Source organism: Lacibacterium aquatile, assembly GCF_042683105.1.
Taxonomy (GTDB): Bacteria; Pseudomonadota; Alphaproteobacteria; order Elsterales; family Elsteraceae; genus Lacibacterium; species Lacibacterium aquatile.
Window position 1 is genome coordinate 1 of the sequence record NZ_JBHUIP010000009.1, and the last position, 56,339, is coordinate 56,339.

The window sequence follows — 56,339 nt, forward strand, 5'->3', positions numbered from 1 at the left end:
AGAATATCCACACCGCGCAGCATGCGGTCGCGCGCATCCGACGAAAACTTAACTTCTTTGGCAGCCATAGCTGTAAATCCTTTGTTTTGTTGGTCTATCGCGCTTTGCGCTACTTGAGACCAGACCTATTCGGCGATACCCATGATGTCCTGCTCTTTCATGATGAGCAGGGTTTCGCCGTCGATCTTCACTTCGGTGCCGGACCACTTGCCGTAGAGCACAGTGTCGCCAACCTTGACGTCCAGCGGGTTGAGCTTACCGCTCTCGTCGCGGGCGCCGGGGCCAACTGCGACGACCTTGCCCTGCTGGGGCTTTTCCTTGGCGGTGTCGGGGATGATGATCCCGCCCTTGGTCTTTTCTTCGGCTTCGATTGCCTTGACCACGACGCGGTCGTGCAGCGGACGGAACTTCATGGGAAGTCGCTCCTGAATTTGTTGTTTGGCCTACCGCGCTTTGCGCTACTTGAGGCCGTTGATCTGTCAGCGCCTGTTAGCACTCGACATCGACGAGTGCCAGAGGAATAGGGAGAGGCGACCTATCCGTCAACCCCTCCCCTGTATGTCAGGCGCTGAAAATCTGCTCGTAACGGGCGCGGTTCACCGGGTCGAGGCCGACCTTCAAGGTGATATCCTCGTCGCTATCCTCGCGCTCCAGCACTTCGCCATGCTGATAGAGCCACGCGAGGCGCTTGCCGTCGGCCGGGCTGACATGGAGTGCCAGGACGTCCCGCTGCTTGCGCAGCTTTTCGTCCAGGGCGGACAGGATGCCGTCCACGCCTTCGCCGGTCACCGCCGAGGCCGGGAGGACTCGATCCGGCATCTCCGCCATCGTGCGGGCACAGTCGGCCCGCCCCTCCTCGTCCATCAGGTCGATCTTGTTCCAGACCTCGGTCAGGCCACGGTCCACGATCTCGCTGAGGCCCAGTTCGGTCAGCACCAGTTCGACGTCGGCCTTCTGAGCCTCCGTATCGGGGTGCGAGCGGTCGCGGACATGCAGGATGACGTCAGCCTCCAGCACCTCTTCCAGGGTCGCGCGGAAAGCGGCCACCAGTTGGGTCGGCAGGTCGGAGATGAAGCCGACAGTGTCGGACAGAATGATCTGCTTGCCGGTCGGCAGCACAACCCCGCGCATAGTGGGATCGAGGGTCGCGAACAGCAGATCCTCGGCAAAGACCTTGGACTGGGTCAGGCGATTGAACAGCGTCGACTTGCCCGCGTTGGTATAGCCGACCAGAGCCACCACCGGATAAGGCACACGCTTGCGGGCGCCACGATGCAGCTCGCGCGTCCGCTTCACTTCCACCAGCTCGCGCTTGAGCTTGGTGATGCGGTCGCCGATCAGGCGACGGTCCATTTCGATCTGGCTTTCACCAGGGCCGCCCAGGAAGCCGAAGCCGCCGCGCTGGCGCTCCAGATGGGTCCAGGACCGCACGAGGCGCGAGCGCTGATAGGTGAGCGAGGCCAGTTCGACCTGCAGGCGCCCTTCATGGGTTCGCGCGCGGGCGCCGAAGATTTCCAGGATCAGGCCAGTGCGGTCGATGACCTTGGCATTCCAGGCCTTTTCCAGATTGCGCTGCTGAACGGGCGAGAGATGGCCGTCGACGATGACGACATTGATCTCCTGCTCTTCCACCAGTTCGGCCAGCCGATCCACATGACCCTGGCCGAACAGCGTCGCCGGGCGGCGCTTCTTCACCAGCACCACCTCGGCGGCCTTGATATCCAGCTCGATTGCCAGCGCGAGGCCGACGGCCTCTGCCAAGCGCCCCTCGGGCGAGCGCATATTGGTGCTCACGCCGGTCTGGAACTGGGGATGTACGACCAGGGCGGCGCCGACCGCTTCGCGTGGCGCCTCGTTTCCCTGGTAAGTCAGACTGTCCAAAGACAAGTAGTATCGCTCCTGATTACACCGGCAAACCTAGACGGGTTTTGGGGCCGGTAACTCGCGTTTGCGGCGGCTGATATTCTTTTTCCACCATTCGCACCAGGCCGCCAGTCCCAACATGGCGGCAAAGCCCAAAAGATTGGCGGCGACCTGCATGGCCCAGCCCGTACCATAGACCTCCATGGCCGCTGTTCCCAATATGGCGAGCAGGATGCCAAAACAAAAGACGTTGAGCGAATGTTTGCCCATCAGGGCCAGGGGCTTGAAAGCCTCCAGCGCCGGATGATCCCGGCGCGGCATCAACACGCTCGCCACCAGCATCAGCGCCAAGAAATGCGCCAGCCGCAATGGCGCCTCATAGGATTTGAAGGTCAGCATCTGGATGATGTCCCAGAACCGCTGGGGCGCCAGATCGGCGAAGAAGCCGAATTTCGTATAGAGATTGAGCGGGAAACAGACCACCAGCAGCAGGACCGCCAGCCCGATGATCCAGGGCTTTTTCAGCTTCTCCACCAGTTCCTGATGCAGACCCGCAACCGCACCGACGATAAAGATCGCCTGCCAGGAGAAGGGGTTGAAATACCATTGGCCGCCCAGATGCAGCGGCAGATTGATCCGGAACACACCCGCCACCAGCCAGATCGCCAGCGACAGGGCAACGGCCACATACGGCCTGCTGCGGATAAGCGGCAGCATGACGATCAACCAGGTCATCAGTGCGATATAGAGCGGCAGGATGCCAAGGTGCGTCGGCTGGAACTGCAGCGTCAGGATCGCCGGCAGCATCTCCTCGGTCACCTGGATCAGGCGATGGAGGTTCATCGCCTCGATGAAGACCGGCTTGCTCATATGTTTGGCCAGCACGGTCACCAGGGCCGCGAACAGGACAAACAGCACCAGATGGGAGAAATAGAGCGTGCGGATACGGCGGACGATCTGCCCGATGCCGATCACCGCCCCTTCCTTGCGCCAGATATTTGCGTACACCCGCGCGGCAGCGAAGCCCGAGATAAACACGAACAACTCGGCCGCGTCCGAGAAGCCAAAGTTCTGCAGCGTGACATTTGCCAGCCAATTTCCCGTGACATGATCGACAAAGATCATGGCAAGGGCCAACCCTCTTGCGATATCGAGACGATGATCGCGACCGGCAAAAGCCGTCATATGCCTCCCCTTCAGCGTTGGAGCGCTAAAGCTTGTAGGCTAACGATCGATTTCGACAAAAGCAGGGCGAGGCAACCATATCCCTCATCGGTCATATGAAGACCATCAGGACCGGCCACATTCATGAAGCCGACATCCTTCCAATGGCGCGTCAGGCGCCAGCGCTGGATGATCCCGGTCTTGGTGTCGGCCGCAAGGCGCAGGATCTCGCGCTCATAGAGTTCGCTGACCGGGCTGTTGTCGAGCGCCGGGGCATATTGCAGATCCATCAGCAGCAGATCGGCGCCGCTTTTCTTCACCGCCTCGATGCCATTGTTGGCAATCAGGGCAAATTGTTCGATGGGAATGCCACGCAGGGCATCATTGCTGCCAAGCTGCCAGATCACGAGGTCTGGCTTGACCTGATCGAGCGCGACCAGCAACCGCTTCAGGGTCTGTTCGGCAACTTCGCCGCCGATGCCCGCGTTGACGACCTTGACGTCTACGGTCGGGGTCGAGGCTTCCCATTCAGCTTCCAGACGCGCCGGATAGCTGCGGGCGGGCGACGATGCCCCCACCCCTTCGGTCGAGGACGAGCCAATCGCCAGGACGGTCACCTGCCCCTTGGTCATTGCGGCCATCGTCTGCGGCAGCGTGCCGGTCGGGCGCCAGTCCGTCGGCTCGGCACAGACGCGTGTCGCGGCCTGCGCTACCGGCGCGGCCAAGACCAAGCTCAGCGCACATAAAAGAGGGCTAAGCGCCGGGAGGCGCTCAGCCCTTCTCGAAAGCCAATCCCGCAGGATCCGGCTATTCGTCCTTGCCACCGTCAAAAAGCTGAATCGGAGCGGCTGGCATGATTGTGGAGATTGCGTGTTTGTAGACGAGCTGTGAATGTGCATCGCGCCTTAGCAAAACCGAGAAGTTGTCGAACCAAGTAACAATTCCCTGCAGTTTGACGCCATTCACAAGGAATACCGTCACGGGTATCTTGTTCTTACGAATGTTGTTCAAGAACACATCTTGAACGTTTTGGGACTTCTCGGTGCTCATTGGCATTGTCCTTCTTGTTGATTGGCGACCGGATCTTTAGTCCGTTACCGCTGCGGCGGCCTCCCCCATCCAGAAGAGATGTTGGAGGCACACACACGATGAAACACTAAATCGTCTGCAAACTCTCTGCCAGTGTGGGTAATACCAGGGTCAAGTCGCGAGTCATTCTCAACTAGCTTCTAGCTGGCCAGGTAAGTTTCGTAAAGCTCTCTCAAGCGCTTGGCAAGCGGACCCGGTATGCCTTCACCGACGGGCTGGCCGTCGATCTTGGTGATAGGCAACACAAGTGCCGATGCCGACGACATGAAAGCTTCCTTGGCTTCCTTGGCCTCCTCCAACGTGAAGGGCCGTTCTTCCAAGCGTATCTGGGCTTCCTGCGCCAATTTCAAGACCTGACCGCGCGTAATGCCGGGCAAAATCGACGTCGACCGGGGCCTTGTCACAAGCACGCCGTCCTTAGTCAGGATCCAGGCATTCGTGGAGGAGCCTTCGGTGACGGTGCCATCGGTTTCGACCAGCCAGGCCTCATAGGCCCCGGCTTCGCGCGCCGCCTGCTTTGCCAAAATATTAGGCAGCAAGCTGATCGATTTAATATCACGGCGCCCCCAGCGGATATCCGGCTGGCTGATGACCGCAACCCCCTCGGCCAGCGCCTTGGGCGACGGCTTGGGCAAGGTGCGACAGGTCAAGACGATGGACGGCACCGCATCCTTGGGAAACGGATGATCCCGGCGGGCAACGCCGCGCGTCACCTGGATATAGACCAGGGCATTGGTCGCCTTGTTCTTGCGGACCAGTTCGCGCATCACATGCTGGAGCGCGCGGCGATGCATCGGCATCGCAATGCGCAGTTCCTTGAGCGAGCGTTCCAGACGGTCGAGATGCCCTTCCTCGTTCGAAAGGCGCCCGTTGCGTAAGGCAACGACCTCATAGATGCCGTCGGAAAATTGATACCCGCGATCCTCGATATGCACCGAAGCTTCGCTGAGCGGACCATAGTGACCGTTGACATAGGCGATACGCGACATGTGACCCTCAGTTTTCTTATGCCGCCTCAAGCATAACCCGCGGACATGGCCCCGGCTTATGCGTTCTTTCGATAGCGCCCTGCAGAGTTAAGGCTTTAAGCCCGGTCTTTCGGTCCCATTGACCCCAAGTGATTTCAATTTTCGATGAAGGGCCGAACGCTCCATGCCAACGAAGCTGGCTGTGCGCGAGATATTCCCGGCGAACCGATTGACCTGGGCCAGCAGATATTCCCGCTCGAACACTTCGCGCGCTTCGCGCAGGGGCAGCGACATGATCTCGCCGCCCTTGTCCCACTTCAGAACCGCCGGAGTGATGGCCCCGATTTCGGGCGGCAGCATATCGGCCTTGATGGCCGACCGCGCATCGCCCGGCGCCATGATCAGCAGGCGTTCGACCGTGTTGCGCAGTTCGCGCACGTTGCCCGGCCAATCATAGGCCTGAAGGGCTGCCATGGCATCATCGCCGATCTCACGCGGCGGAATACCCGCAGCTTCGGCGGCCCGGCGCACGAAGAAACGCACCAGATCGGGGATATCCTCGCGCCGCTCCCGCAGGGTCGGCACCCGCAGCGGCACCACGTTCAGGCGATAATAAAGGTCTTCGCGGAAACGGCCCGCAACCATCTCGCCCTGGAGATCGCGGTTGGTCGAGGCCATGACGCGCACGTCAACCTCGACCCGCATACGGTTCCCGACCCGCTCGAACACCTGCTCCTGCAGGACGCGCACGATCTTGCCCTGGGTCGCCATTGGCATGTCGGCAACCTCGTCCAGCAGCAAGGTACCGCTGTGCGCCTGTTCGAACAGGCCAACTTTCCGGCGTCCCTCATCATCGCTATCGGCGCCGAACAGTTCGATTTCGAACTTATCAGGATCCATCGTGGCGCAATTCACTACCACAAAGGGGGCATCGGCACGGCGGGAGCGGGCATGGATAAGACGTGCAACCACTTCCTTGCCGCTGCCAGGGCCGCCGGTGATCAGAACGCGGCTGCCGGTGGGTGCCACTTTCTCAATCGACGAGCGGATCGTGGTGACGACTGAGGAAGACCCCGTCAGCTCCCAGGCCTGTCCGCCACGAAGCCGCAGTTCGGCATTCTCGCGCTTCAGCCGAGCGCTTTCGATGGCGCGTGTGATCAGAACCAGCAGATGGTCGGACTTGAAAGGCTTCTCGATGAAATCGTAGGCGCCGCGCTTGATCGCTTCGACGGCGGTTTCAATCGTGCCGTGCCCCGACATCATCAGGACGGGCATATTGGGACAATCAGCCCGGACTTTTTCCAGGATCTGCAACCCGTCGAGCCTGCTGCCCTGCAACCAGATATCGAGCAGGACGAGACTTGGCTGCCGCGCCTGAACCGCCGCTAGGGCTGCATCGCTGTCTCCCGCCAAACGGACGCTGTAACCCTCGTCCTTCAGGATATCAGCGAGAAGCGTTCGAATGTCGGCTTCGTCATCGACGATTAGAATGTCATACGCCATGTGTGCCTTCCGCGTTATGCGGCAAACCATCCTGCTCTAGTAGGGCAGGATTGTGGCGCGGAAGCAACAGGTTCACAACAGCTCCACCCTCAATTCCATCTTCGAGGGTCAAACGACCGGCATGGTCTTCGACGATCTTCTTGACGATGGCGAGACCAAGGCCAGTGCCTTTGGCGCGGGTGGTGACATAGGGTTCGGTCAGGCGTTCGCGCCCCTCGGTCGGCAAGCCTTTGCCATTATCTCTGACCGAGATTTTTGTTTGTGTTTCCAAGGGTTCGATGGTCACGACAACATGGCCCGGCGCAAGATCGTCGCCCTCACGACCATCGATTGCGTCAAAGGCATTCTGGACGAGATTGATCAGAACCTGACGGATCTGACGGCCGTCGCAGACTATCTTATAGGGTGCATCGGCCCCCATCAGATCGACTGTGACATCCGATCGACCGTGGCGTTGCAAAACAACCACTTCCCGGGCGATCTGACAGATATCCTCGTCCTTCATGACCGGCTGCGGCATGCGGGCAAAGGAGGAAAATTCATCGACCATGCGCCCGATATCGCCCACCTGGCGAACGATTGTGTCGGTGCACATGACAAACGTCTCAGGATCGCTGGTTATCTCTTTGAGATATTTGCGCTTTAGCCGTTCAGCAGATAATTGAATCGGGGTCAGCGGATTTTTGATTTCATGGGCGATGCGTCGGGCAACATCGGCCCAGGCCGCCGTCCTTTGCGCCGTCAGCAGTTCGGTCACATCGTCAAACGTGATGACGACCCCGTCGCTGGGCGACCCGTCACCTGTCGCATCTTCCGCCGTCACCCGCACAACAAGCGTGCGCTGACCGCCGGGTGTCGTCAGTTGCACCTGCCCTTCGACAAACCGGTCGGGCTGATCCAGCACCTTGTCGACGAGAGACGCCATCTCGGGGACGAGATCCCGCAGAGGCGCGCCGGTATAATCCGTCATCGGCATGCCGAGGAGTTCAACGGCAGTTGGGTTCGCCATACTGATCGAGCCATTGGCATCCAGACCAATGACGCCGGCGGTCACCCCCGCCACCACGGTTTCGATGAAGCGCCGCCGTTCGTCCAACTCGGCATTGGCTTGCAGGACTTGTCGCCGCTGATTTTCCAGCTGCGTCGTCATACGATTGAGCGCGCGTGACAACACCCCCAGTTCGTCGTCCAGCGGCAATTCAGGAACCCGCGCACCCAGATCGCCCGCCCGCACCCGCTCGGCCGCTTGCACCATCAGGGAGATGGGGCGCACCAGGGAGGTTGCGAAGGCCAACCCGGTCCAGGTCGCCGCCAGCAGCAACAGCAGCGCCAGAACGCCGTAAACCAGCGCGAACGTGAATTGCAGGCCCGAGCGCTGACCTTCAACAGCGTCATAGGCCTCGACCGCATCGCGGGTCTGATTGACCGAATTGACGACATTGGGATCGACCGGCCTGCCGACAAACAGAAAGCCGTTGATCGGGAATTCCAACGACACAACGGCGCGGACCCGGTCGGAATCGTCGGAGGTCAGGATCGCGACTTCGCCGCTTTTCGCCTTTTCCATCGCCCAGATAGGAATAGGCTCGAACTCCAGACTGAAGGTCAACCCGCCGCGCGCGATGATCTGGCCCTGGGGGCCGATAACCAGAACCTCGCCCAATCCGCGAACAGCCGCCTGCGTCGCGACAAGTTGCCGGAAGAAATTCGGTTCGCTGAAGAGCCGGGGCCCTTCCCGATTGAGATCGGCAGCCATCGCCTGAATATCGCCGCGAATCGCTTGGACATGTTCATGAAGGTAGGCTTCGGCGACCGTGCGCGAATTCCGTAAAGCCGTAGAAACACGATCCGAGAACCATCCCTCGATGGTCAGATTGAGGAACAGGATCGAAAAGATCGCGACCAGAATGGCCGGCGTGATCGCAACGGCGCCAAAAAGCGTGACGAGGCGGCGATGAAGGCGTGCTCCGGCCAGCCCGCGGCGCTGTTCCGCCCAAACCTCCACCAGGCGGCGCACCACCAGGAAGAACAGCGCTAGCAGCAGCAGAACGTCGACGATCAGCAGCCCCACCAATCCCCGGCGGCTGATATCGAACGGCGAATCCGTGGCTACGGACGCATAAGTCGCGATGGCGGAGGTAACCGCCATCGCGATCAGACCGATGGTCAGAAAGCGGTTGAACCGGAACCGGCTTGCAAGGCGCGTGAAGCGGATGAGAAGGCGGCTACGGGGGCTCAAGGTCGCAATCGGTCGTTAGGGGCGGCGGATAAAACCGCCGTCACCTTATGCCGCGCACCACCTGAATGTCCAACTCCCGGATCTTCTTGCGCAGGGTATTGCGATTTAGTCCCAGGACTTCCGCCGCCTTGATCTGATTTCCGCGCGTGGCGGTCAGCGTCAGGGTGATCAGCGGACGCTCCACCTCGCGCAGGATCCGGTCATAAAGGCCGGAAGCCGGAAGCTGATCCTGATGGGCGGTGAAATAGTCTTTGAGGTGACGTTCAACCGCCGCCCCCAGCCCCTCGCCGTCCGGCGCCGCACTACCTGTCGGCTCCGGTGCGGTGTCGGCCAGTTCGGTCTCAATGACATCGCTGCCCAGGACCTCCTGGGAATAGAGAGCCGCCAGACGCCGCATGAGGTTTTCAAGCTCGCGCACGTTACCGGGCCAGCGATGGGCGCGCAGACGTTCGCTTGCCGCCTGATCCAGCACCTTGAGCGGCAGACCTTCGGAGGCTGCAAGCTTCAGGAAATGGCGGGCCAGCGCCGGAATATCCTCCGACCGTTCGCGCAATGGCGGAAGCCGGATCGGCACGACATTCAGGCGATAGAAAAGATCTTCGCGGAACAATCCCTGACGGATCAGGATGCGGAGGTCCCGGTGGGTAGCGGCAATGATGCGGACATCGGCCCGGATCGGGGTGCGACCGCCAACGGTGGTATATTCACCCTCCTGCAGGACACGCAGCAGACGCGTCTGCGCCTCGATCGGCATATCGCCGATTTCGTCCAGGAACAGCGTGCCGTTCTGCGCCTGCTCGAACCGTCCAGCCGAGCGGGTCAGCGCCCCGGTGAAGGCGCCCTTCTCGTGTCCGAACAGCTCGCTTTCAATCAGCTCACGCGGGATCGCCGCCATATTCACCGCGACGAAGGGGCCGCCGCGCCGCTTGCCATAGTCATGGAGCGCCCGGGCGACAAGTTCCTTACCCGTGCCGCTCTCGCCCGTGATCATGACGGTGAGATCGGTCCCCATGAGGCGGGCCAGGACGCGATAGATTTCCTGCATCGCGGGCGAGCGGCCGATCAGCGGCAGCTGCTCCTCGCCCTCCGGCGCATCGGTATTCGCCGGGATCGCCGGATTGCTTTTGGGAGTCGTCAGCGCGCGCTGCACGACCCGCACCAGTTCGTTGAGATCAAAAGGCTTGGGCAGATATTCGAAAGCACCGACCTCGGTCGCTTTCACCGCCGTCATCAGCGTGTTCTGCGCGCTCATGACGACGACCCGCAGGTCGGGCCGTACCCGCTTGATACGCGGGATGAGATCTAGCCCATTCTCGTCCGGCATTATGACGTCGGTGATCACCAGATCGCCCTCGCCCGCTTCAACCCAGTTCCAAAGGGTGGAGGCGGTCCCCGTCGTCCGCACTTCATGGCCAAGGCGCGTCAGGGCCTGGGTCAGAACTGTGCGGATCGCGCGATCGTCGTCCGCTACCAAAATGGTATTCGCCATACCGTCTCCGTCTCAACTCGGCGTTAATAACGCCGTTACTTGCTTGTGCCGGCGATGGGCAGATGCACCTTGAAGACGGTGCGTCTGGGTTGGCTGTCAAACTCGATGACGCCCCCGTGATCGCCGACGATCTTGGCTACCAATGCAAGTCCCAGGCCGGTTCCATTCGTCTTCGATGTGACGAAGGGATCGAACAGATGCGGACGCAAATCTTCGGGAATGCCGTCGCCGTTATCGATGATCGAAACCAGCAAGGGCAGATGCATTGCCTTGTCCGATCCAGGGACCGCCAGGCGGACCCCGTGGTGATAGGATGTTTCTATCGCGATCTCGCCGCCGTTCGCCGGAACAGCCTCAGCCGCGTTCTTCACGAGATTGAGGAAGATCTGCACCAACTGGTCCCGGTTGCCCCAGACCGGCGGCAGGGACGGATCATAGCGCTCGATAAACCGCACCCGGTTGGCAAAGCCGCTCTGCGCCAGGGTGCGGACATGTTCGAGAACCTGATGGATATTGACCTCATCCCGGCGCGGTGGGCGGCTATCGGAAAAGACCTCCATCCGGTCGATCAGCGCCTTGATCCGGTCCACCTCATCCACGATCAGGCGGGTCAGGATCCGGTCCCCGTCGCTGGCGGCAGACTGCTCCAGCAACTGCGCGGCGCCCCGGATGCCGGATAGCGGATTCTTGACTTCGTGAGCCAGCATTTCCGCCATTGCCGAGACAGAACGCGCGGCCCCCCGGCTGGTCAGCTGCTGGTCGATCTTGGAGGCAATGGAGCCTTCACGGACCGCCACCACGATATGCTCTGGCCGCTCTGCAATCGGCGCCACCTCAACCGTTGCATTGCGCGGCTGGATACGCGGTCCGTCGATCCGCACGCCATATTGCGCAAGACTGGCACCGTTGCGACGGCATTTGTCGATCAGGTCGAACAGGGGGCTGTCGGGAGGAACATGCTCCTCAAGTGCCTGTCCCAAAAGCTGCTGCGCGGAGATCTTGAAGAGATTCTCGCCCGCCAGATTTAGGTGCGTGACGGTATTGTCGCCATCCACCACAAAAACGGCGTGGGGCAAGGCATTGACGATGCCCAAAGCCTCAACCGTTACCGGAGCGCGGCGGCGTTCCATGCGCTGCAACAATTGACTCATGCCGCCTCCATTTCAGGGGTCTGCCCCAGGAAAAACCGGGCGAATTCCGCCTTCACCGCCTCTGGGTCCGCCAGCAGATTGATGACGGAAGAAAACGCCTGCGCCCCGGCCAGGTCCTTGGCGTACCAGGCTAGGTGTTTGCGGGCGATACGGACACCCTGCTCCACTCCATAGTGAATTAAGATCGCATCATAATGCTCTGACACGACTTCATATATCTGCTTCGGAGTAAAAGCGGGAAGCCGCTCGCCGGTGGCCAGATAATGGGCGGCTTGACCGACAAACCAGGGGCGGCCATAGCAGCCGCGCCCGATCATGACACCATCGGCACCGCTCTCGGCCAGAGCCCGGTCGATATCATCATAGGTCTGGATATCGCCATTGACGATCAAGGGCAGGCTGATCGCCTCGCGCACTGCCCGGACAGCGGCCCAATCGGCGGTTCCAGTATACATCTGAGTGCGGGTGCGGCCATGGATGGTGATCATCTTGATCCCCGCCTGCTCGGCCCGTTTTGCCAGCACCGGCGCATTGCGGTGATCGGCATCCCAGCCCAGGCGCATCTTCAGGGTAATAGGCCGGGAAACGGCGGAAACCATGGCTTCCATGATGGCGACGGCCTTGTCCTCGTCCTTCATCAAGGCAGATCCGGCCATGCCGCCGACGACCTTCTTCACGGGGCAGCCCATGTTGATGTCGATGATGGCGGCGCCCAGGTCTTCATTGACCTTGGCAGCCTCGCCCATCGTTACCGGGTCGCAGCCGGCCAGCTGAACGGCCGCAGGCTGCTCATCCGCCTCGGTCTGGGCCATCTTCAGCGTCGTGCGATGACCACGCACCAGGGCTTCGGAGGCGATCATCTCCGATACCACCAGTCCCGCACCGAATTTTTTCACCAGCCGACGGAACGGAAGGTCGCTGACACCCGACATCGGCGCCAGGATGGCAGGCCGGTCGAGATGAATATCGCCGATGGAAACGCCCATTTTTTAGGCATCCAAAATCAGATGGTGAAAGATTGGGCTATTTAAGCTTTTTGCACCTGCGAAAGCAAGGGTGCAATTCCTGACCTATCCGCGCCCCAGAACGATATCGCCGACGAATTTGGCGCCCGGAAAGGCAAGGGTCAGCAAAAGATAGACACCCAGCACCCAGCGCACCGCCTGCCGCCCGCGCAGGCCGCTATAGGCATGGGCACCGAGCAGCCCCGCCGTCGCCGCCAAGGCGACCAACGTCAGCATTGCCTTATGATCGATCCGCAGTATCGTCCCGTATTGGGTCCAGTTGAGCGCCATGCCCGCAGAGACAGCAATCGAGAGCGCAACAGCGGCCGCGATCAGAAAGCGGAAACTATGTCTTTCGCTCTCGTTCAACGGCGGCAGCCTGTCCAGCAGCCAGTTCACCCGCCGGGCTTTCAAGGCCCGCGCCTGCATATCGGCAGCAACCGCTGCGATTGCCGCTAAAGTGATCAGCGCATATCCGGCAAGGCCAGGAAGGATATGCAGCAGGGCCGTGCCGCTCCAGATTCCAGCCGCCTGCCGCTCGGAAAAGGGTACGGCCAGCAGACCAACGGCGCCACAATAGGCAACCAGCAGCGGCCCAAGCCTTTCAATGCCGCGATCCATCACGGTGGCGATCAGAAACAGGGCAAGCACCATGGCAAGGCTGCCCCAAACCGCACGGGCGAAGGAGCCGCCGAAATCCGGCAGCCCCGCCACGACAATGCAGGCGATGCCCGCAAAGACTAAGGACGCGCGGCGCCAGACGTCCGGCGCCCGCAGCCACTCCATCGCCATGGCGGGAAGCAGGGTCGCTGCCGCCATCACCGAAACCAGCATCGAGAAATTCATGATGCCCTTATAGCATGCCGCGCGGGCTTGCGAACCACTCTCACTTTCCAACCATCGGCACCTGCGGCAAGCTGCCGCGATGCGCACCATTCCTCAACTCGTCACCGACATCTATGGCTCGCTGGCTTTGCTGACCGCCATGCAGATCGACCTCTTCACCCCGCTGGGCGATGGGCCGCTGAATATCGACGATCTTGCGGCGAAACTCGATATCGCGCCGAACCGTCTGCAAAGGCTGGTCAATCTCCTGATTGCCGAAGGGCTGCTCATGGAGCAGGCGGACGGTCGGCTTGCAAACGGCGAAGAAGCCAATCGGACTTTGGTCAAGGGGCGCCCGCATTATCGCGGCGGCGCCCATGAAGCCTATACCGCCGCCTGGAGCGCCTGCCTGAAAACAGCCGAAAGCCTCAGCTCCGGTAGACCAGCCGCCCCTCTGGAGTTCGATGGTAGCGACCTGGAGCGGGCGAAAGCCGTTCTACGGGGTCTGGCACCCCAGGCTGTCAGCGGCGCGACGGAGATGCTGAAGCGCCTGGATCTTTCATCCCATCACCATCTGCTTGATATCGGTGGCGGATCAGGCGCGCTGTCCCTCTCTCTGCTGGCCGCCCTGCCCGGCTTGACCGCAACCGTCGTCGACATTCCGGCCATTATACCTGCCGCGCAGGAAATGCTGGCGGAGGAACCCCAGGCGGATCGCTGCCATATCCTGGCGGGCGATGCGCTGCAAGGGCCACTGCCGCCCCATGATCTGGCGGTGATGCGCAATTTCCTGCAGCTCTTCGGCCCCGACGATATCCGGCGGGCGCTAAAGACCTGCCGGGCGGCCATCGCGCCGGATGGGCGGTTGTGTGTCTTCGGATATGTCCTGGACGATGACCGGCGCGGCCCGCCCATGGCGCTCGGCGCGGATATGCTGTTCTTGAACTACTACGCAGAGGGCGCCGCCTACACCCGTGCCGACTATTCGAGCTGGCTGGACGAGGCCGGTTTTACCGTGGCCGCCATGCACAGCATCCCTGGCGGTCAGACCTTGATCGTAGCGGTCCCCCATTGACAGGTGTTTTTCCGTCGGACACTGTCGAAGCCATGAACGCTGCATTGCTCACGCTCGTAACCACTACCGCGACCGCCATTGGCGGGTCGCCGGTATGCTGCGCGCGCGGTTAGCACCCTAGCAGCTTCGGCCCCCCGCCCTTAACGGGATGGGGACCGCCAGAACTCTCCATCCTTCGGACCAGATCCAGATGGAGAGAGACATGTCCCGCCAAGCCAATAACAAACAATCCGCCCTGATCCTGGTGGATCTTCAGCGCGCGCTGTTCGAAGGTCCCGTGCCGCCCCACGAAGGCGCGCGGCTGATGGTCAATATCCATGACCTGATCGAAGGCGCCCGCCGGTCCAAGGCTCCGGTGATCTTTGTTCAGCATTGCTCCCCGGAAGGCACGGCCTGCGCCAAGGGGTCGAAGGGCTGGGAACTGATCGATGATTTTGCGCCCCAAGCGGGCGACATGCTGCTCCAGAAGACGCGCCCCAGCATCTTCCAGGGTACGGGCCTGCAGAAGCAGTTGGATCAGATGCAGATCGGCCGGGTGATTCTGGCGGGCATGAAGACGGAATATTGCATCGATACGTCCTGCCGCGCGGCTGCGGACCTTGGCTATAAGGTCGTGCTGGCGGGCGACGCCCATACGACGATGGACAGTCAGGCGCTATCGGCTGCCGCCATCATTGCTCACCACAATCTGACGCTGGCCGGCCCCTTTGCAGAGGTCGCGCCCAGCCATCAGATCGGGTTTGCTTGATGGCCTGAAGTAGGGCGAAGCCCGATAGGCCACGCAAATAAGCAGTTAACTATCGCGACGCAGGAGCCGGGCCTTGTCCCGGTTCCAATCGCGTTCCTTCTCGCTTTCGCGCTTGTCGTGTTTCTTCTTGCCCTTGGCCAGACCGAGTTCGACCTTCAGCAGACCGCGCTCGTTGAAATAGAGCGCGAGCGGCACGAGGGTAATGCCCTCGCGCTTGGCCTGCCCCAGCAGCTTGTGCCGTTCCTTTGCGTGTATCAGCAGCTTGCGGGGGCGCCGCTCCTCATGATTATCCCGCGCCGGTTTATAGGGCGGGATATGGGCATTGAAGAGATAGACGTCGCCCTGCATCGGCCCGGCGTGGGCTTCTGCAATCGAACAATGGCCAAGGCGGATCGACTTCACCTCGGACCCCACCAAGACGATACCCGCCTCGATGGTGTCCTCGATGAAATACTCGTGCCGTGCCTTACGATTGAGCGCGGCATATTTATCGGTAGAACGCGGAGGGGCCATCAGTTCATCAGTCCGGCCTGACGCAAGGCGCTTTCGACCTTGGCGCGGCCAGCTTCCGACAGCGGAGCGATCGGCAGACGGCATTCCGGCGACGACAGGCCCAGCAGCGAGGCGGCATATTTCACCGGCGCCGGGCTGGTTTCGCAGAACATTGCCTCATGCACCGGGAACAGGCGCTCGTTGATCGCCATCGCTGTCTTGATGTCGCCCGCAGCCCAGGCTTCATGCATATCGGCCAGCAAACGCGGGGCGATATTGGCGGTGACCGAGATGCAGCCGTCGCCGCCCTGGATCAGCGAGGCCAGCGCGGTGGCATCTTCACCCGACAGCTGGATGAAATCCTTGCCACAGGTCTGGGTCTGCTTCAGCGGACGGGCGAGATCGGCCGTCGCATCCTTGACACCGATGATGCGCGGCAGTTCGGCAAGGCGCCCCATGGTCTCGGCCGTCATGTCGATGACCGAACGGCCGGGGATGTTGTAGATGAAGATCGGCAGGGTGCAGCAGTCGTGCAGGGCCTTGTAATGCAGATAGAGCCCTTCCTGGTTGGGCTTATTATAATAGGGCGTCACCACCAGGGCAGCATCGGCACCGGCCTTCTCGGCGTGCAGCATGAAGTCGATGGCTTCGGCGGTCGAGTTCGAACCCGCGCCTGCGATAACAGCGGCGCGGCCCTTGGCCACTTCGACGCACAGCTCGACCACGCGCTTGTGCTCTTCATAGCTGACGGTGGGCGACTCGCCGGTGGTGCCGACCGGGATCAGGCCTTTCGTGCCGTTCGCGATCTGCCATTCCACAAGTTTCCGGAACGCGGCTTCATCCAGTTTGCCGTCTTTCATCGGGGTGATGAGGGCGGTCATGGAACCAGTGAAGCGAGTCGAACCAGACATAGCGTTTGAGTCCTTGGAGCTCAGGTGCGGGGAAATCGAATGAAACCCGATGTTTTCGGGGCATGGACACTAGCGCGCCAACGCCTGTTTGTGCAAGTCGCGAGGGATTGGCTTGGCTCATGGCCTCAGCATGGTTAAACTCCCCGCCCATGTTGAAGAAGTCATCTGCCGTTATCCTGTTGGCTGCCCTGCTTGGCAGCACCGGAGCGATTGCCGCCGCGGGCGAAACGACCGCCACGAAACCGGCCGCCGCCAAAAATACTGGCGCCGCCTCTTCGGCTGCCAAGCCCAAGGACACCAAGGCCCCGGCCAAGGCGCCCCCGGCAAAGCCCCAGCCGTCGGCAGCAAAGCCTGCAGCCAAGCCAACCACGGCTGCCAAACCGGCACCGGCTGCCGCCAAGCCCGTGGCAAAGCCGCCGGTCAAAAGCCCGGTCGTGCCAGCCGCCGCCAAGGTCGCACCGGCCCCGAGCGCGCCCGCCAGCACCGGCAATTATTATCGCGATGTATTCCAACGTCTGGATCGCGGGCAGGCCCCAACCGGCAGCGCACCAGCCGGGCAGCGCGACCGCCTGCTGGACAAAGTCGTGCGTTGGCAGATGCTCGCCAAGGGCATGGTCGAAAAGGATCGGCTGACCGATTACTCCAGCTTCATCGCCGAAAACCCCGACTGGCCCTGGCTGAATTCCTTGAAGCGCCGGGCCGAGGATTTCCTGGCGCTGGAGAATTCCGACACCGTTGTCCTGCAGTGGTTCCGTGAATTCTCGCCCATGTCGCGTGACGGCCGCATCCGTCTTGCCGATGCCTGGCGGGTCATGGGACGCGAAGCGGAAGGCAATGCCCTGCTGCGCCGGGTGTGGATCGAAGAGGTCTTCGGATCCGTCAACGATGAGGCGGTCTTCCTGGATCGCTATGGTCCTCTGCTGTCGGCCCTCGATCACCGCACGCGTTTGGAGCGTCTGCTGTGGCGCGAACAATGGGACGCGGCCAAGCGGCAGGTCAACCGGGTTGATGACAGCGCTCGCCGTGTGGCCGCGGCCCGGCTGAAACTGCGGGACGGCGCCGCGCTTGACAGCGTGCTGGCCGGACTTTCTGCCGATGAACGCACCAGCGCAGGCTTACTGTACGAGCGCATCCGCAGCGCCCGACGCGCAGGCAACGACAGCGACAGCCGGACACTCCTCCAGCAGGTTCCAGCGGTCAGCGAACGGGCCGACCTCTGGTGGGTCGAACGCGAAATCCAGATCCGCCGCCTGCTGACCGAGGGCGATTATGCCCTGGCCTATCGTCTGGCCCGTGATCACCGCCTGCCCGATGGCAGCGAACTGGTGGACGCCGAGTTCCTGGCAGGCTTTGTCGCCCTGCGCCTGCTGGAAGATCCGACGGCGGCCCTGCCCCATTTCCGGGCGGTTTCCGAAAATTCGCGCGCTCCCATCAGCGTCTCTCGCGGTCTTTACTGGACCGGGCGGACCCTGAAGGCCCTGGGCCGGGAAGAGGAAGCCAAGGTCGCCTACACCCGTGCGGGCGAACATAGCGCGGCTTTCTATGGTCAATTGTCACGCTCGGAACTGGGCGAGCCCACGGTGGCCCTGATGCCGCCCGAAGCCGTGCCGACCAAGATCGAACGGGATCGCTTCGAGAGCGGTGAAGTCGCCCAGGCTGCCAAACGCCTGTCCGCCATCGGACTGACCGAAAAGGTCGATCCTTTCATTCTACGCCTTGCCGATACCGATAGCGGTCAACCTGCCCTCGCCGCCCAGCTTGCTGCCCATCTGGGTCGTGACGATCTGGCGGTGATCGTGGCCCGCCGGGTATGGCGCGAAGGCGTCGTGCTGTCCCAGAGCGGCTATCCGCGCCTGAATGCCCCGCTGACAGGTCTTGCGGAACCGGCCCTGGTCCATTCGATCACCCGCCAGGAAAGTAATTTCGCCCCCGAAGCCATGAGCAAGGTCGGCGCGCGCGGCCTGATGCAGTTGATGCCCGCGACCGCCAAACAGGTCGCCGGGAAACTGGGTCTACCTTATGTCGAGGCCAAGCTGACTCAGGACCCGAGCTATAATGTGCAGCTTGGGCAATCCTACCTCGGGTCGGTCGTGGATCAGTTCGGCGGCCATTATCCCTTTGCGATTGCCGCCTATAACGCCGGTCCTGGCCGTGTGCGCCAATGGCTGCGCGATATGGGCGATCCGCGCGGGGACATGGTGAAAACCCTCGACTGGATGGAGCGGATTCCCTTCAGCGAGACCCGCAACTATGTTCAGCGGGTTCTGGAAGGGACGCTGGTCTATCGTGCGCGTCTCAATCAACCGGCCCCGACCAGTGGTCTGCCTGGGGAAAGCATGGCTGTCTGGTGTCTGACCGGCTGCCTGTCCGCTTCGGCTCCCGGCCTTACGCCGTCCCCCTCATCGGCTGCGGCGCCCGCCGTGGTTGCCCCGACGATCACGCAATAGGGAGCCCGCCGGGTTGACCGATCCTTTTTGCACCGTCACCGCCTGCGTATTCGACGCCTACGGGACAATTTTCGACGTGGCCGCCCCTGGAGCGCGCTATTCGGAGCGTATCGGCGACAAGGCGGCGACGCTGATCAAGCTCTGGCGCGATCGGCAGCTCCAGTACACGTGGCTGCGCTCGATGATGCATCGGCACAGCGACTTCTGGAGCATCACCTGCGATAGCCTCGACTATGCGCTCGAAGCCGTTGGGCGTCAGGATGACGTCGAACTGCGCGAAGATCTGCTGAATGCCTACCGCACGTTGGATCCCTATTCCGATGCTGCCCTCGTTCTGCGGCTGCTGAAGGAAAACAATTACCAACGTGCGATCCTATCCAATGCCTCTCCGGTCATGCTGAGCGAGGCCGTGGTCGCGGCCGGATTGGAAGATCTCTTCTCCTCCGTTCTCTCAGTTGAGGCTGTAGGCTGCTACAAGCCAGATCCGACGGTTTACCGCCATGCGGTCCAGCGTCTGGATATTCCGCCCGAACGCATCCTCTTTGTCTCGGCGAATGGCTGGGACGTCGCGGGGGCTAGCGCCTACGGGTTACGTACGGTCTGGATTAACCGGAACAAGACCCCGGTTGAGCGCCTGGATAACGGCCCGACCGTTCAACTCGAAAGCCTGTCGGAACTGATCAGTCTGCTGCGCCTGCCGCGGTAGTTTTAAGTTCAATTGAGGCCGTCATCCCGGTGCTCGACACCGGGATCTCCTCCGGGAGCTTGCCCAATCCGTCTAAGTCAGCGTGGAAGCGCCCTAGAAGAGATCCCGGGATCAAGTCCCAGGATGACGAGCAATATTAGTCAGCGCCCCGTTGCCGGCAATTTCTCGATCGTATCCACGATATGAATGCCGAGTTCTGTCTTCCTGCCGCGCGGCGTAATCGCGTCGTGACGCAAGCCGGAGGTATCGACGCCTGAACGGGCGGCCACGGCCTGGGAGAAGACCAGACAGGCCGAATAATCCTTGGTCAGCCCTTCGAGGCGCGAGGCGGTATTCACCGTGTCCCCGACGGCGCTGAGACCATAGGCGGTGCCATAGCCCATATCGCCGACGATGCAGAGCCCCTGGTGAATACCGATGCCCATCCGTAAGGGAGACGGCAGGTCATGGGCCAGATCGGCATTCAGGACCTTGAGACGCTCCAGCATCGCCCGGGCCGCGTTCAGTGAGCGGATCGCCGTTTCCTGCGGATCGTCCAGATCAACCCCGAACAGCGCCATGATGCCATCGCCGGTAAACTGGAGTACGTGGCCGCCCGCCTGCTCGATGGCGCTGCCCATCTCGTTGAAATAGCGGTTGAGGATGAAGACCACGTCATAGGGCAGCCGCTGTTCGGACATGGTGGTGAAACCACGCAGATCGGCGAAGAGCACCCCGATCTCGATCTCCCGCCCCGCTCCGCTCGACGCCATCGAATGGGTCGCCGTGGGCATTACGTTGGCAGGCAGGACCGGAGAAACCTCGACATCACCGGACGGGATAGTCTGACAGGCCAGACGTACGTTGGGCGGCGCTGAAATACGGGCGAGCACCTTCAACTCATCCGCCTGGGCCGGTGACAGGCTTTCAACGCCTTTACCGATGCGCACCCGGCAGGTAGAGCAGCGCCCCCGTCCGCCGCAGACAGCCGCATGAGGGATGTTGGCACTACGGCTGACCTCCAGGAGGTTCGCCCCTTTGGCGGCAGGCACGACAAGATTTCCGGGATATCGGATACGGATCAGGCTGCGGCGGCGGGCAAGCCCCACCCGCGCCTGCCGGGCCAGAAGCGTCAATGCCAAGACACCAGCTAAGCCCATTCGCAGATTGTCGCGGATGGATTCGAGATTGCGCACGGCGGCCTGGGCATCGCTCGGCAGGCGCATGGCGGCGAAAGTCGCCTGACGCCAGGCGGCATCATGCTCCAGCATCACCTTGACCTCGCGGCCATTCTGGAAGAAGGCGATTGTCACCAGGATCGGCATGATCAGGGCAGCGGCCTGCAGCACCGGAAACAGCTTGCCGTACCAAGGGCGGATCCGCAGCCAATAGTGAATGCCGATGCATCCATGCAGCCAGGCCGCGCTCAGCATCGCCGTATGCAGCCAGGGCCGCACCGGATCGGCAAACAGCGACAGCAGCACATAGTCGTAATTGACGTTGATATCGTAGATCGACATCGCAATCCGCGTGCCGACCACATGCTCGATCAACTGGAACGGGATGAAAAGTCCAAGCAGAAGCTGAGCCAGCTCCCATCGGCGCAATCTCAGGGTCCGCCGTCGGTAGATCGACCAGAGCGCCAGCCCTAAATGAACCGCAATTGACACCGTCAATGCGACGTTCATCGGCGGCCACCACCAGATCGCCTGAAAGATATCGCGCGCCTCGTTCATTGCCTGAAGCGAGGAAAGACCTGCGATATGATTGCAGAAATGGGTAACCACATAGGCGAACAGGATCAGCCCTGACACCAGACGAAGCCGCTGCACGACCTGTTCGGCAGACGGCAAGGATTTGACAGCCGCCGTTGGAACTGGACTGATCAGGGTCATAAGGGAACTATCCTTGGTACTGGCGGCACCGAATTTTCTTGCAAAATCCGGTGCATAGCCTAAATCGAGCGACGGTCGTGAACAAGGGAGAGATGGTATATTTCTCCTTTCTACGGCGCGGCCGTAAACAAAGATGCAACGCGGAGTTAGAGACACCAATGTCCGATCTGCTCGCAATCGTTGGACTGACGAAGGATTTCGGCGGCATCCGTGCTGTTGACGATGTGTCCTTCACCCTCCGACGCGGTGAGGTTCTTGGCTTCCTTGGCCCGAACGGTGCCGGTAAGTCGACCACCATGAAGATGATCACCGGTTTCCTGGCCCCGACGGCAGGCACCGCGCTCATCGATGGGTTCGATATTCAGAACCAGCCGACCGAAGCGAAGCGCCGCATCGGCTATCTGCCCGAAGGCGCACCCGCCTATGGCGATATGACGCCGGCAGGGTTCCTGAATTTCGTCGCCTCCCTGCGCGGCCTCGGCGGCAAGCAGAAGCGCGAGCGCATCGGCTTTGCAGTTGAACGGGCGCATCTCGACCGCGTGCTGCATCAGCCCATCGATACGCTCTCCAAGGGCTTCAAGCGCCGCGTGGGCTTGGCCCAGGCACTGCTGCATGATCCCCAGGTCCTGATCCTGGACGAGCCGACTGACGGCCTTGATCCCAATCAGAAACACGAAGTCCGCCAGCTCATCAACGAGTTGAAGGGCGATAAGGCCATCGTGATTTCGACCCACATCCTTGAAGAGGTGGAGTCGATCTGCACCCGCGCCAGCATCATTGCGGGCGGGCGCATGGTTGCCGATGGTACCCCCGAAGAACTGGCGGTTCGCGACCCGTGGCACAATGCCATCGTGCTGAATCTGCCGCTGGAGATGATGCTGGATGCCAGCAACCGTCTGCTGCAACTGGCGGGCGTTCTTGCCGTCGAGACCAGCGGTCAGGATCTGGTCGTGCGACCGGTGCCCGGCGTGACCTTGCTGCCCGACGTCAGCAAGCTGATCCGCGAACAGGGCTGGCCCGTGAAGACCATCCGGCAGAAGCGCGGACGCCTGGATAATGTCTTCCGCACCATCACCCAAGCTTCCGCCGTCAAGGCCGCCTGAGGATTTGCCTGCCATGCGTGCTGTTTTCACGGTTTTCCGGCGCGAGTTCGGCGCTTACTTCGCAACGCCCCTCGCCTATGTCTTCATCGTCGTCTTTCTGGCGCTCGCCGGGTCGCTGACCTTCTTCATGGGTAATTTCTTCGAGCGTGGCCGCGCGGATCTGCAGCCCTTCTTCAGCTTCCATCCCTGGCTCTATCTCTTCCTGGTCCCGGCCATCGCCATGCGTCTGTGGGCCGAAGAAAGAAAGAGCGGCACCATCGAACTTCTGCTGACCCTGCCGCTGACCACGGGTCAGGCGGTACTGGGCAAGTTCCTGGCCGCCTGGGTCTTCTGCGGCGTGACCCTGGGCTTCACCTTCCCGCTCTGGCTGACGGTTTCCTGGCTCGGCCAGCCCGATCACGGCGTGATCCTGGCCAGCTACATCGGCTCCTGGCTGATGGCGGGCGCTTACCTCGCCATCGGATCGGCGGTTTCGGCGCTGACCCGCAATCAGGTGATCGCCTTTGTGGTCGCCGCCTCTGCCTGCTTCGTGCTGACGGTCGCAGGCACGCCGCTGGTCATCGGCTTCTTTTCCAGCTGGGCGCCGACCCCGGTCGTGGAGGCCGTTCAGGGGCTCAGCTTCCTGTCGCATTTCATGTCGATCATGCGCGGCGTGATCGATCTCAAGGATCTTATCTTCTTCCTCTCCCTGATCGCCGCCGCGCTGTTCGCGACCACGGCCATCGTCGAAATGAAGAAGGCGGACTGACATCATGATGCTGAAAAACCGCCGTTTCCTACTGGGCCTCGGGGTCCTTGCGGCCTTTGTCCTGGCGATCTCCGTCAATGTGCTGGCAGGCCTGTTCATTCCCGGCAGCCGTCTCGATCTGACCGCCGAGAAGCTCTACACGCTATCCGATGGCACCCGGTCGACGCTCAAGGCGCTGGATGAGCCCGTCACCCTGCGCTTCTTCTTCTCGGATCGTCTGGGCCGTGAAGTGCCGGTCTATGGCGCCTATGCCCAGCGTATCCGCGATCTGTTGACGGAATATGTCGATATCGCGGGCGGCAAGTTGAAGGTCGAAACCTATGATCCTCAGCCCTTCTCGGCTGTCGAGGATCGGGCAGTTGCTTACGGCCTTCAGGGCGTGCCGGTCGACCAGAGCGGCGAGCAGGTCTATTTCGGCCTCGTCGGCACCAATGCCATCGATGACGAGGAGGTCGTTCCCTTCTTCGCACCGGAACGCGAACGCTTCCTGGAATATGACCTGACCAAGATGATCGCCAAGCTTGCCCGCGCCAAGCAGCGGGTCGTCGGCCTGATCTCCACCCTGCCGCTGGAAGGCGACATGGTGATGGCGCAGCAGGGTGGCGGCGAGAATTGGGCCATCGTCGAGCAACTGAAGCAGTTCGTCGAACTGCGCGCCCTCGGCATCGACCTTGCCAGTGTGCCGGACGATATCGACGTGCTGATGCTGGTCCATCCGACCGGCCTCAACGAGCGTACCCTCTATGCCATCGATCAGTTCGTCATGCGCGGCGGCCGCCTGCTGACGATGGTCGACCCGCATTCCGAGGCAGCCCAGCTGCGCTCGCGCGCCATGGCCATGCAGGGCATGCCCGCCCCAGCCGCTTCGTCCGATCTGGAAAAGCTGTTTGGCGCCTGGGGTGTCCGGCTGGTGAAGGACAAGGTCATCGCCGACCGCCGCAACGCCCGCCGCGTGCAGGTGGGTGCCGGTTCGACGACCCGTCTACAAGCCGCTGACTATCTGGCATGGCTGGCGATCCCCGGCACTCAGATCGATCAGGACGATGCCGTCACCGGCGACCTGCAGATGCTGAACTTCGCCTCGGCCGGTATTCTGGAGCCGGTGGAAGGGGCGACGACGCAGTTCACGCCGCTCGTCACGTCCTCCGTTGTCAGCCAGCAGCTGGATGCCGCCAAGGTGCGCGCTCAGCAGCCCGATATCCTCGGCATCCTGCGCGGCTTCCAGTCGGAAGGGAAATCGCTACCCATCGCTGCCCGCATCACCGGCCCGGCCAAGTCGGCCTATCCCGACGGCGCCCCCAAGCCTGCCGAAGGGGAAGCCCCGAAGGTGGAAGGCGAAGCGCCCCTGCCCGCTCATCTGGCCGAAGCCAAGCAGCCGATCTCGGTGATCGTGGTGGCCGATACGGACTTCCTGGAAGACCGTTTCTGGGCCCAGATGCAGAACTACTTCGGATCGCGTGTCGCAGTGCCGACCGCCAATAACGCCGACCTCGTTCTGAATGCGGTCGAGAATCTGGCGGGCGGCAGCGCCATGGCCTCCCTGCGCTCCCGTGGGGTTTCCGACCGTCCCTTCAGCCTGGTGAAAGATATCCAGCAGGAAGCCGAAGCGCGGTTCCGCGCCAAGGAGCAGGAACTGCAGGAGCGCCTGAAGGAGACCGAGAAGAAGCTGGCGGATCTGCGTGGCCGCGATGCCTCGGGCAAGACCGCCGCCCAGGCGGTCCTGACGCCGGAGCAGCTGAAGGAAATTGACACCTTCCGCGCCCAGATGCTGGCAACCCGTGCCGAACTGCGCGAGGTGCAGCTTTCGCTGCGCTCCAACATCGAAAGCCTGCAGAGCAAGGTTCGCTTCATCAATATCGCGGCTGTCCCGATGGCCGTCGCGGTCTTTGCCATTCTTCTTGGCTTCTGGAGCCGCCGCCGTCGCTATGCCACGGCACGCGGCACCCGCGAATAGGAGGGCCCAAAGCCATGAAACGCTCCACTCTGCTCACCGTCAGCGCCCTCGCCCTCATCGCCGCCATCGGCGCCGGTATCGCCGTCACAGCCAAACGTCCCGGCACCGATTTCGCCCGCGGCGAGAAGCTGTTCGCTAATCTGGGCAGCAAGCTCGATAGCGCGGCCAGCATCGAGATCACTCGCCATGACGGCCGTTTCACCCTGGTCCGCAAGGGCGAGACCTGGGTTTTGCCGGAAAAGGGTGACTTCCCGGTCCGGCCAGAACTGATCCGTCAGACCCTGGCCGCCCTGACCGAGATGGAAACCATTGAGGCCAAGACTGCCAAGCCGGAACTCTTCGAACGCCTGAACCTGAATGATCCCGCCGACAAGGATGCCAAATCGATCCGTGTCGCGGTCAAGGATGGCAGCGGCGGCATTCTGGCGGATCTGCTTATCGGCAAGCGCCGCCCAGGCACCGCCACAGCAGCAGGCAGCACGGGTGACAGCCAGATGCTCTATGTCCGCAAGGCGGGCGAGAACAACACCTGGCTGGTCCAGGCGCAGATCGATGCCCGCGCCAGCGCCGTCGACTGGACCTCCCGCGATCTGATGGACATCACGATGGAGGATCTGTCGAAGGTCGAACTGACCGGTGCCGATGGCGCTGTCCTGACCCTCAGCCGCGCCCCGGACGTGAAGGACTTCACGGTCGAGAATGTCCCCGAAGGCCGTAAGGCCAAGAGCGGCTGGGACGTCAATCAACTCGGTACCACCCTCGAAACTCTGAATTTCGAGGATGTGCAGATGGCCGATACCGTCAGCGCGCCAGTCAATGCAGCCAAGGGCCGCTTCGAGAGCAAGGATGGCCTGATCGTCACCATTACCCTGGTGCCGAACGACAAGGACACCTGGGCCTTGATCAAGGCAGAGGGAAATGCAGAAAAAGCAGCTCCCATCGCCACCAAGGTAGACGGCTGGGCCTTCCGCCTGCCCGACTACAAACGCGAACGGCTGCTCAAGACGATTAACGACGTGCTCCAGCCGGTCGAACCGGCACCCGCTGGGGGCTGAGTAACTCATGAGTCAGATAGATCAATCGTAGAGAAATGATCTATCTGACTCATGGATGGATCTGAAGGGCATCAATTTCTCCGCCTGTCATCCCGGCCTTGAGCCGGGATCTGGCCGAAGATCATTGCCTGATGGCGCCGCTTTGAGATTGGCCACTCTGGCGGCCGGATCCCGGCTCAAGGCCGGGATGACAATGTTTCAAACCCGATTACCCGACCAGCCACGGACAAAAAAAGGCCGGTGAAATCACCGGCCTTTTTCTTCAAGCAAACTGCCCTCAGGCGGCTGCTTCTTCCTTATCGAACAACGACTTATCGTCGCTCGGCTTTTCTTCACTCTTCGCGGCGATCTTCTGCGGCGCTTCCAGAGCCTTGGGCTCTTCCTCGTCCATCAAACGGCGGCGGCAGTTACCTTGCAGCTGCGCACCGGCTTCAATGGCCAGCACCTCGTGCAGGATGTCGCCTTCAACCTTGGCGCTGCGGGTCAGAACAACCTCACGGGCCTTGATCCGCCCCGTCACCGCACCGGAAACCCGGACGATATCGGCGGTGATCTGACCGCGGACATGGGCGGTATCGCCGATGATGAGCGCATGGGCCTCGACATCACCGATCACATCGCCGTCAATCTGCACTTCACCGGCCGAGATGACGTCGCCGGTAACCCGCATATCCTCAGCCAGGATCGAAGGGATCTTGCCCGAGGATTGAGGGGGCATACGAGCCTCCGCCGTTGAGCTAGAGGTATCGCGACGATTATTGCCTCTTGAGAACATTGCCGCTCGCCTTCAGAAATCGGGCTGGATCGAGAGCGCGACCACGCACCAGCACTTCATAGTGCAGATGAACGCCTGAAGCGCGACCGGATTGGCCCATTGTGCCAAGTGTATCTAATCTCTCGACTTTTTCGCCTTCACGGACCTTGATCGAGTCCATGTGGGCATATCGGGTGCGGATGCCGAACCCGTGGTCAACTTCCACTAAACGACCGAAGGCGGAGTGCCAACCTGCGAAGACTACCCGTCCCGCAGCCGTCACCCGGATGGCCGACCCCTTAGCCGACTGAAGGTCGAGACCTTCATGCATCGCTGAGCGCCCATTGAACGGATCGCGACGCGGGCCAAAATCGCCGGTCATCGCAGCACCCCGCACCGGATTTCCCAGTGGCAGAGCCCCCAGGAAAGGGGCCAGACCATCAAGACGCTGTACGACGTTCCCAAGCGTATCTGCACGCTTCTGGGTTTCCAGCGGCAGGCCCTTCATATCCTCGCGCAACGGCACAAACGGACCGCCGCGTGCGGGCGCATTCTTGCTTGTGGGCGTGTTGGTGACAGCCGGGACAAACTGCTTAGGATCAAGACCTGTTGCCGCCACGATCTGTTCGACCTGGGCAAGGGTCTTAGACGTGCGTTCCTCGATCTTAGCCAGCGCCAACTGATGGGTCTTTTCCACATCGGCGAGTTTTTTGGAGGCAACCTCGGCGCGGCTGACAGCCTCGTCACGCTCGGCAACTGCCGTGCGGCGCTGCGTCTGGGCCTGATCGACGATTTCCTGCTTCTGGCTAACCGTGCGTTCCAGCTCGATCACTCGGTTCTGGGAACCGGAGAGATCGTTTTCGAGACGCTGGATATTCCGCTCGATAGCTGCGCGGGCGGCGGCAAAACGGCGCTTGTCTTCTTCGGTCGCGATGACGCGGGTCTTCATGCTGCCGACATCCGACTGCAGCATGTCATTGCGCTCGGACAGGTTGGCGAGCTCACGCTCCATATCGCGGAGCTGGCCACGCAGAGCCTGCTCTGCCGCGACGTAGCGTTCGCGGTCGTCTTCGGTGTCTTCAAGTCTATTGGCGATAGAATTGAGATCGTTCCGCAGCAGATCGTTCTGCTCGATCATGGTCAGCAGATAGGCGCGGTAATAGTCGAGGTCACGGGTAATGCCCAGCGACTTGTCGTGCTGGCTCGACACTTCCTCGATCAATTCATGATAGGCGATGCGGGTGCGCTCAACCTCGGCATTTTTCGAGGCGATCTTCACCGTGTGATAGAAATAGGCGCCGGTCGTTGCGACGAACCAGACGGAAGCAAAAGTCGCAATCCCCGCCAGCAGCATCTGACGACGCCCCGACAGCGTAAAAGCAGTGACCTTGCCATCTTGCCGAATAATGAACTGCCGATCACGGAACCACCGATCAGACCAAGCTTGGATGCTGGGCCAAACCGCCTTCACGCGCCACCCTCCTGGCTGAAACGCATATTCTGGTTCATGATCGCCTCGCAGTGCATTGTAAAACAAGAGTGTTTTTAGATTACGACGCTTTCTAGCGATGCCAAATCCGGCAGTCGATTTCTAACGGTCGACCGCTAGAAAGGCAACCCTGATTCTCAAAATACGCATAGATTTTGAGAGAATTACCAGGATTTGCCACAAAAAACGCGCTTTCTAAGGCTGTATGATACACGGCTATGCATTAAGATTAAATTACTCCGTTAACACCCAGAAATTACAAGAATTTTGGGACTATGCATTCTTCTTCGCTTGGAGTTGTGATGCTGCTCGCACTATAGTGGCAGGATTCCTGCCGTCGATGCGGCCTCCCACGGGCGAACCCAATGCTGTCACGTAAATTTGATCGTGCCGATTTCGATGCTCGCGCTTTGCGCGACACCTTTGATCGTCTGGGGGGTGCCCTGTCGACCGAGGCTGGGGCGATGAAGGTTCGGCTGCATGATCAGCATTATCCGGCCTTCGGTCCGCTCGATATGGGTTTCCGCCGACAGGTTCTGCGCAGCTTCAAGGATATTGAAGACCATATGCGCGACCATGGTGCCAAGCTGATCCGGCTTGCGGGCGAGGTCGAGGAGAAGCTCGCCTATTCCATAGCGACCGATGGGCGCCAGGAATTCCACGATATTCAGAAGAGCCTGCGCTCCCGCAAGGATGAAGCCGACCGCATCATGCGGGCGCTCGCCTGGCGTATGCGGCAATTCTCCCAGCGCGCGAGCCTGGACAGCGAGATGCTGTATGATTTCTTCGGAGTCGTGCAGCGCTCCGGCCTGTTCTTCCAGGTGTGCGCCCTGCTGCTCTATCCGACCCCCTCGGTTCAGGCCAACCCGGCCCGCGATGGGCGCTTTGTGGGCATGGACTGGGAGGAGCTGCGCTCCTGGGCGGAACAATTGCCCGAAATGCTGCGCCGTACCGGTGGTTTCGATGTTGACCCTCATCCGGTCGAAGTGGTCTCGGCACCGGTGCCGCAGGCTGTTGCAGCCCCCGCAGAAGCGGAGGGCGGCGGTCGTCCGCGTCGTATGCGCGGGGCAGCCGCTGCTGCTGCTGCACAACCGGCGGCCCCGGCACCCGTTGCCGCCCTTCCCGCTCCTGCTGCTGCAGCCCCGGCCGCTGCGGCCCCTGCGGAAGGCGGCGAAGCCGAAGGTCGTCCCCGTCGCCGCGTGATGCGTCGCGGCGCCACATAACATGCTCTTCATGACCATCATCGATATTCCGCCGCCGGGGTCTGGAGACGGCCTCGCGCGTAGCCTGCGGCAATTCAAGCGCTGGCTCGATCGTCTGCCGATGGGGATGATGAGCGCGGTGCTCTTCGCCTATTGGCTCGCGCTGGCGGCCTTAGGACTGTTGGCAGGGTTCAGATTGGCCGGGTCGCTAATCTCCAGCGCGATCCTTGTCGGCCTCGCCTATGGCTGCTATCGCCTGTTGCGCTGGACACAGCCGATTTCCGACCGCTCCATGCTGGGGCGGCTGGCCTATATCTTCTCACTCTCGATGACAGCGATCACCCTGGGCGCGGCCCTGGTCGTTCCGGCGATCATTCTTTTAGGCATGACGGCCTGGGGAATTCTGGCCGCTCTGCTCTGGTTGATCCGCTAGCACTCGCAGCGGATCAAGCAACCCAGCTCAGACCTTGGCGTCGGACGCCGCAGCCTGCTTGCCATTTGCCTTTTCAGCAGCTTCAGCGGCACGGGCTTCGCGCTTGGCCTTGCGGGTCGGCGCCGACAGGAACCACCAGCCGAGCGAGATGAAGACCACCAGCATGCCGAGCGTGACATAAAGCGCCGACTTGCCCAGCAATTCCTTGAAGGCCTCGCCGAAGATGTAGCCCGTCCCGGCAAAGGAGGTTGCCCAGATACCGGCAGCAAAGAAATTCAGGATCGAGAAGCGCGCCCAGGACACACCCGACAGCCCGATGGCGAACGAGCTGACGTTACGGACGCCATAGATGAAGCGGAACGACAGGATGAAGCCAGTGTTGTAGCGCCGCAGAAGGTCCATCGCCCGATCAACGGACGGCTGCCACTTCGGGAAGCGCTTCACCAGACGCGGGCCATAACGGCGCCCCAGGAAGAAATAGACCTGATCGCCGCAGAAACTACCCGACCAGGCGGCAAGGATCAGCCAATGAAGATCCAGCAGCCCCAGATGAGCAGCATAGCCTGCGAAAATAACAAAGGTTTCGCCCTCGATTGCCGTCCATAGGAACGTCAATGCGTAGAAAAGCGGACCGTAATGCTGAATTTCGCCGAGAATCTGTTCCACAACCGCGCCCTTATTGACCTGCTTCGCCCCTGGTTTCACATGGGTGAAACCCACGTCTTCGCGTTCGGTTTATCCGACTCTTCTCATGACGGTATCGCATGCTGCCCTGGAATATGCCAGGGGGATCTCTAACAGGTTGGTCACTGATTAGCCCTTTGCAAAATCTGACAAATCAATTTTCCGCCCATGGAAACTCGCCAAAGTGGAACGGTGGCCGACCGATACAATCGTGGTAGCGGGATCCGCCGCCAGATGCTCGTACAGGGCCGCCTCCGTCTGCTCGTCCAAAGCAGAGGTTGCCTCGTCCAGGAACAGCCAGCGCGGCTTCTGCAGCAGCGCCCGGGCGATCGCCACCCGCTGCATCTCGCCGCCGGACAAGATCTGGCTCCAGAGGCGTTCCTCTTCAAGACGCTCCACAAGATGTCCCAGGTCGACCACCACGAGAGCCGCCTTGATCGCCTCGTCGCTGAAGGCTCCCGCCGCTGCCGGATACGATAGAACGCCGCGCAGATTACCGAGCGGCAGATAGGGGCGCTGCGGCAGGAACAGCACGTCCTGCGCCGGCACTGCAATCGACCCATGGGCATAGGGCCAGATGCCCGCCAGCACCCGTAGCAGAGTCGATTTGCCCGACCCGGACTTGCCCACGATCAGAACCCGCTCGCCAGCGCTGACCTCGAAGGAGATCGGGGTGGTGAGCTGGCTGCCGTTTGGCAGTTCGAGGGTAAGGTTCTCGACCTTTAGGGCGTCGGTGCAGGGGAGATGCTTTATATTCGAAAGGGTATTAGAGGTTTCCAACTGTTCAACTGCAGACATAAAGCTCACCAGTCGGTCGACAACAGCACGCCACTCCGCGATGCTCGAATAGGAATTCACAAAAAAAGATAGAGAACGTTGAACCTGCCCAAAAGCCGAACTGACCTGCATCAACCCACCCAACGGAATCTCTTTTGCAAAATAGCGCGGAGCGGCAACCACGAATGGGAAAATAATGGCTGCCTGATTATAGCTAGACGTAAAAAAAGTGACCCACTTGGTACGATTCATGATCGCCCAATAATTCTTCATCACTTCGCTGAAGCGCAGCGTCAGAGACTTCCGTTCTTCTGCCTCACCTTCATAGAGTGCCACTCCCTCTGCGTTCTCTCTCATACGGATCAATGAGAAACGAAAATCAGCCTCCCGGCGTTCTTGATCGAAGTTTAGTGGAATCAAGGGGCGACCGATGAAATGGACCAGCACAGTTCCGCATAATGCGTAGAGAAGCGCTGCCCACATCATATAGCCTGGTATCATGACCTCATGCCCGAACAGGGGAAGTGTTGCGCTACCGGACAAATTCCAAAGGATTAGCGAGAAGGCAGCTAAAGTCAGCACTGCGCTGATAAAACCGAGCACTAGCGCCATCGTATAACTGATGAATTTATTGATATCGTCTGCGATACGCTGATCGGGGTTATCGGCCTTGGCCTCACCCATTTGGAGGCGGTAGTAAATTTTCTCACTTAGGTATCGACCCACGAAACGGTCGGTCAACCAGCGACGCCAGCGTATTGTAAGCCATTGCTGAAGATAGAGCTGGTAGACAGCAGAGACGATGAAGATCGCCGCCAGCCAGCTAAATTTGACCATCTGCGCCCAGAAACCGTCGACGTCATAATTCTGTAGCGTGTTATAGAAATCGTTATTCCATTGGTTAAACCAAACCTCGAGTTGAACCCCAAAGACATTCAACCCCAACACCAATACCAGCAGCGTCCAGGCCGCTTTCCAGTCCTTGGACGTCCAGTAAGGGCCGATCAGGCTCCAGAGATTTCGCCAGAAAGACTGCTGATTGGGCTGCTGGATCACAGCGAAGGCTCCGCTTGTTGTTTCCTCGACGATAGAGGATTCAGTTCGCGAAAACATTCCTCCTGTTCCGCCTTTAAAAAGACGCATGCGCAATATGTTTCTATGAAGGCGAACTGAAGCGGAACCGGAGGCAGGCTATGCGCGTTTCGTCCTTTAAGCTGATTTCAGGGGTCGCCCTTGCCGGGCTTTTTGTCGGCACCCTGCCCTTTTTGAGCATGCCGCTCGATCAGGAAACGGCCAATGCCGCCGCCCGCATGACGGCGCGCTGGTCCTTCTGCTGGTTCATCCTGGCCTGGAGCGCCTCTTCCCTCGCGACCCTCTGGCCGGGCGGCTGGCGGGAGACGTTTCTACGCCATCGCCGGGCGGTGGGTCTCTCTTTCGCCGGAGCTCATTTTGTCCACGCCGGCTTCTTCCTGATCGCCATCTTCGGCTTTGGAGTCGAGCGGCCGCTGGCAACCTATCTGGGCGGCGGGTTTGTCTATCTTTTGATCGCCGCCATGGCCGCCACCTCCAACGATGCCAGCGTCCGCTGGCTGGGTTGGAAGCGCTGGAAGCTGCTCCATGCCATCGGCGGCTGGGCCGCGCTGGCTGTGTTCTCCAGCAGCTACGCGGGCCGTATTCCCGACATGCCGGTGCTGGGTGTCACCTCGGTCGGCATCATCCTGACGGCGGTATTGTTGCGCGGTCTTGCCTGGAGAAAGCGCCGCCTCAGCGCCCGTGCCCACTGACGGCGGAACCATCCTCGGGCTTCATACGGGCAAAGATCACAATCGACGCCATCGGCAGAAGCGCGACGATGGCGAAGGTCCAGCGGAAGTCCGACAAATCCGGATGCCCGCCGCCCAGCAGAAGCAGCAAAGCCGCCGCCAGGGCCACGCCGAGCGCGACCGAGAGCTGCTGACCCACGGCCTGTACGGCAGCGCCGCCAGCCGCCATCTCCGGCGGCAAATCGGCAAACCCCAGGGCATTCAGCGAGGTGAACTGCAGTGACCGCACAAAGCCATAGATGCCGAGCGTGGCCAGCATCACCCAATAGGGTGTGGAGGCATCGAAAAGCGTGAACAGCAGCGTGATCGCCCCAACGACCAGGCCGTTGAACATAAGGATACGGCGGAATCCCACCCAGCGGGCAAAACGCGTCGCAACGACCTTCATGCTCAAGGCCCCAAGACCGATGATGAAGGTGTAAGTGCCAGATTCCATCGCGCTGTAGCCAAGGCCCAACTGATAAAACAACGGCAGCAGGAAAGGCGTACAGCCGAAACCGATACGCACGATGGTCCCGCCGACCACGGCCATGCGGAAGGTCGGGATCTTCAAGGGCGACAGATCGAGCGCCGGTCGCTGGATGCGCCGGGAGTGCCAGACATAGAGCGCCATCAATGCGAGGCCACCGAAGATCAGCCCCAGCATGAAACTGATCGGCAGATGCGCCCGCCCGATGGTCTCCATGCCCCACATGAAGGCCGCGAGCCCGCCGCCGATCAGGATGAAACCGACGGTATCGAAACGCCCCGCCGCGACAGGGCGGTCATCGTCGAACAGCTTCCAGGCCAGCACGACCCCCAGGATGCCGATAGGGATATTCACGAAGAAGATCCAGCGCCAGTTGGCATAGGTCGCGAGGAACCCACCGAGCAGCGGCCCCACAGCCGGGCCGATCAGGGCGGGCATCGTGACATAGGTCATCGCCGCCATCAGTTCGGCCTTGGGGAAGCTGCGCAGCAACACGATACGGCCCACCGGCGCCATCATCGCCCCGCCGATGCCCTGGATCGTGCGCCCAATCACCAGTCCCATCGGTCCGGTGGCAAATCCGCAGACGATGGAACCCAGCAGAAAGGCGATGATCGCCGCTGAAAAGATCCGGCGTGCGCCGAACCTGTCCGTCGCCCAACCGCTGACGGGAATGAAGAGAGCAAGGCTCAGCAGATAGGAGGTCACGGCCGCCGACAGCGACAGCGGAGAGACACCCATATCCCGGGCAATCTCCGGCAGAGCGGTATTGATGATCGTGCCGTCCAGGTTTTCCATGAACAGAGCACAGGCGACAACGATGGGGACCCAGCGACGCTTTGGCGACGGCGTAGAAGCTTCACTCATGACAGGCCCATCATGGGACGATTTCACAGTTTCGAGCGTAACAATCCGCTCTACCCTGCCCTTCGGCGATAGCATGCCTATAAATGACACGTTTATGCCATGGGGTTGTAATTCAACCGATTTCAGCCTTATCTGGGTACCATGCGAAGCATTTTTACCGCCTTTTTGCTCCTCTGCGGCCTATACGCCCTGCCCGCTTCGGCGCAGGAGCAGCGGCCATTGATCGGGCAGTCCTGGCTGACGGAGAAGGGCAAGGCGCGGGTGGCATTTTCGCCCTGCCCGACCAACGGCAGCAGACTCTGCGGTTCCGTCGTCTGGCTTGCAGAGCCCAACGACAAGAAGACCGGTCAACCCAAGACAGATGTACTGAATAAAAATCCCAAGGAAAAAGGCCGTCCCATCGTCGGCATGACGATGGTGGAGAATTTCACCTGGCGGGACGATGCCTGGCGCGGCGGCACCATCTATGACCCGGAATCGGGTGAGCGCTATAATGCGACCCTGCAGACGGACGGCCGGTTCGAGCTGAAGGTCACCGGCTGCGTGTTGTTCCTGTGCCGCGCCCAGCGCTGGACCGAACCGAAGATGGAGACGCGCAAGACGAAGTGACCGGCTCGCCCGGCCACTTCGCACGTCTCGCTACGGCAGAACGGCAATATCCACCACGGACTTACCGAGGCCCTTGAGCGCCCCGGTAGTGCTGGTCTTCCAGGTCGCCACATCGACCTGATGCAGGGTCGATCCGGTCAGGAGCCAACCCTGGTTTCCGCCTTTACCATCGGAGGCGATGTCGAAAGCTGCCATCGTCTGTTTGGGAATGCCGGTCGGCCCCTTCACCTGAAGGATGCCGTCATTGGGCGGCGCCTGCAGCAGCCAGGCATTCTGACCGGCATCGAGATGATAGAGCGCGGTCTCTTTGGCGCCCGCCATGCTGTTGGTATAGGCGCCACCCGCCAGCAGAACCGCGCGATCCCCGCCCTGTTGATAGGTCAGCGGCTTGTCAACCGTCGTGGCACCATCGTCGATCTTGACGCGCAGGTTCGTCCCTCCCGCCGCCACGACCCGCAACCGGTCGGCGACAGGGTTGAAGTCGACGATCGGGCTGCTTCCCGCGTCGAACGGTACCGACAGTTTGGAGATCATCTGCCCACGCCCACTGACGGGATCGAGAGTGTAGATCGAGCCTTTGGCAGATAGCCCATAGAGCTTTCCATCGGCAGGACGGACATCGATCCCCACCAGCCGACTATCCACGCCGGAAATCAGCGTCGGCTTCGAAGCAGTCCGCGTAACGCTGTCGATCATCAGCAGATGATTATCGCTGGTGAGCGCCGCCACCTGGGCCGCGTTGGCAACCAAAGGCAGAAGCAGACTCGCAGAGGCGATGGCCAAAGCTGCTTTCATCGATTTTCTCCATGAAAAAGGGAGAAGCGGCGAACACCGCTTCTCCCCATTCTACGCAGGAAAATCCGAACTGGATTTGTACCGAGACTTACATTGCCGCGAGACGCGCCTCGGCTGCCTTGAGCTTGGCGATCAGCGCTTCTGCATCGGCCAGACGCTCGCGGTTCTCCTCGATCACGGCCGGGTCGGCCTTGGCGATGAAGTCGGCGTTCCCAAGCTTCTTCTCAACCTTCATCTTCTCGCCTTCCTGCTTCGCGATCTCCTTGGAGATGCGGGCTTTTTCGGCAGCGATATCGACAACGCCGCTCAGATCGAGGAACAGAACCGTCTCGCCCTGCACCACCTGCACCGCGCCCTTGCCCGGCTGACCTGCACCAAGGCCGGTCACGCGGGCCATGCGGCGGATCAGATCGCCGTGATTGGCAAGCCAGGCTCCCGTATTGCCACCGGCTTCACCCACCACAGCAGCGACTTCGGTGCCCGGCGAGACATTCATTTCGGACCGCAGACCGCGAATCTGCGAAATGACGCCGATCAGCCAGTCGATTTCAGCCGCTGCTTCGGCATCCTTCAGATCGGCAGCATAGACGGGTAACTGCTGGTTCAGCAGACGGTCCGAGGCATTGCCCGACAGGTTCGCCCACAGCTCTTCGGCAAAGAAGGGCATGAAGGGATAGAGCTGACGCGCCAGCTGCTCCAGCACCCAGGCCGTGGTGGCACGGGTTTCGGCCTTAAGCGCCTCATCCGTGCCATTCAAGATCGGCTTGGTGAATTCGAGGTACCAGTCGCAGAAGGTGCCCCAGGCCGTGGAATAAAGATGGTTGGCCGCATCGTTGAAACGATAGGCGCCCATCGCGGTATCGAGCTTATCCTTGAGGGCCGCGATCTCGCCGATGATCCAGCGATTGACGGTCCCTTTCACCGATGCCGGATCGAAACCGGCAACACGCGCGCATTCGTTCATCTCGGCGTAACGCGCGGCGTTCCAGATCTTGGTCGCGAAGTTGCGATAACCTTCGACGCGCTGGGTCGACATCTTCACGTCACGGCCCGGTGCAGCCATCGCCGTCAAGGTGAAGCGCAGGGCGTCGCAGCCGTACTGGTCGATCAGATCCAGCGGGTCGATGACGTTGCCTTTCGACTTCGACATCTTCTGGCCCTTCTCGTCCCGGACCAGGGCATGGATGTAGATCGTGTGGAACGGGACATCGCCCATGAAATGGATGCCCATCATCATCATGCGGGCGACCCAGAAAAAGATGATGTCGAAGCCGGTAACCAGCACGTCGCCCGGATAATAACGGTCGAGGTGCGGGGTCTTTTCCGGCCAACCCAGGGTCGAGAACGGCCAGAGAGCCGAGCTGAACCAGGTATCGAGCACGTCGGCATCGCGCGTCAGAGTCGCGGGATCGATGCCCTTGCTCTTGGCTTCGGCCTTGGCGGCCTCTTCATCCTCGGCCACAAAGATCGAGCCATCGGGCGCGAACCACGCCGGGATCTGATGCCCCCACCAAAGCTGACGCGAAATGCACCAGGGCTGGATGTTGCGCATCCATTGATAATAGGTCGACGTCCACTGCTCCGGCACGAACTTGGTCTTGCCGGTTTCGACTGCTTCCAGGGCAGGCTTGGCCAGGGTAACGGCGTCGCAGTACCACTGATCGGTCAGCCAGGGCTCGATCACCACGCCCGAACGGTCGCCGTGCGGCACCTGATGAGTATGGGCAACGGTATCCACCAGAACGCCCTGCTCGTCCAGGATCTCCAGGATCTTCTTGCGGGCGGCAAAACGCTCCATGCCCTGGAATTCAGCCGGGACGTTCTCGTTCAGATGGGCATTCTTATCGAGGATGTTGATGACCTCGAGGCTATGGCGCTTGCCCACATCGAAGTCGTTGAAATCATGGGCCGGGGTGATCTTCACCGCGCCGGTGCCCTTTTCGGGATCCGAGTATTCATCGCCAACGATGGGAATCAGACGGCCCACCAGCGGTAGGATCGCCTTCTTGCCGATCAGATGCTTAAAGCGCTCATCTTCGGGATGCACAGCGATACCAGTATCGCCGAGCATGGTTTCCGGGCGGGTGGTCGCAACCGTGATAGTCTCGTCGCTGCCTTCAATGGGATAGCGCAGGTGCCAGAGGTTGCCCTTCACCTCCTTCTGCTCGACCTCGAGGTCGGAGATGGCGGTGTGGAACTTCGGGTCCCAGTTGACGAGGCGCTTGTCGCGATAGATCAGGCCCTGGCGATAAAGCTCGACGAACACCTTGCGGACAGCCTTGTTGAGGCCTTCGTCCATGGTGAAACGTTCGCGGGGCCAGTCGGCCGAGGCACCCAGGCGGCGCAGCTGCTGATTGATCGTACCGCCGCTCTCGCCCTTCCATTCCCAGACCTTCTCCAGGAACTTCTCGCGGCCAAGGTCGACGCGCTTCACACCTTCGGCTTCCAGCTTGCGCTCGACAACCATCTGGGTGGCGATACCGGCGTGATCCATACCGGGCTGCCAAAGGGCGTCGCGGCCGCTGCCACGGTTCCAGCGAATGAGGATGTCCTGCAGGGTGAAGGTCAGCGCATGGCCCATGTGCAGGCTGCCGGTCACGTTCGGCGGCGGCATCATGATCGTATAGGGCTGCTGGTTGGAACTTACGTCAGATGCAAAGCCGCCGGATTTTTCCCATTCCGCATAAATGCGGCTTTCGACTTCCTTGGGCTGATACGTCTTTTCCAACATCCTGAAACATCCTTAAAAAGCAACGGCCGCCTGCGATGACGCAAGCGGCCGGGACATTAACCCGCCTCTTCCATAAGGAAAAGCGCGGAAGCTTTGTTTTACGAGTTTCTAGCGGCGGCGGCCGGCAGACGCGAGACGCTCGATCTCGCCTCGTACCATCTGTTCGACCATCGGCGGCAGGTTCCGATCCAGCCATTCCCGCAGGACAGGCTTCAGAGCCTCACGTACCAGCTCGTCCAGCGTCGGGTTACCGCTCGATAGGCGCGGCTGCACCTGCTGAGGTATATCCCGATCGGCCATGGCGGCCAGCTGGGCAAAACGGGCAGCCGTTTCACCGGCAGCCCCCGGAGACATGATCCCCGCGCCATCGAAGTCGTCATTGACGACCCCGGACATGGCATCGTCATCGTCCAGCATGCCCATCAGATCGTCGAGACCCGTGCCGCGCGCCGAGGGCGGCGCTTCGTCAACAAGATCAAACACATCACTGGACATCATGCCGCCACGCGACGCTGCCATCGGTGCAGAATCCGCCGCACCCGCCGTCTGCGCATCCCCATCTTCGGAGATGATCCGGCGGATGGAGGCTAAGATCTCCTCCATCGACGGTTCGCCCTGGCCCTTGCCTTCGCTCATCGCTTCCTCGTGGCACCAAACCTCAATAGCACCGACTTTAGTGCAAGAAATCTAGTCTTGCCAATAGGAAAGCCGACTTTCCTGCACTTTTACCGTATCACGGCTTCGGAGTAGCCTTGCTGTCCTGCAAAGTCCCGGTGCCAATCCAACGGCCATCCACGTCTTTATAGTTCTCTTCATAGTCATAGGCTTGGACGGGCAAGTTGAGGTTTTGTGCGGTCAAACGGCCGGTCGCAGACAGTAACTGATAAGCCGCGACGGCCTCATCACGCTGCGAGCGCACCAGCGCAACCTGGCTGTTCAGCGCTTCCTGCTCGGCGTTCAGAACATCGAGGGTGGTGCGCGAACCAACGGCCGCTTCCTGCTTCACACCATCAAGAGCGATCTGGGCAGCGCGGATCTGTTCGTTCAGCGACACGATACGCGCACGGGCCGACACGAGAGTCTGATAGGCCTGTACGGCTGCTTCGACGACGAGGCGACGGGCCTGTTCCTGTTCGATGCGACGCTGACCGGCAGTCTGCTTAGCCTGACGGACACGCGAATAGACCGAACCGGCTTCATACAGCGGGATCGAAAGCTGGGCAGTCAGCGAGGCCTGATCCTGCACTTCACCCTTGCGCTGGCTGTCAGCGGAGGTCGAAACCGAACCGACGAGGCTGACGGTCGGCAGCAGTTCGCCGCGGGTTTCTTCGATGCTGGCGCGGGCAGCAGCTTCGTCATAGATCGCGGCGATGACCTGCGGATTGTTCCGCTCGGCCATTTCACGGGCTTCCACGTCCGACTTCGGCAGCAGACTGTCGACAGGAGCAGGAACCGAGGTCGTGGAGAGTTCGAGGCCGGTCAGCTTGCTGAAGGTCGCGCGGCTGATACGCAGCTGACCGATGGCAGCTTCCTTATCGGCGACCACACCGGCCAAACGGGCTTCAGCTTGGCTGACGTCGGTGCGGGTCACTTCACCCACTTCGAAGCGGTCGCGGGTCGCCTGCAGCTGCTGACGCAGAACCGTTTCGTTGTTTTCGTTCAAGGTAACGACAGCGGCATCGCGGATGATCGTCAGATAGGCCGTCGTGGTATCGAGCAGCACGGCCTGTTCCGTCGCCAGCAGACGGGCGCGGGCGGCCGAGATTTCACTCTTCGCGCGCTCGATACCGTTCGTGGTGCGACCGCCACGATAGATCGGCTGAACGACCTGGATCTGCGCGGTCTTCGGAATGAGGCTGGCGGGATTGGGATCGTTGCCTTCGTTCCACACGCGGCTGACGCCGACGCCGGTGGTAAGGGTCGCGGTCGGGCGCCAACCGGACTGGGCCTGCGGCAGGCGTTCATCCGTCGCACGGACCTGGGCGCGCTGCGCATTGATCTGCGGGCTGGTGTTATAGGCCTGCGACAGGGCGTCGACGAGACTCTGGGCCGAAGCGGGCGCGGTCGCAGCGACCAGGGCGATCAGGGCAGAACCGGCGAGATAAGCGCGCGTACCACGCATTGAGTGTTCCTTCCAAGAACAGCAGGCAGGCAAGACAGGTTAGTAACGGGCCATTTGCGGATCGATGTCGGTTGCCCAGGCATCCATTCCGCCAGCCAGATTGATAGTGTTGGACCACCCCTGCGCACGCAGCCACTGGGTCGCCCGCATCGAGCGACCGCCGTGATGGCACACAAAGACGACAGCCTTATCCCGGGGCAGAGATCCGAATTCGGCCGGAAGCGTTCCGAGGGGCATATGGTGGCTCCCCTCGATAGCGCAGAGCGCCCGCTCCCACTCCTCACGCACGTCCACGACATAGGGGGCATCCGGCTGCTTGAGCCAGCCCTCCAGGGTCGAGACGTCGATCTCTATGGGAAAGGTTTCAATCATTAGAAGCTGAAGTGAGGTTTCGGAGCGAATTCGGCAAGGGCCGGTGTCGCCGCATCGAACAAAGAGCGCGGTGATGCGATATGACCTGCCTTGATGAACAAGGTAGCCACGCCGATGCCGGTACCGGCAGGACGCACGACCGCGACCAGACGACCGCCGTCAGCCAGCTGATCCAGGATCGAGGGCGGCACGCTTTCGACGGCACCGGTGATCAGAATCACATCGAACGGACCCTTATCAGCCGCACCGGTGGTCAGTGCGCCCTGAACGAAGGTGATGCCGTCATAACCCGCAGCAGAAGTCGCCGACTTGGCCGACGCCAGGATCGCCGCGTCACTATCCAGCGCGGTGACCTCCGCCCCCATCGCCTTCAGCAGGGCGGCGCCATAGCCGGTGCCGGTCGCGATCTCCAGAACCTTCTCCCCGGCCTTGACGCCAGCGGACTGGATCATGCGGGCGGCGATCATCGGTTCGACCAAAACGCGGCCAGGAGCGACGGGTAGATCCTCGTCGATATAGGCAACGCCTTTCAGGCTTTCCGGAACGAAGAGCTCACGCGCGACTTCCGACATGGCGTCGACGACCACGGGGTCAATCACCTTGTTGGTGCGAACCTGGCATTCGATCATATTCTTGCGCGCGGCTGCGTAATCCATCGTGGTGCCTCTTACTTCCGTAGCCAGGGCTCCCTATGGGGAACCTCCATTTCGTGTGCGTTATAGTCTTTGCCGCGCCGCACCGCAATCAGCAAACTGTAATTCGAATTACCGAGGAAAAATAGCCAATTCGTCAAACGGGTTGCCTCAAAAGCCACAGGGGGCTTGACCCTGGCGACGCAGGGCGCTAACACTCCGCCCGCAAACGGGTTCACCCCCGTCTGTCAGGCTCGGATTTCGAGGTCGGATGGCAGAGTGGTGATGCAGCGGCCTGCAAAGCCGCGTACACCGGTTCAATTCCGGTTCCGACCTCCAGCGCCCTGGGTTCTACCGACCCGAAAGCGCTGATAAAAAAAGAGCTTGCTAAGCCGGTGATGAGGCAGCTATAAGCCCGCCACCGACGACAACGGAGCCGCCGCAAACGGCAACGAAGTCGACCTGATCCCAGGTAGCTCAGCGGTAGAGCAGCCGGCTGTTAACCGGCTGGTCGGGGGTTCGAATCCCTCCCTGGGAGCCAAATTCAAGAAAGGCGCGCTGGCAACAGTGCGCCTTTCTGCATTTCAGATTGTTTTCGTTTTCAGACTGCCGCGATGCAATCGATCTCGATATCGAATTTCCCTGGCCAGGCGGGCACGCAGACGAAGACGCGGGCGGGCGGATCTTCCGGGAAATAGCGGGTATAGATCCCGTTAACGACCGCAAACACCTCGACCGAGGTGCAATAGACGGTGCACTTCAGAACATTCTCCAGCGACGTCCCCGCGGCCCCCAGGCAGAGCTTCAACTGGTCGAGGATCAATTCGGTCTGCCGTTCGATCCCCACTTCCGCAACCTCGCCTGTTTCAGGGTCAAAAGGTGGCAGGCCGGAGACATAGATCGTGTTCCCATGGCGGACGACAACCGAGGTCGGTGCCTTCCAGCGTTCCAGGTAGGTTGATAGAGGCTCAACACGGATGATTTCTTTTTTCACGGCAGCATCTCCCAAAAGCAAGGGAGATCGTGGGCCGGCATCCCCGTGCGCACAAATGAAGACGGTTCGGTCGCGACCGAACCGATCTCAGCCGAATGCTAGCTTCAGCCCATCCATAATGGATTGTGCCGACAGGGCGGCGAGCAGTAGCCCCATCACGCGGCTGACCACCAGAATACCGGTCTTGCCAAGCAGGCGCCGCAAGCCTGTGGCAAACAGCATGCAGGCAAAGCAGGCCAGCAGAGTCAGAACGGCCGCCAAGGCGACGGAGAAGCTGCGGCTGACGGTGCCATCCCCTGCCAGCAGCATGACGGACAGGATCGAGCCTGGCCCGGCGATGGCCGGCAGGGCGACCGGAAAGACAGCGACCTCGGAAACCGATTTCGACCGCTCCTCGCCCGCCACATCCTCATGGCCTTCGAAGATCATCTTCATAGCCACCAGGAACAGCACGATGCCGCCTGCGACCTGAAAGGCGGGCGTCCCGATTCCCAACTGATGCAGCAGCGGTCGCCCGACCAGCATGAAGGCCAGCAGCACGGCGGCGGAGATGACCGTTGCCAGCCAGGCAACGCGGCGCTGATCGTTGCCCGCCATGCCCGTGGTTGCGGCCAGGAAGATCGGCACGATGCCGATGGGATCGACGATCACAAACAGCGTCACGAAATCGGAGAGCAGGGTCGCAAGCATCTCTGTCTTACCTGGCAGGCGATTTCAGGGATTTCAGCCGTTGCCAATGGGCACCCAGCGGAGGCTGCAACCCCATCGCCCGCGCCTCGAGCCAACCGACAAGCAGCCCGGCCCCATAGGCTCCGTCATGGTTGAGCCCCTGAAGCGCCCCTTGGAGCAGCATACGCGCCGTCGCCCCGTCATTCAGGCGACCCAGCCCATCCTGGAGATCCGACAGAACTGGCCGCCAGTCTTCCACGCTCGATTTACTCAAGATTGATTTTGAAAAATCAACTAAATATCGAAGCTTCTTAATCTCAATCCGGAGATTGTGGCGCTCCACTACGGGCAGTTCGTCGAACTTGCGCCCCCGCGCCTTCACCCGACGCCAGCGCTTATCGATCAATTGCGGCAGCACTTCGCCGATGCGCCTCGTATCGGGAAGTCCACGATCAAGATGATCAGCCCAGCCATCAAGCGCGAGCACCAGTTCCAGCATCATCGGCCCGCCGACGGTTCGAGCCAGCAAGGTCCATTCCGCCCGGCGCTGCAGCGTGCCGTAGTCTTTGAGGTACGGCCAACCGGACTCGCCCGGAATCGCGCCTTGCGCATCTGGCAGAGTCTCGGTCAGGAAGACATCCCAGTCACGGGTACGCCCCATAATCCCCGCCAGAAGGCGCGCCTTTTCGCGCACGGCATCGGACTGCCCGGCGTCGACCAGACGACCGATCAGCGCCAATCCGGCGCGCAGGCGACGCAACGAAACCCGCGCCTGATGGATCGCTTCGATCCGGCCTTCCCGCACCAGGGGAAGCAGCTGCGCCACCAGATGTTCCCGCACATTCCGCAGCAGACAGGCAACAAAGCGGTTCAGCGGCAGGTCTGGCGACACCTCAAGCGGCATCGCCTTGCGCGGATGCCAGCTTTCCTTGGCAAGCAGTCGGTAGCCGACAGCAACATCATCGATGGCCAGCACCGGCACAGGCTCGGCATCGGCCAGATTGGAGCGCATGGGAATAGCTTGAGAGCGCGGCACAAAAAGGGTCAGGCGTTCGGCCGTCTGACCACCTGCAATAAGGCTGGAGCGTTCCAGGCGCACGCCATCCGGTCGTTCAGACTGGGAAAGAGTGATCGCAATAACCGCCGTCAGCAGCCCCTGCCCCGGATCTTCGGCCGACAACAGTGGCGCCGCCCGATGCTCGAGGCCTGGCGTATCGAGCACAAACAGCTTGGTCAGCCGCTCCGAGCCCAGGCCCAGTTGGCGCCTGACACGGGCAGCGGCAGCCGGATCGAGATCGAACGCTATTGCCACCCTTGCTCCTTAAGCTTCTGTCCGCTCGCTCTTCGGCGTCCAATAGTCCTGAAGATCGCCACTGCGCCAGCCCAGATCCTGCCACCGGTTGAGCGGGATATCAAAACTGCTGAAGGCGCCCGTGGGATATTTCGCGGCCAGACTTTCGCCCGATTGCCTCGGGCCGGTGTTGTAGATCCGGGCTGCGAACTGATGCAGCCCGTCGTTATGGCCGATAATCAGTATACGTTCGGCCTGCCCGCCATATTGCCGAGCCTGCGTCAAAATGTCATCGGCCGAGGCAAGATAAAGTCCGCCCAGTAACTGCAACTGGGGCAGCTTTGGAAGATACGGCAGCACAAAGGCGAGGGTTTCGCGGGTACGAAGCGCCGTGGAACTGAGAACGAGGTCGGGTGCAATGCCTGCCCTGGCGCAATAGGCACCCAGGGCTGAACCATCCCGTAAGCCGCGCTTTGACAGGGGCCGGTCATGATCGTCCAGCGTCTCATCCTCCCAATCGGACTTCAGATGACGCAAAACATAAAGGCGCTTCATGACCCCTCCCGCCGGTTACGTTCGCGGTGTATAGCTTTCTTTTATGACAGCCAAGCGACACTCCCCCGACGGCCCCGACCATGTGGAACATCCCGATGTCGAGGTTATTTCCCGATCCACCGTTTTCGAAGGCTACAGCCGGGTAGATCGCCTGCGCCTGCGCCACAAGATTCACGGCGACGACTGGTCGACCCTCGTCGACCGCGAGGTGTTCCGCCGCGGCAGCGCCGCCGCCCTGATCCCCTACGATCCCAAGACGGACACCATCGTTCTCATCGAACAGTTCCGCATGGGACCCTTCATCACCGGCGCCCATCCCTGGATGCTGGAAGTCGTCGCGGGCATGATCGACGAGGGCGAGACGCCCGAACAGGTCGCCGTGCGCGAATGCCAGGAGGAATGCGGTGCCATTCCCAAGGCGGTCGTCCCGGTTTTCCAGTATTTTCCGAGCCCCGGCGCGGTCTCTGAAACCATTCACTTGTATTGCGGCTGGATCGACAGCCATGATCTACCAGAAGTTCTCGGCTTGCATGACGAGGGCGAATATATCCGGGTCATACCCATGCCGAGGCTAGAAGCCGAGGCTATGCTAGAAGCAGGCAAGTTCAACAACGGTCTGACCATCATGGCCGTGCAGTGGCTTAAGTTGAACCATGCGTCCTTGCGTAAACGTTGGGGCGCCTGAGGGAGAGGGAACATCATGGGAGCGAACGGAGGGCGCAGCGCGCTGGTTTCGACGCAGTGGCTGGCCGATAATCTCGACGACCCCAAGCTGCGCATCCTCGACGCGACCTATTTCCTGCCGGGAATAGAGCGGGATGCCGATGCCGAATTTCAGGATCGGCATATTCCCGGCGCCCAGCGCTTCGACGTCGATTTCTATCGTGACGAAAGCTCGGACCTGCCGCATATGCTCCCCGAGCCGGAGAGCTTTGCCGCCTGGATGACGGAAATCGGCATCGGTTCGGATTGCTTCGTCGTCTGCTATGACACCCATGGTCTGCTGAGCGCCGCCCGCCCCTGGTGGATGTTCCGGGTCTTCGGGCACGACAAGGTGGCGGTGCTGGATGGCGGTCTGCCCAAGTGGCTCGCCGAAGGCCGACCGATAGAGAGCGGCGAAGCCCGCAACTTCCACGGTGTCTTCCAGTCGCGCTTCCGGCCCGAACTGCTGGCCGATACCGACATGGTAGCCGAAGCCCTGGAGCATCCGGCGATGCAGGTCGTCGATGCCCGGTCTGCCGAACGCTTTGCAGGCACAGCGCCAGAGCCGCGAGCCGGGCTGCGGTCCGGCCATATGCCCGGCGCGCGTTCGCTTCCCACCGGCACCATGATCAATCCGCCCCATGGCACGCTGAAGTCGGTTGAGGATTTCGGCAAGGTTCTGGAAGCCCAGGGGATCGATCCCAAGCGCAAGATCATCGCCTCCTGCGGATCTGGCGTTACTGCCTGTATCGCCGCCCTCGCCTTCTACGAGATGGGCAAGTCGGACGTGGCGGTCTATGACGGCTCCTGGAGCGAATGGGGCGCTCTGTCGCATCTACCCGTCGCCACCGGGGCGGCGTGACATCATGAGTGCCGCCCTACGCAAAATGATCCCCGTCACGATTACGCATCTTGAGATGCATGCCCGCCCGGAGCGCGCTCGCCTGCCCCTGCCCGGCCTTGCCGGAAAGGCCATCAGCCTGATGCGGGCGAAAGAACCGACCGCCGACTTCTATCGCTTCCTCTATGGCAGCGTCGGCAAGCCCTGGCATTGGTACGAACGCCTGCGCCTGGATGACGAGCAGCTTCTGGCACTGGTGCGGCATCCGGACGTCGAAATTTCGGTCGTCTATGTGGACGGCGTTCCGGCGGGGTTCTTCGAACTCGATGCCGAACAGAAGGGCGAGGTCGAGCTGAAATATTTCGGCCTGATGCCGGAATTCATCGGCCTGAAGCTTGGCCCCTGGCTGCTGGACACCGCCATTCATACCGCTTGGGATAAATCGCCTAAGCGCGTCTGGGTGCATACCTGCACGCTGGATCATCCTAAGGCGCTGGCGACCTATCAGAAGGCAGGCTTCCAACCCTTCGCCCAGGAACACCACGAGATCGCGGACCCGGCTGGGGTTTGAGGACCTTTACCGGTCCCCCTCGCCCTTTCCCGCCGTCATCCCGGGACTTGATCCCGGGGGCGTTGCAGAACCGTCACGGTCTTAATTGGACAGGCTCCCGGAGGAGATCCCGGTGTCGAGCACCGGGATGACGGTCATTTTGTATAATTACTTTATCGGAACCGCCGAGATCATCACAAACGCCTGGGCCAGTGGATATTCGTCGGTCAGGGTGATGTCGATCTGGGCGCGGTAGCCTTCGGGCGTCAGTTCGGCCAATTTCTCGGCCGCACGGCCGGTCAGCACCAAGGTCGGCTTGCCGCCCGGCAGATTGACAACGCCGATCTCCCGCCAGGAAACGCCGAAATTGATTCCGGTCCCCAGAGCCTTGGCGGTGGCTTCCTTGGCGGCAAAGCGCTTAGCGTAAGTGCCTGCGGGCGCCGCCCGCCGGTCGGCCTTGGCTTTCTCGATATCCGTGAAAACCCGGTTCTTGAAGCGGTCACCAAATCGGGCTAGGGACTTTTCAATCCGCCGGATGTCGCAGAGGTCGTTGCCGATCCCGATGATCATCAGCCGCGCGCCCTATCCACCGAATTGATGGCCGGTGTCGCACGCAGGGCTGCGATGACGTTGGTCAGATGCCGCACGTCCTTTACCTCGACATCAATCAGGATCTCGAAGAAATCCACCGAGCGGTTGGTGATCTTGAAATTCGTGATATTGCCGAGGTTCTTGCCGATCACGGTGCCGAGCGTGCCGATGGAGCCAAGCTCGTTCGATACGATGACATGGATACGCCCGACGTGCTTTTCGGGATCGAGACCGTCGGTTTCCCAGGCAACGTCGATCCAGCGTTCCGGCGTTTCGGCAAAGACTTCGAGGCTGACGCAGTCGATGGTGTGGATCGTGACGCCCTTGCCGGTGGTGACGATGCCGACGATGCGATCCCCCGGCAGCGGGTGACAGCAACGGGCATAATGCACCGCCATGCCGGGGATGAGTCCTCGCAGCGGCAGCCCCTTCTCGCCCTTTTTCTGAGAGGGCTTGCCCATCGGGACGAGGGTATTCTGCTTCGGAACGGTCGGCTTCAGGCCGGGGAAGACGGCGTGAATGACTTCACGGCCCGTGACCAGCCCTTCACCGACAGCGGCATAGAGATCTTCGACCGTCTGCGCCTGGAAGTTCTTGAGAACGGGATCCAGCGCCTTTTCCGTGAAGGAATAACCTTCGTGCCGGAATTCCTTTTCGATGATCGCGCGGCCCAGGCTGGCATATTGCGCTCGCCGCTGGGTGCGGATGAAACGGCGGATCCGCGCCTTGGCCTTGCCGGTGACGACAAAGTCTTCCCAGTCCGGCGAGGGCGTCTGGCCCTTCGAGGTGATGATGTCGACCTGGTCGCCGTTATTGAGCGGCGTCCGAAGCTGGGTCATCCGGCCGTTGATCTTGGCACCAACGCAGGTGTCGCCGATCTGGCTATGCAGGGCATAGGCGAAATCGACCGGGGTCGCGCCACGCGGCAGGGCGAACAGGTCGCCCTTGGGCGTGAAGACGAACACCTGGTCCTGGAACATCTCCATCTTGGTATGTTCGAGGAATTCCTCGGGCCCGGCGGCATGCTCCAGGATATCAAGCAGTTCGCGCAGCCAGCGGTACTGCTTGCCTTCGGTCTTCTGGGGACCCGCCTGCTTGTACTGCCAATGGGCGGCAACACCGAGGTCGGCAACCTCCTCCATCTCCTGGGTGCGGATCTGCACTTCGATGCGCTGACGCTTCGGGCCGATCACGGCGGTATGGATGGAGCGATAGCCGTTGGGTTTCGGAGTGGAGATGTAATCCTTGAAGCGCCCAGGCACCGAGGGATAGGCGGCATGCATGATGCCGAAAGTCTCGTAACATTTCTCGATCGAGGGCACGACGACACGGAAGGCCATGATGTCGGAGAGCTGTTCGAAGCCGACGTTCTTGCGCTGCATCTTGCGCCAGATCGAGAAGGGCTGCTTTTCGCGCCCGGTAACGGTCCCCTGGATCCCCGCCTCTTCGAGCTTGCTGTTCAGCTCGGCAATAATCTCGTCGATGACATTGGCGTTGTTGCCGCGCAGGAATTCCAGACGCGTCAGGATCGAGTCGCGGGCATCCGGGTTGATCTGCTGGAACGCCAGATCCTCCAGCTCGTCTTTCAGCTCATGGATACCGATACGTTCGGCCAACGGCACATAGATATCCATCGTCTCCGAGGCAATCCGGCGGCGCTTGGCCGGATCCTGGATGAAATGGATCGTGCGCATGTTGTGCAGACGGTCCGCGAGCTTGACCAGCAGCACGCGGATATCCTCCGACATGGCCAGCACGAGCTTACGGAAATTCTCCGCCTGTTTGGTCTGATCGGACTGCAACTCCAGGCGGGTCAGCTTGGTGACGCCGTCCACCAAGCGGCCGATATCTTTGCCGAATGCCTTGTCGATCTCGCCCAGGGTGATCGGCGTATCCTCGATCACGTCATGCAGCAGTGCCGTAGCGATAGATGCGGCATCGAGGCGGTAGTCGGTCAGGATGCCTGCGACTTCCAGGGGATGCGAAAAATAGGGATCGCCGGAGGCACGCGTCTGGGCGCCATGGGCCTTGAGAGCGAAAACGTAAGCACGGTTCAACAGATCTTCGTCCGCGCCGGGATCATAAGCCCGCACGCGCTCAACCAACTCGTACTGACGGATCATTGCCGCTGCCACGCTACGCCACCTTTACCCTTACCGTTTCGTCTCGTTAACCAGTTTGTCACGCGGAGCAAAACAAGCAAGAGACAGAAACCGTCATACGCGACGAAAAACGGCGCCCCCTGCCGGGAGCGCCGTCCTGTACACGTTCCTGCGATTCAAGGGGACGAAAAGCCACCCTGCATCGCGCAGCGATCAAGCCTCGCTGTCGTCTTCCGCAACAACCGGCTCGTCGGCCAAATCGTCTTCGTCGGCGCCGTCCAGCGCGTCGTTGACGGCCATGTCGCGGGCCAGATCCTGTTCGTTCGACAGGAACTCGATGACTTCGTCTTCCGGCTCGTCATTGTCGACGGCCTTCTGAAGACCCTTCACCAGCTGGTTGCGGATCACTTCGAGGTCGAGCTTGTCCTCGGCAATCTCGCGCAGGGCGACGACCGGGTTCTTGTCGTTATCGCGATCGACGGCGATCTGGGTGCCCGAGGCGATATCACGCGCCCGCTGACCGGCCAAAAGGACCAGTTCGAAACGGTTGGGAACTTTCAGGACGCAATCTTCGACGGTAACGCGGGCCATGGGACACTCGTCTAGCAATGAAACTAAGCTGAACGCGGCTTATAGAACGCCAGCCTTGACAAATCAAGCCGAACCGCCTGCCGTCATCGGGATGCACACCTGCCCTGGCGGCAGGGCAGCGATCATTTCCGTGACCGTCAGGCCCTTCAGCGGATGGCGGAAGTCCGGGCCGACCTCCTGCAAGGGCAATAAGACAAAGGCCCGATCCTGCAGACGCGGATGGGGCAAGGCAGGCTCATTGGCTACGAAATCCCCATAAGCCAGCAGATCCAGATCTAGCGTGCGGGCCGCGTTCCGTACCGTTCGTACCCGTTCGAACGTTGCCTCGATCCGGTGCAGCAGGGCCAAAAGCTCCGCTGGAGCCAGATCCGTCGATACCCGCGCGACGGCATTAATGAAGTCGGGCTGGTCCGACACTGGAACCGGGGCACTGCGATAGAAACGCGAGCAGGCCTCAATAATTACACCAGCGGCGTGCAAGTCATCCAGAGCTGACCGCAAGGTCAAGTCTGCGCTGCCAGCATGAGAAGGCAGGTTTCCGCCAAGCGCTATGAAAATAGCCGGTGATTTGCTCTTCACTTCTGCTGGATTTTTACGGCTTGCAGTCATGTACACCCTCAGTTTAACGTCGCGTCGGATTTGGAGGCGGTATCCCCGTCCCCACAAGCGATATCACCTGAAGATATAGAAGGTAGCGTCATGCATTTCTATCCGACCGAACGGGTCGCCGTTTTCATCGACGGCGCCAATCTCTACTCGGCTGCCCGCACCCTGGGTTTTGACATCGATTACCGCAAGCTGCTGGATCAGTTTGCCAAGAAGGCCATGCTGATTCGCGCCTTCTATTACACTGCCCTGAACGAAGACCAGGAATTTTCGCCGATCCGTCCGCTGGTCGATTGGCTCGATTATAACGGCTATACGGTCATCACCAAGCAGATCAAGGAATATACCGACAGCCTTGGCCGCCGGAAGGTGAAGGGCAATATCGACGTGGAACTGGCCATCGACATGATGGAACTGTCTCCCTTCGTCGATCACTTCGTCCTCTTCTCCGGCGATGGCGACTTCCGCCGTCTGGTCGAAGCCGTGCAGTCCAAGGGCAAGCGCGTGACGGTGGTTTCGACCATCCGCACCCAGCCGCCGATGGTCGCCGACGAACTGCGCCGTCAGGCCGATGTCTTTGTCGAACTTCAGGATCTGGGTACCCAGATCGCCCGCGCCCATTCGGCTCCGCGTGACGGCGCTCCGGCTGCTGGCGGTCGCGGTTTTGCCGATGAAGCGCCCCGCTTCATCCAGCGCGACGGCGACGTCGATTGATCCCTGCTCCTTCAAAGGACTGCCCGCTTTGCCCTCGCCTCGTTGCCTTCCGCAACGAGGCGAAGTCGATTTTGCCCGGCGGTCATAATGCCCCCGTCCCCACCTGGGGGCCTGACGACGCGTCACTGCTGATCGTCGGCCTCGCCCCCGGCCTGCGCGGTGCCAATCGCACCGGACGCCCCTTCACCGGCGATTATGCCGGAGACACGCTCTATGCCGCCTTGAAGCGCCATGGTTTTGCCAGCGGCACCTACGACAAGCGGCCGGACGATGGCTTGACCCTGCACGACTGCCGGATCACCAATGCCGTGCGCTGCGTGCCGCCGGAAAACAAGCCGGTGGGCGAGGAAATCAACAACTGCCGCCCCTTCCTGATCGGCGAAGTGGCAGCGATGCCCAGGCTGAAGGTCATCCTGGCGCTGGGCACCATTTCCCATCAGAGCGTGTTGCGCAGCCTGAAGATCCCGGTCGCCCGCCACGGCTTTGCCCATAATGCCGTGCATGCGGTAAAACCGGGCCTGACCCTGGTCGATAGCTATCACTGCTCGCGCTACAACGTGAACACCGGCCGCCTGACGGAGCAGATGTTCGACGATGTGATCGTGAATATCCGGCGCCTAATCTCCGGCAAGGGCCATTGATAGGACCCAGTAACCGGCTGCGCCTGCCGCGATAATAACGACCGTCCCGGCGGCCACCCAAAGCCCGACGGCTTTCCCGCCGATGGCCGTGGTCAGAACGGCCTTGCTGATGCTGTTGGAGGCAACGGCAAGGCCGATACCGCCCGCCGCCATCGTCGGTGTCACTTCGTTTCCAGCCATCCGCGCCAGCGACAGCGTCAAAGCATCGACGTCGGCAAGGCCGGATATCAGCGCCAACCCCAGCAATCCGCTTTCGCCAAGATACCGCTGAGCGATCTTCGCCGCCGCCAGTAGGACGGTGATGATCGCGCAGAGCTTTAGCGCCATCTTGAATTCGAATGGGTTCTTGATTTCCAGGTTCGGCGCGCTTCCGGCAGAATGGCGATGATAGAGCATCATGCCGCCCGCCAGGATCAGGGAAGCCGCCGCACCCGCCCCCAGTGGCCCGGCTAGGGGCAGAAGCATCTCGGCGTTGAGGACGCTCGCTACGACGATGACGCGGCCCATCATGACCGCCCCGGCCAGCAGAATGGCCCCCGCCAGCAGCATCGGCGCCGATGCTTCCGATCCGCTCGTCTGCCTGGCCATTCGGGCCAGGGTCACCGTGGTGGCGGTAGAGGATGCAAGCCCGCCGGTCACCGCCGCCAGAGTCAACCCAGCCTCCGCGCCTGCCGCCTTGACCGCGACATAACCCAGGAAAGACACCCCGCAAATGGCTATTGCCATGATCCAGACGGTGCGGGGATTGATGGTGTCCCAGGGATCGATGGTGCGATCCGGCAGCAAGGGCAGCAGCAGGAAACCCATCGCCAGCAGCATCAGCACGGCGCGGAACTCTTCCCAATTCATGCGCTTCAGCCAGGAATGCAGCGGCTGCTTCAAGGCCAGCAGCACTGCCACGGCAACACCGGCACCGATGGCGACCTGCATTTCGCCGACCACAGCCATCGCCCCAAGGGCCAACGTCAGCAGCGCAGCAATCGTGCTGGTCGCGCCGTAATTTTCATTATCGTCGGCCGCGATCTTCATCCGGGTATAGAGCAGCAGGGCCGCCGTATAGGCCAGGAACACTGCCGCCAGGATCATGGGCCCCATGATCTGCTCCAGGGCGCCTGCGACGCCGCCCAGAAGCCCCGTAATCGCGAATGTCCGCAGGCCCGCCGTGCGGCTGCCCTCTTCGCCATCGCGGTGTTTCCAGCCGCGCTCCAGTCCGATCAGCAGGCCGATAGCCAGCGCCACGGCCAGCCGTAACGCCAATTGTCCGTCAGGCATTTTTTTCTCCCCTTAGCTTAAGCCTGCCAGGGGGAGAAGGTTCCCATCAAGCAAAGACGAGACGTGCGGAACGAGCGAGACCGGCCGCGACACCACCGAAGGCATCATAGTCGACCGTGCGGGCCATCGGCAGCGCCCGGGCGATGGCGTGTCGCACCAGGGGCATGAGGCTGGAGCCGCCGGTGAAGACCAGGGCGCCGATACGCTCGCCGGTCAGATTGGCGCGACGCAAGGTTTCATGGGTCGCTTCGGTCAGACGAACCATCCCGGCATCCACAGCTGCGCCCAGGGCTTCCTGCGTTGCGTCGACCGTTAGACCGGCTTCGACAGCGGTCAGATCGACGGGAGTCGAGGGGGTTTCCGACAGCCGGATCTTGGCCGCTTCCACCGACGACGCCAGCCGGTGCCCCAGTTCCTCGGCCAGCACATGGCTCAGGCGCTGCAGCGGACGAGGAGTGCTCGCCTCCTCCGACATCGAGGCCACTTCGCGCTTGGTCTTCAGGGTATAGAGCTGGTTGATCTCCGCCCAGCTCGCCAGCTTGGTGAACAGCCAGTTGGGCGGCGCCAGCCCATCGCGCAGCATCGCCTGCCCATAGCCAAATTCCGGCTGGACGGTCGCAAGGTTCAGCAGCCGGTCGAAGTCGGTACCGCCCAGGCGCAGGCCATGGGCCGCCAGGATATCATCGTCGTGGGACAAAACGCGCTGGCGCTTGGGGTCGGCGCGGACAATGGAAAAGTCAGAGGTGCCGCCGCCGATATCGGCGATCAGGATCAGCGTTCCAGCCTCAAGTCCCGTCTCGACTGCCGTTGCGGCGGCAATCGGTTCGGGCTGGAACACCACGTCCTTATAGCCGATGGCATGGGCGAGATCGCGCAAGGCCGCTTCGGCTGCGGCATCGCCTTCGGGATCATCTTCGACAAAGCGCACCGGGCGACCATGCACCAACTGGGTCAGCTTGCCGCCCAGGGAGGCTTCGGCCCGGCGTTTCACCTCGGACAGATAGATCATCAGAATTTCGGTGAAGGGGCGACGGCGCCCCAGCACAACGGTGTCTTCGCGGATCAGCCCGGTGCCGAGTGTCGATTTCAGCGCCCGCATCAGGCGGCCTTCCTCGCCGCCCAGATAACGGTTCATGGCACTGGCGCCATAGCTGACGGACTTATCCGCCTCGGCAAAAAACAGGGCGCTGGGCATCGTGCGGTTGTCGCCCTCCAGCGGGATCAGATGCCCTGCCGCTGCATCCTGGGAGACTGCGATTGCCGAATTCGACGTACCAAAATCCAATCCGCACTGCATCGCCCCGCCTCCACCGACTGTCAAAAAAAGGGCGCGGACCATAAGGGCATCCGACATCGGATGCAATCCCCAATCTGAAGCGACCATCGCGGCCGTGGCTTTTCCTTGCTTTCGCTTTTCCAGCGTGCCATTTGGGGCGCAAGATTTGTGCGTATGACGATAGGGAGCGTGCGATGGACGAGGCAATGGCGCGGTTGGCGCAGGGCTTTGCAACTTTCCGCGAAACTTATTTCGAGCAGGATCGGGCGCTCTATCAGGACCTCGCCAACCGTGGCCAGTCGCCTGCGGTGCTGATCGTCGGCTGCTCTGACAGTCGCGTCGATCCCGCGATTGTGACCCAGACCAAGCCCGGCGATCTGTTTGTCGTGCGCAATGTCGCCGCCATCGTGCCGCCCCGCCAGGCCGACCATGCCTATCACGGCACCTCGGCTGCCATCGAGTTCGGGGTCTGCGGCCTGAATGTCGACCATCTGGTTGTCCTGGGACACGCCCAATGTGGCGGCCTGCGCGCCCTGGCCGAAGGCACCGCCGATCAGTATGAGTTCGTTGCCGATTGGGTGCAGATCGCCAAACCGGCCCTGACCGCCCTCACCGCCCTGCCCCAGGATGCGACGGATGTCGACCGCCGCCGCACGGTCGAACAGGCCGCCGTTCTGGTCTCGCTGTCGAACCTGCTGACCTTCCCCTGGCTGCGCGAGCGGGTGGAAGCCGGAACTCTGGCCCTGCACGGCTGGTATTTCGATCTGACCACCGGCG

54 protein-coding genes and 2 tRNA genes (1 of these 56 running past the window's edge) are annotated in these 56,339 nt (G+C 61.3%); 20 read left to right on the forward strand and 36 right to left on the reverse strand.

Translation table 11 applies throughout. The features are described from left to right. Positions 1-125: 125 nt before the first annotated feature. From groES to ccsA, 12 genes are all read right to left on the reverse strand, one after another. Entirely contained in the window at positions 126-413 is a 288-nt protein-coding gene (gene groES / locus ACFSM5_RS09010) for a co-chaperone GroES (RefSeq protein WP_379875998.1), read from the reverse strand. 148 nt (positions 414-561) lie between these two features. Beyond that, positions 562-1,881, reverse strand: coding sequence for a GTPase HflX (hflX, locus tag ACFSM5_RS09015; RefSeq protein WP_465261237.1), 1,320 nt, complete (start codon positions 1,879-1,881; stop codon positions 562-564). A 36-nt stretch (positions 1,882-1,917) separates the two neighbouring features. Further along, on the reverse strand, positions 1,918-3,048 hold the full coding sequence (locus ACFSM5_RS09020) for an OpgC family protein (RefSeq protein WP_379875999.1): 1,131 nt from the start codon (positions 3,046-3,048) through the stop codon (positions 1,918-1,920). Positions 3,049-3,059: 11 nt separating this feature from the next. Beyond that, positions 3,060-3,752 (reverse strand): SGNH/GDSL hydrolase family protein, encoded by a 693-nt coding sequence (locus ACFSM5_RS09025; protein WP_379876000.1) that lies wholly within the window; start codon positions 3,750-3,752, stop codon positions 3,060-3,062. 82 nt (positions 3,753-3,834) lie between these two features. Continuing rightward, a complete protein-coding gene (gene hfq, locus ACFSM5_RS09030) occupies positions 3,835-4,077 on the reverse strand; it encodes an RNA chaperone Hfq (RefSeq protein WP_379876001.1) in 243 nt (80 codons plus the stop codon). Between the two features lie 179 nt (positions 4,078-4,256). Continuing rightward, positions 4,257-5,105 (reverse strand): D-amino-acid transaminase, encoded by an 849-nt coding sequence (locus tag ACFSM5_RS09035; RefSeq protein ID WP_379876002.1) that lies wholly within the window; start codon positions 5,103-5,105, stop codon positions 4,257-4,259. Between the two features lie 87 nt (positions 5,106-5,192). Then, entirely contained in the window at positions 5,193-6,587 is a 1,395-nt protein-coding gene (ntrX, locus tag ACFSM5_RS09040) for a nitrogen assimilation response regulator NtrX (RefSeq protein WP_379876003.1), read from the reverse strand. Continuing rightward, a complete protein-coding gene (locus ACFSM5_RS09045) occupies positions 6,577-8,826 on the reverse strand; it encodes a sensor histidine kinase NtrY-like (protein ID WP_379876004.1) in 2,250 nt (749 codons plus the stop codon). Before ACFSM5_RS09045 ends, ntrX begins: the two co-directional genes overlap by 11 nt. 40 nt (positions 8,827-8,866) lie before the next feature. Beyond that, entirely contained in the window at positions 8,867-10,315 is a 1,449-nt protein-coding gene (gene ntrC / locus ACFSM5_RS09050; RefSeq protein ID WP_379876005.1) for a nitrogen regulation protein NR(I), read from the reverse strand. 35 nt (positions 10,316-10,350) lie between these two features. Then, complete coding sequence (locus tag ACFSM5_RS09055; protein ID WP_379876006.1) at positions 10,351-11,466, reverse strand: two-component system sensor histidine kinase NtrB; 1,116 nt, start codon at positions 11,464-11,466, stop codon at positions 10,351-10,353. Next, positions 11,463-12,452: a tRNA dihydrouridine synthase DusB gene (dusB, locus tag ACFSM5_RS09060; RefSeq protein WP_379876007.1), complete on the reverse strand. Its 990-nt coding sequence runs from the start codon at positions 12,450-12,452 to the stop codon at positions 11,463-11,465. Before dusB ends, ACFSM5_RS09055 begins: the two co-directional genes overlap by 4 nt. A gap of 84 nt (positions 12,453-12,536) precedes the next feature. Continuing rightward, positions 12,537-13,316: a cytochrome c biogenesis protein CcsA gene (gene ccsA / locus ACFSM5_RS09065; RefSeq protein WP_379876008.1), complete on the reverse strand. Its 780-nt coding sequence runs from the start codon at positions 13,314-13,316 to the stop codon at positions 12,537-12,539. Positions 13,317-13,395: 79 nt separating this feature from the next. Here ccsA and ACFSM5_RS09070 point away from each other — a divergent pair, with 79 nt between their 5' ends. Further along, positions 13,396-14,370 (forward strand): methyltransferase, encoded by a 975-nt coding sequence (locus ACFSM5_RS09070; RefSeq protein WP_379876009.1) that lies wholly within the window; start codon positions 13,396-13,398, stop codon positions 14,368-14,370. 202 nt (positions 14,371-14,572) lie between these two features. Further along, positions 14,573-15,118: a cysteine hydrolase family protein gene (locus ACFSM5_RS09075; protein WP_379876010.1), complete on the forward strand. Its 546-nt coding sequence runs from the start codon at positions 14,573-14,575 to the stop codon at positions 15,116-15,118. A gap of 45 nt (positions 15,119-15,163) precedes the next feature. Here the strand turns inward: ACFSM5_RS09075 and smpB are convergent, their stop codons facing one another. Together smpB and dapA are read right to left on the reverse strand one after the other, a co-directional pair. Continuing rightward, positions 15,164-15,631 (reverse strand): SsrA-binding protein SmpB, encoded by a 468-nt coding sequence (smpB, locus tag ACFSM5_RS09080; RefSeq protein WP_379876011.1) that lies wholly within the window; start codon positions 15,629-15,631, stop codon positions 15,164-15,166. Continuing rightward, on the reverse strand, positions 15,631-16,521 hold the full coding sequence (gene dapA / locus ACFSM5_RS09085; protein ID WP_379876012.1) for a 4-hydroxy-tetrahydrodipicolinate synthase: 891 nt from the start codon (positions 16,519-16,521) through the stop codon (positions 15,631-15,633). Before dapA ends, smpB begins: the two co-directional genes overlap by 1 nt. Before the next feature lie 149 nt (positions 16,522-16,670). Between dapA and ACFSM5_RS09090 the strand changes: the two genes are divergently transcribed. Both ACFSM5_RS09090 and ACFSM5_RS09095 read left to right on the forward strand, forming a co-directional pair. Further along, positions 16,671-18,968: a lytic transglycosylase domain-containing protein gene (locus ACFSM5_RS09090; RefSeq protein ID WP_379876013.1), complete on the forward strand. Its 2,298-nt coding sequence runs from the start codon at positions 16,671-16,673 to the stop codon at positions 18,966-18,968. Positions 18,969-18,981: 13 nt separating this feature from the next. Next, on the forward strand, positions 18,982-19,674 hold the full coding sequence (locus ACFSM5_RS09095; protein WP_379876014.1) for a haloacid dehalogenase type II: 693 nt from the start codon (positions 18,982-18,984) through the stop codon (positions 19,672-19,674). A gap of 140 nt (positions 19,675-19,814) precedes the next feature. Here the strand turns inward: ACFSM5_RS09095 and ACFSM5_RS09100 are convergent, their stop codons facing one another. Then, positions 19,815-21,548 (reverse strand): adenylate/guanylate cyclase domain-containing protein, encoded by a 1,734-nt coding sequence (locus ACFSM5_RS09100; protein ID WP_379876015.1) that lies wholly within the window; start codon positions 21,546-21,548, stop codon positions 19,815-19,817. Positions 21,549-21,706: 158 nt separating this feature from the next. On the opposite strand from ACFSM5_RS09100, the gene ACFSM5_RS09105 reads away from it, so the two are divergent. The 4 genes from ACFSM5_RS09105 to ACFSM5_RS09120 are packed head-to-tail and all read left to right on the forward strand — an operon-like array spanning position 21,707 to position 26,408. Then, positions 21,707-22,651 (forward strand): ABC transporter ATP-binding protein, encoded by a 945-nt coding sequence (locus ACFSM5_RS09105; protein ID WP_379876016.1) that lies wholly within the window; start codon positions 21,707-21,709, stop codon positions 22,649-22,651. 13 nt (positions 22,652-22,664) lie between these two features. Next, positions 22,665-23,399, forward strand: coding sequence for an ABC transporter permease subunit (locus tag ACFSM5_RS09110; RefSeq protein ID WP_379876017.1), 735 nt, complete (start codon positions 22,665-22,667; stop codon positions 23,397-23,399). Between the two features lie 4 nt (positions 23,400-23,403). Next, on the forward strand, positions 23,404-25,353 hold the full coding sequence (locus ACFSM5_RS09115) for a Gldg family protein (protein WP_379876018.1): 1,950 nt from the start codon (positions 23,404-23,406) through the stop codon (positions 25,351-25,353). A 14-nt stretch (positions 25,354-25,367) separates the two neighbouring features. After that, positions 25,368-26,408, forward strand: a complete 1,041-nt coding sequence (locus tag ACFSM5_RS09120) for a DUF4340 domain-containing protein (RefSeq protein WP_379876019.1) — start codon at positions 25,368-25,370, stop codon at positions 26,406-26,408. Positions 26,409-26,685: 277 nt separating this feature from the next. Here ACFSM5_RS09120 and ACFSM5_RS09125 read toward each other — a convergent pair whose 3' ends face one another. After that, entirely contained in the window at positions 26,686-27,126 is a 441-nt protein-coding gene (locus ACFSM5_RS09125; RefSeq protein ID WP_379876020.1) for a bactofilin family protein, read from the reverse strand. A gap of 37 nt (positions 27,127-27,163) precedes the next feature. Further along, positions 27,164-28,633 (reverse strand): M23 family metallopeptidase, encoded by a 1,470-nt coding sequence (locus ACFSM5_RS09130; RefSeq protein ID WP_379876021.1) that lies wholly within the window; start codon positions 28,631-28,633, stop codon positions 27,164-27,166. Positions 28,634-29,016: 383 nt separating this feature from the next. Between ACFSM5_RS09130 and ACFSM5_RS09135 the strand changes: the two genes are divergently transcribed. Both ACFSM5_RS09135 and ACFSM5_RS09140 read left to right on the forward strand, forming a co-directional pair. After that, on the forward strand, positions 29,017-29,874 hold the full coding sequence (locus ACFSM5_RS09135) for a hypothetical protein (RefSeq protein ID WP_379876022.1): 858 nt from the start codon (positions 29,017-29,019) through the stop codon (positions 29,872-29,874). Between the two features lies 1 nt (position 29,875). Further along, the gene (locus ACFSM5_RS09140; protein WP_379876023.1) at positions 29,876-30,286 is read left to right on the forward strand and encodes a hypothetical protein; all 411 of its coding nucleotides are present in this window, start codon (positions 29,876-29,878) and stop codon (positions 30,284-30,286) included. A gap of 27 nt (positions 30,287-30,313) precedes the next feature. Here ACFSM5_RS09140 and ACFSM5_RS09145 read toward each other — a convergent pair whose 3' ends face one another. Beyond that, complete coding sequence (locus ACFSM5_RS09145; RefSeq protein WP_379876024.1) at positions 30,314-31,006, reverse strand: DedA family protein; 693 nt, start codon at positions 31,004-31,006, stop codon at positions 30,314-30,316. A gap of 93 nt (positions 31,007-31,099) precedes the next feature. Beyond that, positions 31,100-32,890 carry an ABC transporter ATP-binding protein/permease gene (locus ACFSM5_RS09150; RefSeq protein WP_465261235.1) on the reverse strand — a complete coding sequence of 597 codons (1,791 nt, stop codon included), beginning with the start codon at positions 32,888-32,890 and terminating at the stop codon, positions 31,100-31,102. Between the two features lie 50 nt (positions 32,891-32,940). On the opposite strand from ACFSM5_RS09150, the gene ACFSM5_RS09160 reads away from it, so the two are divergent. Continuing rightward, on the forward strand, positions 32,941-33,531 hold the full coding sequence (locus tag ACFSM5_RS09160; RefSeq protein ID WP_379876026.1) for a hypothetical protein: 591 nt from the start codon (positions 32,941-32,943) through the stop codon (positions 33,529-33,531). Here ACFSM5_RS09160 and ACFSM5_RS09165 read toward each other — a convergent pair. Beyond that, the gene (locus ACFSM5_RS09165; RefSeq protein WP_379876027.1) at positions 33,512-34,906 is read right to left on the reverse strand and encodes a DHA2 family efflux MFS transporter permease subunit; all 1,395 of its coding nucleotides are present in this window, start codon (positions 34,904-34,906) and stop codon (positions 33,512-33,514) included. The two genes, ACFSM5_RS09160 and ACFSM5_RS09165, sit on opposite strands and share 20 nt — an antisense overlap. 141 nt (positions 34,907-35,047) lie before the next feature. Between ACFSM5_RS09165 and ACFSM5_RS09170 the strand changes: the two genes are divergently transcribed. After that, on the forward strand, positions 35,048-35,515 hold the full coding sequence (locus ACFSM5_RS09170) for a DUF2147 domain-containing protein (RefSeq protein ID WP_379876028.1): 468 nt from the start codon (positions 35,048-35,050) through the stop codon (positions 35,513-35,515). A 30-nt stretch (positions 35,516-35,545) separates the two neighbouring features. Here ACFSM5_RS09170 and ACFSM5_RS09175 read toward each other — a convergent pair whose 3' ends face one another. The 6 genes from ACFSM5_RS09175 to ACFSM5_RS09200 all read right to left on the reverse strand — a co-directional run bounded on the left by ACFSM5_RS09175 (position 35,546) and on the right by ACFSM5_RS09200 (position 42,191). Next, positions 35,546-36,310 carry a DUF4394 domain-containing protein gene (locus tag ACFSM5_RS09175; RefSeq protein ID WP_379876029.1) on the reverse strand — a complete coding sequence of 255 codons (765 nt, stop codon included), beginning with the start codon at positions 36,308-36,310 and terminating at the stop codon, positions 35,546-35,548. Between the two features lie 88 nt (positions 36,311-36,398). Further along, a complete protein-coding gene (locus tag ACFSM5_RS09180; RefSeq protein ID WP_379876030.1) occupies positions 36,399-39,041 on the reverse strand; it encodes a valine--tRNA ligase in 2,643 nt (880 codons plus the stop codon). Between the two features lie 108 nt (positions 39,042-39,149). After that, positions 39,150-39,677 carry a DUF2497 domain-containing protein gene (locus ACFSM5_RS09185; RefSeq protein ID WP_379876031.1) on the reverse strand — a complete coding sequence of 176 codons (528 nt, stop codon included), beginning with the start codon at positions 39,675-39,677 and terminating at the stop codon, positions 39,150-39,152. Between the two features lie 97 nt (positions 39,678-39,774). Then, on the reverse strand, positions 39,775-41,163 hold the full coding sequence (locus ACFSM5_RS09190; protein WP_379876033.1) for a TolC family outer membrane protein: 1,389 nt from the start codon (positions 41,161-41,163) through the stop codon (positions 39,775-39,777). Between the two features lie 39 nt (positions 41,164-41,202). Further along, a complete protein-coding gene (locus ACFSM5_RS09195) occupies positions 41,203-41,535 on the reverse strand; it encodes a rhodanese-like domain-containing protein (RefSeq protein WP_379876034.1) in 333 nt (110 codons plus the stop codon). After that, entirely contained in the window at positions 41,535-42,191 is a 657-nt protein-coding gene (locus tag ACFSM5_RS09200) for a protein-L-isoaspartate O-methyltransferase family protein (protein WP_379876035.1), read from the reverse strand. Before ACFSM5_RS09200 ends, ACFSM5_RS09195 begins: the two co-directional genes overlap by 1 nt. Before the next feature lie 241 nt (positions 42,192-42,432). Here ACFSM5_RS09200 and ACFSM5_RS09205 point away from each other — a divergent pair. Beyond that, positions 42,433-42,506: transfer RNA gene (locus tag ACFSM5_RS09205), tRNA-Cys, on the forward strand. Positions 42,507-42,633: 127 nt separating this feature from the next. Continuing rightward, a tRNA-Asn gene (locus ACFSM5_RS09210) sits at positions 42,634-42,708 on the forward strand. 60 nt (positions 42,709-42,768) lie between these two features. Here ACFSM5_RS09210 and ACFSM5_RS09215 read toward each other — a convergent pair. From ACFSM5_RS09215 to ACFSM5_RS09230, 4 genes are all read right to left on the reverse strand, one after another. Further along, positions 42,769-43,161 (reverse strand): RidA family protein, encoded by a 393-nt coding sequence (locus tag ACFSM5_RS09215; protein WP_379876036.1) that lies wholly within the window; start codon positions 43,159-43,161, stop codon positions 42,769-42,771. A gap of 87 nt (positions 43,162-43,248) precedes the next feature. Then, on the reverse strand, positions 43,249-43,851 hold the full coding sequence (locus tag ACFSM5_RS09220) for a MarC family protein (RefSeq protein WP_379876037.1): 603 nt from the start codon (positions 43,849-43,851) through the stop codon (positions 43,249-43,251). A 7-nt stretch (positions 43,852-43,858) separates the two neighbouring features. Then, on the reverse strand, positions 43,859-45,142 hold the full coding sequence (locus ACFSM5_RS09225) for a CHAD domain-containing protein (RefSeq protein ID WP_379876038.1): 1,284 nt from the start codon (positions 45,140-45,142) through the stop codon (positions 43,859-43,861). A 9-nt stretch (positions 45,143-45,151) separates the two neighbouring features. Then, the gene (locus tag ACFSM5_RS09230) at positions 45,152-45,676 is read right to left on the reverse strand and encodes a SixA phosphatase family protein (protein ID WP_379876039.1); all 525 of its coding nucleotides are present in this window, start codon (positions 45,674-45,676) and stop codon (positions 45,152-45,154) included. 43 nt (positions 45,677-45,719) lie between these two features. Between ACFSM5_RS09230 and ACFSM5_RS09235 the strand changes: the two genes are divergently transcribed. Genes ACFSM5_RS09235 through ACFSM5_RS09245 form a run of 3 tightly spaced genes read left to right on the forward strand, consistent with a single transcriptional unit; the run spans position 45,720 to position 47,790 of the window. After that, entirely contained in the window at positions 45,720-46,361 is a 642-nt protein-coding gene (locus ACFSM5_RS09235) for an NUDIX domain-containing protein (protein WP_379876040.1), read from the forward strand. A gap of 15 nt (positions 46,362-46,376) precedes the next feature. Next, entirely contained in the window at positions 46,377-47,240 is an 864-nt protein-coding gene (sseA, locus tag ACFSM5_RS09240; RefSeq protein ID WP_379876041.1) for a 3-mercaptopyruvate sulfurtransferase, read from the forward strand. A gap of 4 nt (positions 47,241-47,244) precedes the next feature. Continuing rightward, the gene (locus ACFSM5_RS09245) at positions 47,245-47,790 is read left to right on the forward strand and encodes a GNAT family N-acetyltransferase (RefSeq protein WP_379876042.1); all 546 of its coding nucleotides are present in this window, start codon (positions 47,245-47,247) and stop codon (positions 47,788-47,790) included. Between the two features lie 147 nt (positions 47,791-47,937). Here ACFSM5_RS09245 and acpS read toward each other — a convergent pair whose 3' ends face one another. The 4 genes from acpS to folK form a co-directional block, all read right to left on the reverse strand. Beyond that, positions 47,938-48,339, reverse strand: coding sequence for a holo-ACP synthase (gene acpS, locus ACFSM5_RS09250; RefSeq protein WP_379876043.1), 402 nt, complete (start codon positions 48,337-48,339; stop codon positions 47,938-47,940). Then, positions 48,339-50,483, reverse strand: a complete 2,145-nt coding sequence (locus ACFSM5_RS09255) for a RelA/SpoT family protein (RefSeq protein ID WP_379876264.1) — start codon at positions 50,481-50,483, stop codon at positions 48,339-48,341. The genes acpS and ACFSM5_RS09255 overlap by 1 nt, the downstream gene beginning before the upstream one ends. A gap of 192 nt (positions 50,484-50,675) precedes the next feature. Then, positions 50,676-51,053 (reverse strand): DNA-directed RNA polymerase subunit omega, encoded by a 378-nt coding sequence (rpoZ, locus tag ACFSM5_RS09260; RefSeq protein WP_379876044.1) that lies wholly within the window; start codon positions 51,051-51,053, stop codon positions 50,676-50,678. Between the two features lie 63 nt (positions 51,054-51,116). Continuing rightward, a complete protein-coding gene (gene folK / locus ACFSM5_RS09265) occupies positions 51,117-51,662 on the reverse strand; it encodes a 2-amino-4-hydroxy-6-hydroxymethyldihydropteridine diphosphokinase (RefSeq protein WP_379876045.1) in 546 nt (181 codons plus the stop codon). A gap of 90 nt (positions 51,663-51,752) precedes the next feature. Here folK and ACFSM5_RS09270 point away from each other — a divergent pair, with 90 nt between their 5' ends. Then, positions 51,753-52,373 (forward strand): LabA-like NYN domain-containing protein, encoded by a 621-nt coding sequence (locus ACFSM5_RS09270; RefSeq protein WP_379876046.1) that lies wholly within the window; start codon positions 51,753-51,755, stop codon positions 52,371-52,373. A 71-nt stretch (positions 52,374-52,444) separates the two neighbouring features. Beyond that, positions 52,445-53,014, forward strand: coding sequence for a uracil-DNA glycosylase (locus ACFSM5_RS09275; RefSeq protein ID WP_379876047.1), 570 nt, complete (start codon positions 52,445-52,447; stop codon positions 53,012-53,014). Here the strand turns inward: ACFSM5_RS09275 and ACFSM5_RS09280 are convergent. Beyond that, the gene (locus tag ACFSM5_RS09280) at positions 52,991-54,286 is read right to left on the reverse strand and encodes an MgtC/SapB family protein (RefSeq protein ID WP_379876048.1); all 1,296 of its coding nucleotides are present in this window, start codon (positions 54,284-54,286) and stop codon (positions 52,991-52,993) included. The genes ACFSM5_RS09275 and ACFSM5_RS09280 overlap by 24 nt on opposite strands. A gap of 46 nt (positions 54,287-54,332) precedes the next feature. Continuing rightward, positions 54,333-55,640 carry an Hsp70 family protein gene (locus tag ACFSM5_RS09285; protein WP_379876050.1) on the reverse strand — a complete coding sequence of 436 codons (1,308 nt, stop codon included), beginning with the start codon at positions 55,638-55,640 and terminating at the stop codon, positions 54,333-54,335. A 116-nt stretch (positions 55,641-55,756) separates the two neighbouring features. On the opposite strand from ACFSM5_RS09285, the gene ACFSM5_RS09290 reads away from it, so the two are divergent. Beyond that, on the forward strand, positions 55,757-56,339 hold the 5' portion of the coding sequence (locus tag ACFSM5_RS09290) for a carbonic anhydrase (protein WP_379876051.1). It continues 191 nt past the right edge of the window; the window shows 583 of its 774 coding nt (coding positions 1-583); the start codon lies at positions 55,757-55,759; its stop codon lies off the right edge, out of view.

Coding starts and splice junctions, on each gene's coding strand:
- groES (WP_379875998.1), bottom strand. CDS start 413: ATGAAGTTCCGTCCGCTGCACGACCGCGTCGTGGTCAAGGCAATCGAA.
- ACFSM5_RS09020 (WP_379875999.1), bottom strand. CDS start 3,048: ATGACGGCTTTTGCCGGTCGCGATCATCGTCTCGATATCGCAAGAGGG.
- hfq (WP_379876001.1), bottom strand. CDS start 4,077: ATGAGCACCGAGAAGTCCCAAAACGTTCAAGATGTGTTCTTGAACAAC.
- ACFSM5_RS09035 (WP_379876002.1), bottom strand. CDS start 5,105: ATGTCGCGTATCGCCTATGTCAACGGTCACTATGGTCCGCTCAGCGAA.
- ntrX (WP_379876003.1), bottom strand. CDS start 6,587: ATGGCGTATGACATTCTAATCGTCGATGACGAAGCCGACATTCGAACG.
- ntrC (WP_379876005.1), bottom strand. CDS start 10,315: ATGGCGAATACCATTTTGGTAGCGGACGACGATCGCGCGATCCGCACA.
- ACFSM5_RS09055 (WP_379876006.1), bottom strand. CDS start 11,466: ATGAGTCAATTGTTGCAGCGCATGGAACGCCGCCGCGCTCCGGTAACG.
- dusB (WP_379876007.1), bottom strand. CDS start 12,452: ATGGGCGTTTCCATCGGCGATATTCATCTCGACCGGCCTGCCATCCTG.
- ccsA (WP_379876008.1), bottom strand. CDS start 13,316: ATGAATTTCTCGATGCTGGTTTCGGTGATGGCGGCAGCGACCCTGCTT.
- ACFSM5_RS09070 (WP_379876009.1), top strand. CDS start 13,396: ATGCGCACCATTCCTCAACTCGTCACCGACATCTATGGCTCGCTGGCT.
- ACFSM5_RS09075 (WP_379876010.1), top strand. CDS start 14,573: ATGTCCCGCCAAGCCAATAACAAACAATCCGCCCTGATCCTGGTGGAT.
- smpB (WP_379876011.1), bottom strand. CDS start 15,631: ATGGCCCCTCCGCGTTCTACCGATAAATATGCCGCGCTCAATCGTAAG.
- dapA (WP_379876012.1), bottom strand. CDS start 16,521: ATGTCTGGTTCGACTCGCTTCACTGGTTCCATGACCGCCCTCATCACC.
- ACFSM5_RS09090 (WP_379876013.1), top strand. CDS start 16,671: ATGTTGAAGAAGTCATCTGCCGTTATCCTGTTGGCTGCCCTGCTTGGC.
- ACFSM5_RS09100 (WP_379876015.1), bottom strand. CDS start 21,548: ATGACCCTGATCAGTCCAGTTCCAACGGCGGCTGTCAAATCCTTGCCG.
- ACFSM5_RS09105 (WP_379876016.1), top strand. CDS start 21,707: ATGTCCGATCTGCTCGCAATCGTTGGACTGACGAAGGATTTCGGCGGC.
- ACFSM5_RS09110 (WP_379876017.1), top strand. CDS start 22,665: ATGCGTGCTGTTTTCACGGTTTTCCGGCGCGAGTTCGGCGCTTACTTC.
- ACFSM5_RS09115 (WP_379876018.1), top strand. CDS start 23,404: ATGATGCTGAAAAACCGCCGTTTCCTACTGGGCCTCGGGGTCCTTGCG.
- ACFSM5_RS09120 (WP_379876019.1), top strand. CDS start 25,368: ATGAAACGCTCCACTCTGCTCACCGTCAGCGCCCTCGCCCTCATCGCC.
- ACFSM5_RS09125 (WP_379876020.1), bottom strand. CDS start 27,126: ATGCCCCCTCAATCCTCGGGCAAGATCCCTTCGATCCTGGCTGAGGAT.
- ACFSM5_RS09135 (WP_379876022.1), top strand. CDS start 29,017: ATGCTGTCACGTAAATTTGATCGTGCCGATTTCGATGCTCGCGCTTTG.
- ACFSM5_RS09140 (WP_379876023.1), top strand. CDS start 29,876: ATGCTCTTCATGACCATCATCGATATTCCGCCGCCGGGGTCTGGAGAC.
- ACFSM5_RS09150 (WP_465261235.1), bottom strand. CDS start 32,890: ATGCGTCTTTTTAAAGGCGGAACAGGAGGAATGTTTTCGCGAACTGAA.
- ACFSM5_RS09160 (WP_379876026.1), top strand. CDS start 32,941: ATGCGCGTTTCGTCCTTTAAGCTGATTTCAGGGGTCGCCCTTGCCGGG.
- ACFSM5_RS09165 (WP_379876027.1), bottom strand. CDS start 34,906: ATGAGTGAAGCTTCTACGCCGTCGCCAAAGCGTCGCTGGGTCCCCATC.
- ACFSM5_RS09170 (WP_379876028.1), top strand. CDS start 35,048: ATGCGAAGCATTTTTACCGCCTTTTTGCTCCTCTGCGGCCTATACGCC.
- ACFSM5_RS09175 (WP_379876029.1), bottom strand. CDS start 36,310: ATGAAAGCAGCTTTGGCCATCGCCTCTGCGAGTCTGCTTCTGCCTTTG.
- ACFSM5_RS09180 (WP_379876030.1), bottom strand. CDS start 39,041: ATGTTGGAAAAGACGTATCAGCCCAAGGAAGTCGAAAGCCGCATTTAT.
- ACFSM5_RS09185 (WP_379876031.1), bottom strand. CDS start 39,677: ATGAGCGAAGGCAAGGGCCAGGGCGAACCGTCGATGGAGGAGATCTTA.
- ACFSM5_RS09190 (WP_379876033.1), bottom strand. CDS start 41,163: ATGCGTGGTACGCGCGCTTATCTCGCCGGTTCTGCCCTGATCGCCCTG.
- ACFSM5_RS09195 (WP_379876034.1), bottom strand. CDS start 41,535: ATGATTGAAACCTTTCCCATAGAGATCGACGTCTCGACCCTGGAGGGC.
- ACFSM5_RS09200 (WP_379876035.1), bottom strand. CDS start 42,191: ATGGATTACGCAGCCGCGCGCAAGAATATGATCGAATGCCAGGTTCGC.
- ACFSM5_RS09220 (WP_379876037.1), bottom strand. CDS start 43,851: ATGCTTGCGACCCTGCTCTCCGATTTCGTGACGCTGTTTGTGATCGTC.
- ACFSM5_RS09230 (WP_379876039.1), bottom strand. CDS start 45,676: ATGAAGCGCCTTTATGTTTTGCGTCATCTGAAGTCCGATTGGGAGGAT.
- ACFSM5_RS09235 (WP_379876040.1), top strand. CDS start 45,720: ATGACAGCCAAGCGACACTCCCCCGACGGCCCCGACCATGTGGAACAT.
- sseA (WP_379876041.1), top strand. CDS start 46,377: ATGGGAGCGAACGGAGGGCGCAGCGCGCTGGTTTCGACGCAGTGGCTG.
- ACFSM5_RS09245 (WP_379876042.1), top strand. CDS start 47,245: ATGAGTGCCGCCCTACGCAAAATGATCCCCGTCACGATTACGCATCTT.
- acpS (WP_379876043.1), bottom strand. CDS start 48,339: ATGATCATCGGGATCGGCAACGACCTCTGCGACATCCGGCGGATTGAA.
- ACFSM5_RS09255 (WP_379876264.1), bottom strand. CDS start 50,483: ATGATCCGTCAGTACGAGTTGGTTGAGCGCGTGCGGGCTTATGATCCC.
- rpoZ (WP_379876044.1), bottom strand. CDS start 51,053: ATGGCCCGCGTTACCGTCGAAGATTGCGTCCTGAAAGTTCCCAACCGT.
- folK (WP_379876045.1), bottom strand. CDS start 51,662: ATGACTGCAAGCCGTAAAAATCCAGCAGAAGTGAAGAGCAAATCACCG.
- ACFSM5_RS09270 (WP_379876046.1), top strand. CDS start 51,753: ATGCATTTCTATCCGACCGAACGGGTCGCCGTTTTCATCGACGGCGCC.
- ACFSM5_RS09280 (WP_379876048.1), bottom strand. CDS start 54,286: ATGCCTGACGGACAATTGGCGTTACGGCTGGCCGTGGCGCTGGCTATC.
- ACFSM5_RS09285 (WP_379876050.1), bottom strand. CDS start 55,640: ATGTCGGATGCCCTTATGGTCCGCGCCCTTTTTTTGACAGTCGGTGGA.